This is a genomic window from Actinomadura fibrosa, from assembly GCF_900659615.1.
Taxonomy (GTDB): Bacteria; Actinomycetota; Actinomycetes; order Streptosporangiales; family Streptosporangiaceae; genus Spirillospora; species Spirillospora fibrosa.
This window is the reverse complement of record NZ_CAACUY010000010.1, coordinates 55753-107893: the sequence shown is the minus strand read 5'-3', so window position 1 is coordinate 107893 and position 52141 is coordinate 55753. Positions and strand designations below refer to the sequence as shown.

The window sequence follows — 52141 nt, the reverse complement described above, 5'->3', positions numbered from 1 at the left end:
AGCGGCGCTGGACGTCCTCGCGGCGGCGCGGAGCCCCGTGCTGCTGGCCGGAGCCGGTGCCCGGCGGGCGGGGGCCGCCCCCCTCATCGCGGCCCTGGCCGACGTGACCGGCGCGCTGCTGACCACGACCGTGATGGCCGCGGGCGCGTTCACCGGGCATCCTTCGGCGCTCGGCCTGTGCGGCGGCTTCGCGGCCCCGGGCGCGGCCGGGCTGATCGCCGCCGCCGACGCGGTGGTGGCCTTCGGCGCGAGCCTCGGGCCGTGGGCACTCGGCCGGAGCGCCATGCTGGATCCCGGTGCGACCCTCGTCCAGGTCGACGTCGCCGAGCGCGCCACGTCCAGCCGCGTCGACCTCTTCGTGCGCGGCGACGCGAACGCGGTGGCCGGGCAGTTGCTGAGGGAGGCCCGGGCGCGCGGCCTGCCCGCCGCGCCGGGACGCGCCAGGGCCGCCGCGCGCCGGCGAGCCGGCCGGCGGGAGACGCCGCACGAGGATCGGAGCACGAGCGATCGCATCGACCCCCGTACGCTCACCCGCTCGCTCGCCGGCCTGCTCCCGCGGGAGCGCACGCTCGTCACCGACGGCGGGCACTTCGTGGCATGGCCCGCGCTGTACTGGCCGGCGCGCGAGCCGTCCGCGCTGGTGTTCACCGGAGCGTCCTTCCAGACGATCGGCCTCGGCCTCGCCGGGGCGGTGGGCGCGGCCGTGGCGCGCCCGCACCGCACCGTGGTGGCGGCGCTCGGCGACGGCGGCGCGCTGATGGGCCTGCCCGAACTGGAGACGCTGATCCGCGTCGCGGCGTCGGCGCTGGTCGTCGTCTACGACGACGCCGCATACGGGGCCGAGGTCCACATGTACGGGGACGCCGGCGCCAGGAGCGCGGCGACGGTCTTCGGGGACACCGACTTCGCGGGCGTGGCGCGATCCCTCGGCGCCTCCGCCGTGACGGTGCGCGCCGTCGCGGACCTGGCCGCGGTCCGCGACTGGCGCCGCCGCGGCGGCCGCGGCGTCCTGGTGCTGGACTGCAAGATCGTCCGGGACGTGGTCGCGGACATGTTCGCCGTCCCTCCGGGCGCGTCCGACTCGCGCTGAGCAGCGCCAAGCGCCGGTCAGCGCCGGTCGGCGGCGAGTGCGGTGGCGTTCGGGGCGACGTCGCCCCGGAAGAGGCCGTCGGGGTCGACACGGGTGCGGACGCGGTCGACGCCCCGCACCTCCTGCTCCGTGAGGTGGCGTTGCGGCTGGGCGGCGCTCTCCACCAGGGACGGCACCGTCCACCCGGTGTCCCACGGGGCGAGAGCGTCGCGGATCTTCGCGCAGTGCTCGCGCAGCGCCGTCCCGGTGACCGGGCCGATCGGGGCGCCCGACGCCATGTACGCGTACGGCCCCCGGACGCGGGTGAGCGCGCCGCCGGCCGGGTCCGGCCGGTCGAACGCGCCGCCCAGATGCCGGAAGCCGGCGAGCACCAGGGGCGACCCGGATCCCTCGCCCGCCACCCGGAGGAACGCGTCGGCGGCGTCCCCGCCGAGCCCGTCGAGCAGCATGTGGTCGCCGATGAACGGGACCGGGTCGGGGGCGTCCAGGTGCGCGCCGAGGACCGCGGCGGGCGCGGCCGGCCGCCACGTGTCCACGATCGGGACGGCGATGGCGCGCAGCGGGCCCAGCAGATCCTCGGCCTGCCGGCGCGCGGTCCGGACGTCGTCCGGCGTGGCCGCCAGGACCGCCCCGTCCACGCACACCACCGGTCCCGACCTCAGATGGGACGGCAGGTCCGGGCCCGGCGGCAGATCGATGATCCGCAGCGACGTCGTCGCCTCCTCCGGGGCGTGCCGGGACCAGGCGAGCCACGCGGGGAGCAGGCGCCCGGCCTGCGCCGCGGGCCAGAACGCCGCTCCCGTGACGACCTGGGACGCCGGGAACAGCCCGACCTCGACCGCTGTGACGACCCCGAGGCCGCCCCCACCGCCCCGGACGGCCCAGAACAGCTCGGGATCCGACGCCGCGTCCACCCGGCGCGCCTCGCCGTCGGCGGTGACCAGCTCGACCGCGCGCACGGCGTTGGACGCCAGGCCGGCCGTGCGGCCGTAGAAGCTCACACCGCCGCCCAGCAGGTAGCCGACGGCGCCGACCAGCGCCGACGAGCCGTGCGCGACCGCCAGCCCCTGCCGGGCGACCTCCCGCACGACCTCACCCCAGGTCGTCCCGGCCGGGATCCGCGCGATCCGCCGCCCGGCGTCGGCCCGCACACGGCCGCGCAGCCGCGGGCGGACGAGCAGGGCCCCGTCCATCGGACGGCCGGCGGCGGAGGCGTGGCCGGTGGTGTGGACCCGTACCGGCAGCCGGGCGGCCCTCGCGTACCGCACGGCGGCCTGGACCTGCTCCGGCGTGGTCGCCGTGACCGCCGCCGCGGGACGTGCCGGTGCCGAAAGGTTGAAGACCCGCGTGGCCTTCTCGTACCCAGGTTCGCCCGGGAGCGAGACGCCCGCGTCCAGCCTGGCCGCCGTGCGCATCAGATGTAGAGGGTGTTCGGCTCCATGGAGCACAGGGCCCGTCCGTAGAGCTCGAAGTTCGTGCTCGGATGCATGAGCGCGTGCAGGGTGAGCGCGTGCGCGTCGCGCTGGATCCGCTGGATCGGCGCGCTCTGGTAGATCGATGATCCGCCGCTGGCGCCGGCGAGGACGTCCACGGACTCCCTGCCGAGGTGTGTCGCGCGCCCGAGCCAGGCGCGGGCGCGCACCCGGTCGTCCACGCTCCAGGCCTCGCCCGAGGCTCCCTTGCCGTCGACGAGGTCGGTGAGCCGGCGGGCGTGGAACCCGGCCTCGTCGGCCTTCAGCCGCGCCTCGGCGACTTCTAGGTGGGTGAGCGCGGCCTCCCGCTGGCTGTCGTACGTGGTGTAGGTGATCTTCCGGTCGGGCAGCCGTTCGAAGAACGCCTCGCGTGCCGCCTCCGCCAGGCCCAGCACGGTCCCGACCGAGGTGGCCGACGCGACCGGCAGCAGCGGACCGCGGTAGACGGGGGAGCCGGCGTTGGCCGCGGACACGCCCTGGCCGCTGAGCAGCGCCTCCAGCGGCAGCACCCTGGCCCGCGGGACGAACACGCCGTCGGCGACGGTGCTGACGCTCCCGGTGCCGCGGAGTCCCGAGGTGTGCCAGTCATCGACGATCTGGAGGTCCGCCATCGGGACGAGGGCCAGGACCGGGCACATCTCACCGGTCTCGGACGGCACGACCGCGATGATCTGCTGCCAGTGGCTGTGGAGAGCGCCGCTGATGAAACCCCACCGGCCGCTGACGACGATGCCGCCGTCCGCGGACGTGGCCATGCCGCCCGGGCTCAGCGTCCCGCAGACGCGCACGTCGGGAGTGGAGAAGACCTCGTCCTGGACCTCGTCGGGGAACTGGCACACCATCCAGGCCGGGATCCACCACACCGACGCGGTCCACGCGGCGGAGCCGTCTCCCCTCCCGAGGTGCGCGGCGACGTCGAGGAGCGTTCGCGTGGTGGCCTCGTAGCCGCCGTACCGGGCGGGGACCCGCAGCCTGAAGACGCCCGCGTCCGCCATCGCCTCGATGGTCTCCTCGTGCAGCCGGCGGTTCTCCTCCGCCCACGGCGCCCGCTCTCGGAGCGGGGTGACGAGTGCCGCCGCCCGCTGGGCGAGTTCCGTCCCGCTGGGGATCTCGGTGACCGCCACGTTCTTCCTCCCTGCGCCGCTGGTTCGGCTCCATGCTCGCTGCGCGCGAGCGGGCGGGCATCTCGCAGATTGCCCCGTTCGGACGCGGTGCCGCGACGGCGCACACCGGGAGATGCGGCGGCACGCGAAGCCGCGCGACGCTGTCGCGGAAGGGACGCTCCGCGTCGGATTCAGGAGGTGGCAGCGGTGAACGACGATGCCCGCGGTCAGGCGGTCGTCCTCGGCGCGAGCATCGCCGGGCTCTTCGCCGCGCGCGTGCTGGCCGAGCACTTCCGAGACGTGCTGATCGTCGAACGGGACCAGGTGCTCGGCGTGAGCGGGCCCCGGCAGGGCGCACCGCACGGCGTGCACGCCCACGGCCTGCACGCCCGCGGGCATCTGATCGTGGAGGAGCTCTTCCCGGGCATCACCGAGGAACTGCGCGCCAGCGGCGCCCCCACCGGTGACCTGGGCGAGATGCGCTGGTACTTCAACGCCCGGAGGCTGCGGCCGGCCCGGACGGGGATGGTGTCGGTGACCGCGCCGCGTCCGGTGCTGGAAGGACGTGTCCGGGCGAGGGTCGCGGACCTGGCGAACGTCGCCTTCCTGGAACGGCACGACGCCGTGCGGCCGGTGGCGTCGCCGGATCGCGGGCGCATCGTCGGGGTCCAGGTCCGGAGCAGTGACGGTGCCGCCGGCGACGCCCTCCGGACGCTGGAGGCTGACCTGGTGGTCGACGCCACCGGACGCGGCTCGCGCGCCCCGGCATGGCTGGAGGAGCTGGGGTACCGGCGTCCCGCGGAGGACCGGGTGAAGGTCGGCCTCGCCTACACCACCCGCCACTACCGGCTGCGGCCCGAGATGTTCGACGGCGTGCAGTCGATCAACCCGGTGGCGTCCCCCGCCCATCCGCGCGGCGCGTTCTTCGGCCAGGTCGGCCGGGACGTGTGCATCCTGTCGCTGACCGGGCTCCTCGGCGACCACCCGCCGACCGACCCGCAGGCGTTCCTGGAGTACGTCCGGTCGCTGCCCGTACCCGACGTGTACGACGCGGTCCGCGACGCCGAGCCGCTCGACGATCCGGTGCGCTTCACCTTCCCGGCCAGTGTCCGGCGCCGCTACGAGAGGCTCCGGCGGTTCCCCGCCGGGCTGCTCGTGATGGGCGACGCGCTGTGCAGCTTCAACCCGGTGTACGGGCAGGGGATGAGCGTCGCGGCCCTCCAGGCCGACGCCCTGCGGCGGCACCTGCGCGGCGGCGGGCGGGCGCATCCCCGCGAGCTGCTGCCCGCACTCGCCGGGATGCTCGACGTCCCGTGGCAGATCGCCGCGGGCGGCGACCTGCACTTCCCCGGCGTGGAGGGGCGCCGGACGCTGAAGGTCCGCGCGGGCAACGCCTACATCGCGCGTCTCCAGCGAGCCGCGTGCAGGGACGCCCGGGTCACCGACGCCTACCTGCGCGTGGCCGGGCTGATGGAGCGGCCGGAATCGCTCATGCGGCCGCGCATGGTGCTCCGCGTGGTGCGGCACGGACGGCGCTGACCGGCCGGCTGCTTCAGCAGGTGATCACCGCGCGGAAGCGGACGTCACCCGAGGCGACCCTGTCGAACGCCTCGGCGACCTCCTTCAGCGGGAACGTCTCGACCATGGGAGTGACCTTGCCGGCGGCGGCCAGACCGAGGGCCTCGTGCAGGACCTGGGGACCGCCGTGGGTGGCACCGATGACCCGCTGCCCCAGGCCGAAGAACGGAAGGGTCGTGGCGGCCGGGATCGTGAACGGCTCGGACGGGTCGATCCCGGCCAGGACCAGCCGCCCGCCCGGCCGCAGCCCCGCCAGGGCCTCAGCGGCCGCCGGGTAGGAGCTGCCGGTCGCCAGCAGGACGTCGGCGCCGCCCGCCTCCCGCAGGCCGGCGCCGTCCGCGACGACCTCGTCCGCGCCGAGCCGCCGGACGAGCCCGTGCTTGTCCGGCGAGCGCGTGACGGCGATCGTCTCGAAGCCGCAGGCGCGGGCGAACTGGACGGCCAGATGGCCCACCCCGCCGATGCCGAGCACGGCGACGCGCTCGTGCGGCGCGGGCTCCCCGGCGCGCAGGGCGGACCAGGCGGTGTACCCGGAGCACAGCATCGGCGCGGCCAGTTCGAAGGCGAGCCCGTCGGGCAGCAGGACGGTCTCGCCGGCACCGGCGACAAGGTACTCGGCGTGCCCGCCCTGCACGCTGAACCCGGTCGTGACGGGCGCCGCGCAGGCGAACGCCGCGCGTCCGGTCACCGGCGGCCCTCCCCGGCAGTGGCCGCACCGCCCGCAGGCGCCGCGCACCCAGGTGGTACCGACCCGGTCGCCGGCGCGGCGGGACGTGACGCCGGGCCCGGCGGCGACGACCTCGCCCGCCGGCTCGTGCCCGGTGACCGCGGGGCGGACGGACGGGAACGGGATGGCCCCCGCGGTGGCGAGGACGTCGTTGACACACAGGCCCGAGGCGCGCACCCGTACGAGCACCTCGCCCGGCCCGGGCTCCGGGACCGGCACCTCGTCCACCCGCCATCTGCTGGCGACATCGGGGATCACGGCGGCTCTCATGGCATCACCTCTCCTCACGCAGCGGACGGAAGAACGCACGGATGTCGCCGACGAGGGCGTCCGGCTCCTCCATGGCCGGGAAGTGCCCGCCGCGCTCGAACTCGGTCCAGCGGGTGATGCCCGGGACGTCGCGCTCCGCCAGCCGCCGGACCGGTGGCAGCACGTCGTCCGGGAACACCGCCACGCCGACCGGGACGGTGAGCGGCGGCGGGGGCTCACCGCGGGCGGCCCGGCGCAGGTCCTCGGCGCCCTCGTAGTAGTGCTGGGCCGCGGACCCGGCCGTCGCCGTCAGCCAGTAGATCGAGACGGTCGTGAGCATGTGGTCGCGGTCCACCGCGTCCTCGGGCACGCCGGCCGCGTAGTTCCACTCCCGGAACCGCTCGGCGATCCAGGCGAGCTGCCCGGCGGGCGAGTCGGTGAGCGCGTAGGCGAGGGTCTGGGGCCGGGTGGACTGGAGCTTCATGTAACCCGACAGCTCCGCCTCGAACCGCGCCAGCCGCGCCAGCCGCTCCCGGTCGCGCCCGCCCAGGCCGTCCAGCTCGCCCGCGGCGCCGGACGGGAAGGTCAGCAGCATGCTGACGTGCACCCCGGCCAGGCGGTCCGGCACCGCGCGGCCGAGTTCGAGGGAGACCACCGAGCCGGCGTCGCCGCCGTGGGCGGCGAACCGGCCGTAGCCGAGGCGCCGCATCAGCTCGGCCCACGCGCCGGCGACACGGCGGGCGTTCCATCCCGGCGTGCGCAGCGGCCGGGAGAACCCGAACCCGGGGATCGACGGCACGACCAGGTGGAAGGCGTCGGCGGGGTCGCCGCCGTGGGCGCGCGGGTCGGTCAGCGGCCCGATGACGTCGCGGAACTCGGCGACGGAACCGGGCCAGCCGTGCGTGGCGACCAGCGGCAGCGCGTCCGGCTCCGGCGACTCGGCGTGCAGGACGTGGATCGTCGCGCCGTCGATCTCGGTGAGGAACTGCGGATGGCGGTTGAGCGCGGCCTCGGCGGACCGCCAGTCGTACCGGCACCGCCAGTGCTCGGCCAGCTCCCGCACGTAGCCGAGCGGGATGCCGCGCGTCCAGGCCGTGCCGGGCAGCTCGTCCGGCCATCTCGTCCGGGCCAGCCGGGACCGCAGATCGTCGAGGTCGTCCTCGGGGATGTCGACACGGAAAGGGCGCATGCTCGCTCCGGATCCACGCGGGTCTAGGCGCTGGAGTGATCGGCCGCCGCCGCCCCGGCGCCGGCGGGGAGGTCCTTCCCGGCCGCGCCGCCGCCGCGCAGCACGCGGAGCAGCACACCCGGCCGCGTGAGCGCCCTCGGCGGGTCGACCAGGCCCGCCACCCGCATGAACGCCCGGGTGAGCTCCGGGTCGCGCGCCGCCGCCGCGTGCAGCCGGGCGATGTAGGCGTTGCCGACCCGGGTCCTGAGGGTGCGGCGACCGTCGACGCCGGGGAAGGCGAGGTCGCCGCCCGCCGAGATGTCCCAGGCCACGTCGATGATCACGCTGATGTCGCGGAAGAAGCGGCGCGGCTCGGGGATCGCGCCCGACCGCAGATGGCCGCGGAGCGCCAGGGCCTCCAGCGCGGCGACGGTCATGCCCTGCCCGTAGACCGGGTTGAAGGAGCAGACCGCGTCGCCGACCACCAGCAGTCCCGCGGGGAAGCGCTCCAGCCTCTCGTAGCGGCGCCGCACGCTCGCGGGAAAGCGGAAGGCGACCGGCGCGTCCAGCGGTTCGGCGTCGCCGACGATGTCGTGGACGTCGGGTACGGGAAGCGAGCGGACGAAGGCCGCGAAGCCGTCGGGATCGGTCGGCGCCCGGTCGCCGAGCACGCCGGTGAGCGACAGGACGAACAGCCCGTCCTCCAGTTCGGAGAAGAACGCGCCGCGCGGGGTGACCGGTCCGGACACGGGATTGATCGACTGCACGCCCGCGGGCATGCGGCCCGCGCCGAGGCGGTAGTGCCGGGTGGTGTAGGTCAGGTCGATCCTCACCCGGTCCTCGGCGGGCGGCCGGTAGCCGAGCCCGCGCAGGTGCGCGGCCGTGCGCGACCCTCTGCCGGTGGCGTCCACCACGAGGTCGGCGTCGAGCACGGTCTCCGCCGGCGCCGCGCCCTCGCGCCGCAGGATCCGCGCCCCGGTCACCGCCCGGCGCCCCGGTGTCGCCGCCAGGCCGGTGACCTCGCACCGGTCGAGCAGCGCCACGTTCGCCAGCGCTCCGACCCTGGCACGGATCAGGCCCTCCAGCAGGGGCCGGGTCGCGGCGACGGCCACCAGGCCGGTGCGGGCGGGGCGCAGCCGCCGGCCGTGGAAGTACCAGTGCAGCTCGCCCAGGTCGCCGGTGAGGGCCCCGGCGGCCCGCAGGTCGCCGGTGAAGCCGGGGAAGAGCTCCTCAAGGACCTGGTGACCGCGGGCCAGGAGCCCGTGCGCGTGCCGCCCCTGCGGAACGCCGCGCCGGGGCGCGGGCTCGTCCGGCAGGCCGTCCCGCTCGACGACGAGCACCTCGGCGAAGCTCTCGGCCAGGACCCGCGCCGCGAGGAGGCCGGCGACGCTCCCGCCGAGCACCACCGCGCGCTTCCCGGCCTGAATGCCCATGTGCTCAGAGTCCGCTCGCGTGGATCGGCGGGCCACTTCTGGAATGCGCCATCCCCGAGTCACGTGGAGCCGGGATTGGGGCCGGGATCGGGTCGGCCGGATGTCGGCAAGGAAGAAGATGCCCACCCGTTGGCGCGCTGTGAGACTGTGGTCGATTTCCCGACCCGCGATGTGGAGAAGGAGCCTCCGATGGGTGACGGCCCGCTGCCCGCCGAGCTCGCGCCGTCCGGTATCCCGCTCTCCTCCCAGCAGCGGTTCTTCTGCTCGCTGGACCGGGGCGACGCCGGCGGGGCCTTCGGGGCCAAGCACGTCGCCTCCGTCGGCTGGCGGCTCCGCGGACGCGTCGATCCCGCGGCCCTGCGAGCCGCGCTGGACGACGTCGTGGCGCGCCACGAGGCGCTCCGCACGACCATCGCGCGGGACGGGGCGGTCCGGTACCAGACCGTCCATCCCGCCGGGCCGGTCCGCCTGACCGTCCGCGACCTGCCGGACGGCGCCGCCGGTCAGCGCGATCTCCGGGCCGAGGAGTTCCTCAACGAGATCGAGTCCCTGGACTATCCGGTCGGTGAGCTGCCGCACCTGCGCGCGGCCCTGGGACGGTTCGACGGCGAGGACGCCGTGCTCGTCCTCATCGTCCACCACGTGGCGGCCGACGGCTGGTCGATGCGGCTCGTCATGCGGGACCTGGTCGCCTGCTACGCGGTCCGGCGCGGTCGCGGAGGCCCCGGCCCCGGCGCCGTCCGGCAGTACCGCGACTACGCGGCACTGCCACCGGAGGCGGCCGCGGGATCAGATTTCGCCAGGGCGTGCGGCTACTGGCGGGAGACGCTGCGCGGCGCCCGGATGACCACGATCGCGACCGACCGGCCGGCGGGCGGGGAGCCCGCCGTCTACGCCTGCCACCGGTTCCTGCTGGACACGGCGCTCACCGGCGGAGCGCTGGAGACGGCCCGCGCGCTGCGCGGTACCCCGTTCATGGTCTTCATGGCCGCCCACATGCTGCTGCTGCGCGAGCTGACCGGGCGGGACGACGTGGTCGCCGGCACCTTCAGCGCCGGCCGCGCCCAGGAGTCCTTCCACGACACGGTCGGGGTGTTCCTGAACTTCCTGCCGCTGCGCACCGACCTCTCCGACTGCGGTACCTTCCGGGAGGCGGTGGAGCGGGTGCGCACCACCTGCCTGGAGGCCTACACCCACGACATCCCGTTCGGGCACGTCGAAGCGGAGGCGCCGGGACTGATGGACACGGCCGCCGCGCCCGACCAGGAGCTGATCGCGTTCGAGGTGCTCCAGTTCCCGCCCGTACCGGCCAGCGTGCCCGTGGCCGGGCTGCGCTTCGAGGAGATCCGCAGGCGCGTGCTCTCGCAGGCGGTGAGCTGCGACATCCCCGACGGCGGGCTGTGGGCGCTGGACGTGCTCCCGTCCGGCGAGACCGCGTGCAGCCTGAAGTTCAACGCCAGGGTGTTCGACGCCGACACGATGTGGACGATGGCGCGCGAGTTCGAGCGGATCCTCCGCGGCGGCCTCACGGCCCCGGAGGACCCGCGATGGAGCGGCTCACGCGCGTGACGCGCCCGCGGCCCCTCCGGCACCGGTGCGGACAGGGGGCGCGGGCGCGGTGACGCCGCGGACGAGGTCGGCCGCGCGTTCGGCGATCGCGGTGACGGGGGCGTTGGTGTTGCCCCGCACCAGGGCGGGCATCACCGACGCGTCCACCACCCGCAGCCCGTCGATGCCGCGGACCCGCAACTCGGCGTCCAGCACCGTGCCCATCGCGCAGGTGCCCGCCGGGTGGAACAGGGTCTGCGTGCGCCTGCGGGCGTACTCGCGCAGATCCGCGTCGCTCTCGGACTCCGGCACCAGGTAGGGCGTCTCGGTGTAGGGCGCGAGCGCGCTCTGCCGCGCGATGTCCAGCGCGATCCGCAACCCCGCCACCATGGTCCGCAGGTCGTCGTCGTCGCCGTAGTAGTCATGGCGGATGCGCGGTTTCGCCGTCGGATCGGCCGAGGCCAGCGTCACGCTGCCGCGGCTGCGCGCGCCCAGCACGCACGGGCCGAAGGAGATCGCGTGATGCGTCGGCGCGGCCAGCCCACCGTCCAGCAGCATCAGCGGTGCGGCATGGAACTGGAGGTCGGGCACGGGGAGCGCGGACCGGGCGCGGACGAACCCGCCCGCCTCCGGCACGTTGGAGGTCAGCGGCCCGGCGCCCTCCTCCTCGAACCGCCGCACGTGCTCGGGGCCGCCCGCGGCCAGCAGGCTGACCGGCAGCGCGTGCGTGAAGACGAGGTTGGCGGACGGATGGTCCTGGAGGCCGCGGCCGACCATCGGATGGTCGGCGACGACCGGCACCCCCAGCGCCGCCAGATCGTCCGCCGGGCCGATCCCCGACAGCATGAGCAACTGCGGCGAGTTGTACGCCCCCGCGCACACGATGACCTCACGTTCCGCCCGCGCCTCGAAGGGATCGTCCAGCCGGGCACCCACGACGCCCCGGGCCCGTCCGCCCTCGACGATGATCCGGTGCACCTGCACGTCGGTCTCGACCGTGAGGTTGGGGCGCCGCAGCGCCGGGCGCAGGAAGGCCTCGGCGTTGCTGCACCGCCTGCCGCCGCGCTGGGTGAGCTGGTAGTGGCCGAAGCCCTCCGCGGCGTCCGGGGCGTTGAAGTCGCCGACCGCGGGATGGCCCGCCTGGACGGCGGCGTCGACGAACGCCGCCGACATCGGGTTGCCGGACCGCCCGTCCGAGACCGACAGGTCACCGCCCGCGCCGTGGTGGGACGAGGCGCCGCGCTCGTTGTCCTCGGACCGGGTGAAGTAGGGGAGCAGGTCGGCGAAGGTCCAGCCGGGCAGCCCCCAGCCGTCGTAGTCCGACCGGTGGCCCCGCATGTAGACCATCCCGTTCAGGGAACTGCTGCCGCCCAGGACCCGTCCTCTCGGCAGGTACAGGCGGCGGCCGCCGAGGAACGGCTCGTCGTGGGTGTCGTAGTCCCAGTCCAGGCGGGTGCGGAAGAGCCGGCCCGCGCCGAGCGGGACGCGGATGTCCGCATGGGTGTCGGCGGGACCCGCCTCGACGAGGCACACGCTGACGCCGGGGTCCTCGCTCAGCCGCGCGGCCAGCACGCATCCGGCCGAGCCCGCGCCGACGATGACATGGTCGTATTCGGCGCCCGTCATCCGACGGCGCCGTTCTCGTCCAGCCGGGAGACCACGTCGAGCAGGGCGCGCACGGTCCGCCGGACCTGCTCCCGCCCGATCACCAGCGGCGGTGACAGGACGATGGTGGGCCCGTAGTCCCGGACGATCACCTGGTGCCGGTCGCGCAGCGCGGCGGTGACGGCTCCGGCCATGACGGGCGTGCGCGTGGCCCTGTCGGCCACCAGCTCGACCCCGGCGGTGGCGCCCTCGATCCGGACGTCGCCGACCCGCTCCAGCCCGTCGGCGGACGCCAGATCCTCGCGCAGCCAGCCACCGATCGTCCGTGCCCGCTCGACCAGGTCCTCGCCTTCGAGGACGTCGAGGTTGGCGAGCGCCGCCGCGCAGGAGAGCGGGTGCCCGGAATAGGTGTGGCCGTGGAAGAAGTACGCGCCGTCCCCGGCGACCGCGGCGGCGATGTCCGCGCGCATGAGCACGGCCCCGAGGGGGGCGTATCCGCTGGTCAGGCCCTTGGCGGTGACGATGATGTCCGGATCCATGCCGCGCCCGGGGGAGTCGAACCAGGCGCCCGTGCGGCCGAACGCGGTGACGACCTCGTCGGCGATCAGCAGGATGCCGTGGGAGGTCAGCAGGTCGCGCACCCGCGGCCAGTAGTCCGGCGGCGGGACGAGCACGCCGCCGCCGCCCATGACCGGCTCCCCGATCATCGCCGCGACCCGTCCGGGCCCGATGCGCTGGATCGTCTCCTCCAGCTCGCGCAGCAGGAAGCCGGTGGGGTCCGCGTCGCCGTACATCTGGGCGGCCCGGTAGGGGTAGGGCGGGGAGACCCGCGCCACGTGCGGCAGGCTCGGGCCGATCCCCCGATGCATGAGCGGGAAGCCGGTCGCGGTGCCGCTGCCGTAGGTGGCGCCGTGGTAGGCGAGGTCGCGGGAGATGATCCAGGTCCGGTCGGGTTCTCCCCGGTGGTGGTGGTACAACCGGGCGAGCTTGATGGCGGACTCGACGCCCTCCGAGCCGCCGCAGGTGAAGAACACCCGGTCGAGGCCGGCTGGGGCGAGTCCGGCGAGCCGCTCGGCCAGCAGCACGGCCTTGTCGTTGGAGAAGTTGAAGAAGCACGAGAAATAGGCGAGCCGGCCGGCCTGCTCGGTCAGTGCGGCCGCCAGTTCGGGCCGTCCGTGGCCGACCTGGGCGAGCCAGTTGCCTCCGCCCGAGGCGTCGAGGTACTCCACGCCGTTGGCGTCCCGGACCAGCGATCCCTCGCCGCTGACCATGACGAAACGGTCGCTCTGCGCGCCGCTCTGGTGCGGATGGATCAGATGACGGCCGTCCAGATCCTCCAGTTCCCGTCCCGATCTGAGCCTCGCGGTGCCGAATCCGTGCGTGGTGGTCATCCTCTTGCTCGCTTCCCGCAGTGCCGCCGTTCCTCGAATCGAGCGTGGCACCGGATCGGGACGCCGACATCTTCGGTGCTGCGGAAGAAGGCCCTGCCGCCTGGAGCGGGCGCATTCCAGAAGATGCCGGGCCGGCTCGCGCTGTGCAGAGTGGGAGTCGATGTTCGCGACCGGGTGGTTCTCCGAATCCCCCGACCACGGAGGACCGCTCATGGTCGTCGCCCAAGGAGTCCCGGAGAGCGTCGAGGACGTGATCGGCGCACTCACCCGTGCGCCCGTCGAGCAGCTCGACGACCTGTTCCCGAGCCTGGTCGAGGCGCTGTGGGACGACGGCGCCGGCACGGACCTGACACTGCCGGCGACACGTGCGCTGATGGAGCGGGTGGACGTCGCGGACGCCGCCCGGATGCCGCACATCGCCGTGCTGCTGGGGCTGCTGGCCGAGGTGGGACCGCCCCTCGGCGCGGAGGTCACCGCGTCGCTCACCGCCGATGCGGGCCGCTTCATCGCCCTGTGGCGAAGCGCCTCTGCCGGGCGGCCATTGTCCCTGAGCCTCACGTACCTGCTCGCGCACCTCCCGGACGAACGCGCCCGCGTCCTCGCCGCGGCGACCGACGCGGGGATCGACGCCGACGACCGGTCGCGCCTGGACCGAGCCCTCCAGCGGCTCGACCCCGCCCGGCCGGTGATCGGACGGGCCTTCCCCTCGCCCGCGGCCTGGGATCTGGACGACGCCGAGCGGGCGTTCGACCGGACCTGGATCGACGCGCTGACACCCGGAGAGGTGAAGCGGCACTGGGACAACGACACCGAGACGGTCCTGGGGCACCTCGGCGCGAAAGCGTACTGGGCCGTCCGCAACGGCGCCGCGCCCGTGCCCGTCGACGCCGACTCGGTACCGGCTCGCACACCGCGCGCTCCCGCGGGCGGTGCCGACGTCCTCCGGCGGCACGCCGCCGCCTTCCGCTGCCCGCGCTGCTCCGGCGCGCTCGGCTTCTCCGGCGGCGCGGCCCGCTGCGCGGGATGCGCCACCGGATACGCGCTGGACGGCGGCATCCTCGACCTCACCTCCGAACTCGGCGAGGCGGCGGACCGCGGTGCGGACCTCCTGTTCAGGCTCGCCGGGATCGCGACCATGGGCTTCTTCTACGAGGCCCGCGCACGGCCGAACTTCCTGCGGCTGGCCGGCTCGAACTGGGGCGGGCTGGTGACGCCCGCCCTGGAGGACGCCTATATCGCCGGGCACGTGCGTCCCGCCGCCGGGCCGGTGCTCGACCTCGCCGCGGGAGCGGGACGGTGGACGTCCGTGCTGGCCGGCGCCGTGGGCGCCGACCGGGTCATCGCGCTGGACCTCGCCCTGCCCATGCTGACCGCCCTGCGGGGGCGGCTCCCGGAGATCCCCGCCGTCGTGTCGAACGCGCGGCGCCTGCCGTTCGGCGACGGCGAGCTGGGCGCGGTGCTGTGCTGGAACGCCCTCCAGGCGTTCCCCGCCGACGCCGCGGCGGCCGTCGCCGAAGTGGGGCGGTGCCTGCGCCCGGGCGGCACCTTCACCGTGCTGACCTACCGGGACTCGCCCGACCCGGTGTACCGGTACTTCGTGCGGCGCCACCATTTCCCCCAGCACGCGGACGGCCTGCGCCTGTTCGCGCCCGGCGAGATCGACGCCTGGCTGGACGGCGCCGGGCTCGAAGTGCGGGACAGGTGGGAGCCGGGGACGTTCACGATCCTGACCGCCGAGCGGCCGGCGGCCTGACGAGCCGGCCGCCTGACGAGCCGGTCGCGGTCGCCGCCGTCCGGCAGCCTCCCCGGCGATCGGCCGCCGTCACCGGGCAATCGGCCGCCGCCACCGGAGGCCGGCCGATCGTCACCGGAGGTCAGTCGATGGCGCGCTCGAAGCGGAAGAACCGGTGCGGGTCGTACCGGCGCCGGACCTCGCGCAGCCGTGCGAGGTTCTCGGCGTAGTACGACTCCCGCCAGTCGACCAGATCCGGATCCATGAAGTTCTGGTAGCTCTCGTGCATGGAACCCGGGTCCAGGGCCGCGAAACCGGCCGCGAGCCATTCCTTGGAGACCGCCACGTCCTTCGCGGTGAACCCCGGGTCGGTCAGCGAGACCGCGAACCCGGCCAGGACCTGGGCGTCCCGATGCACGTACGCGGTCGCCGTCCGGTCGCGGTCGCTCGCCGCGCCACCGAAGACGTCGATGTACAGCAGGCGGAACTGCCCCTTCGGACGGTCGTCGCCGAAGCCGTCCAGCAGACTCGCCACCTGTGCGCCCGCGAGCGCTTCGCGGAACATGCGGTTGCGGTGCTGGAAGAAGTTCTCCCTCGGGAGCATCGCCTCGGGGGAGTAGCCGACACGGTGGCATTGCTCCACGGTGAGCTCTTCGCACATATAGGACGCCATCATGGCGTCGTAGTACGTCATCGTCTTCACGCTCCGGCTCAGCGGCCTGACATCGAGGGACGCGATGAGAGCGTCCAGCCGCCGGTCCAGCGCGTCCTCGCCGCCGAGGAAGGCCCCGTGCATCTCCAGCATCGGGTCGCCGGGCGGGTCGTCGCCGTGGACGACCGTCACCGAGGCCGCGAGCTCCCGCGGCGCCGCGAGCGCCCAGGGCATCCAGCCCTCGATGACCCCGGCGGCCCCGTCCCAGGGCCAGGCCAGGTGGTACATCACCATGGAGGCCAGCTCGACCGGCGCCAGCTCGTAGCCGGTGACGACGCCGAAGTTGCCGCCGCCGTTGCCCTGGAGCGCCCAGAACAGGTCGGGGTGCTCCCGCTCCGAGGCCCGCACGGACCTGCCGTCGGGCAGCACGACCGACGCGGCGGCCAGCCGGTCGCTGGCCAGGCCGAACCTGCGGGTCAGCCAGCCGAGGCCGCCGCCCTGGACGAACCCGCCGAGCGCGACGTTGGGGCACACGCCGCCGACGAGGGCCTGCCCGCGCGACGCCAGGGTCCGCAGCGTGTCGACCTGCTGGGCGCCCGCGCCCACCACGGCGTTCGCCCCGGCCCAGGAGACGCCGTTGATCCGCGAGACGTCCAGGACCATCCCGGTCGTCGTGGAGTGGCCGCCGTAGCTGTGCCCGCCGCTGCGCGGCACGGCGGGCAGCCCGTGGTCCTGGGCGAAGCCGAGCACGGTGCGGACCTCTTCGGCGGTCTCGCAGAAGGCGACGGCCTGGGGCCTGATGCCGTCGAACTGCCGGAGCGCGGACTGGGCGGCCGTCGCGTAGCCTGCATCGGACGGCAGGACCAGCCGGTCGCCGAGCGCGCGCCGCAGCGAGCTCCAGTTCGAGGGTCCGTTCACGTCTGCACCTCCGGGGAACCGGTCTGCGGGCCGTCCAGCCGTCCGTCGGCGCCGTCCGCGTCGCCGCTCGCGTCGCCGCTCGCGTCCTCGCTCCGCTCGGCACCCGTCGGCGGCTCGTGCCGCAGCGCGGTGATCGCGACGAGCGCCAGGAACCCGGCGACCCCGACACTGACCCACGCGGTGGAGTTGAGCGCCCCGGCCAGCGCGCCGTGCGCCGCGGTGTCCAGCTCCGCGCCCGCCCGGCCGCCGACCTCCCGGACCGCGGCCGCGGCGCCGGGAGCGCTCTCCAGCGCGGCATCGCGCGCCTTCGCCGGAAGCCCCGCCGGGACGGTGCCGCCGATGCCGGACCGGTACGCCGACATGCCGACCATGCCGATCACGGCCACGCCCATGGCGATGCCGAGCTCGGCGGCGGTCTCGTTGACCGCCGCCGCGCTGCCGGACCGCTCCGGCGGCATCGAGCCCAGCGCGAGGGTCGCGCTCAGCCCCGCCGTCGGGCCGATGCCCGCGGCGATGGCGACCAAGCCGCCCTCCAGCAGGACCAAGCCGTGGTCGGCGCCCACACGGGTGAGCATCAGGTAGCCGGCGGAGACGATCACCAGGCCGCCCGCCATGACGTACGCGGGACGGATCCGCTGCGCCAGCTGTGGCCCGATCTGGAGGCTGACCAGGGTCGTCAGGCCCATCGGCAGCATCCACAGCGCGGCTTTGATCGGCGACAGTCCCTCGACGAGTTGCAGGTACATGTAGACGAAGAGCTGCGCGCCCGACAGCAGCCCGGCGAAGGCGGTCATGGTCACCGCCGGGCTGAACGTCCGGTCGCGGAACAGGCCGAGGTCGAGCAGCGGGCTGCTCAGGGTGCGCTGCCGCCTGACGAACAGCGCGCCGAAGAGGAGGCCGGCCGCGATCGCCGCGATGGACGAGGCCCGCGGGCCGTCGCGCGAGACCTCCTTGAGGCCGTAGACGACCGGGAGGATCCCGGCGAGGGAGAGCGGCACGCTGGCCGGGTCGATCCGGCCGGCGTCGGGATCGCGGTACTCCGGCAGCGTGCGCGGCCCGGTGACGAGCAGCAGGACCATGACGGGCACGCCGAGCAGGAACACCGAGCCCCACCAGAAGAACTGGAGCATGACCCCTCCGATGACGGGGCCGAGGGCGACGCCGCCCAGGAAGCAGCCCATCCACACGCCGATCGCGACGGCCTGCTGCTTGGGGTCCTTGAACATCTGGCTGATCAGGGTGAGCGTCGAGGGCATGAGCGTGGCTCCGGCGATGCCGAGCACGGCCCGGGCCGCGATGAGCATGCCGGGGCTGGTGGAGTACGCGGCCAGGACCGACGCGGCGCCGAACGCCGCGGCGCCGGTCAGCAGCAGGCGCCTGCGGCCGATCAGGTCGCCGAGGTTGCCCATCGTGATCAGGAGGCCGGCCACCATGAAGCCGTAGACGTCGGTGATCCACAACTGCTGCACGCTGCCGGCGTGCAGGTCGGACCCCAGCCGCGGCAGCGCCATGTAGAGCACGCTCGTGTCGAGGGCGAGAAGGAGCGTCGGCAGGCTCAGCACGGCCAGCCCGAGGTACTCCCGGCGCCCCGCACCGCCGCTCGGTGGTGCCGCAGGGGACGTGTGCATGGTGCTCCCTTCCGTGTGAGCACCCGCGTGCCGGGGACGCCGCCGCGGGCCCGAGCCTTCTCGTGTCGGTGACCGTGGTCGCACGCCGTTTCCCCGAGCGTGCGCTCCGGCGATTTCAGGCGGGGAAGGAAAGTGACTCCGTTGGAAAGAATGGTTGTGCATCGCGGAGTCACTGTCAATACGCATGGTGATGATGTCAGCACGCTGAGAGATGTGCGCCTGTGCGGGATGGGACAAAGTAGGGCCTGAGGCATGAGTGCGTCGCGATCGGACGCGGTGGTCGGCGAGAACCGGGGAGCGGGAAATGGTCGAGCCGGAGAAAGTCCGTTGCCGGATATGTGGTGGAAACGTCAGCGAGTTCCTCGACCTCGGACGGCAGCCGCTCTCGGACGCGTTCCGTGCGCCGGACTGCACCGAGGAGGAGTTCTTCTACCGGCTCGCGGTCGGACGGTGCGAGCTCTGCACGATGGTCCAGATGACGGAGGAGGTTCCGCGGGAACGGATGTTCCACCACGGCTACCCGTACCGGTCGTCGGGGTCGTCGGTGATGCGGCAGCACTTCACGAGGACCGCCCTGCGGTACATCGAGACCGAGCTCATGGGGCCGGACCCGTTCTTCGTCGAGATCGGCTGCAATGACGGCGTGCTCCTGCGGACCATGGCCGAGTCCGGGGTCCGGCATCTGGGGTTCGAGCCGTCCGGGGCGGTCGCCGCGACGGCGCGCGGGCGGGGTGCGCGCGTGCGCTCCGACTTCTTCGATGAGCCCGCCGGAATCGCGTTGCGCGACCGGGAGGGACCGGCCGATGTCGTCTACTCGGCCAACACCATCTGCCACATCCCGTACATGCAGTCCGTGCTGCGCGGTGTGGACGTCCTGCTCGGCCCGTCCGGCGTCTTCGTGTTCGAGGACCCGTACCTCGGCGACATCATCGACAAGACCGCGTTCGACCAGATCTACGACGAGCACTTCTTCCTCTTCTCGGCCCGGTCCGTGCTGGCCATGGCGGAGCGGTCCGGCTTCGAGCTGGTGGACGTCGAGCGGCTTCCGGTGCACGGCGGGGAGGTGCGCTACACGCTCGCCAGACCCGGGATGCGGCGGCGGGCCGGCTCGGTCGGACGGCTCCTGGCCTGGGAGGACGCGCGGGGCCTGGCCGAGCCGGAGACGCTCGCCGGGTTCGCCGCCGCGGTGGGCCGCGTCCGCTCCGAGCTGCCGGACCTGCTGCGCTCCCTGCGCGATGGCGGGAAGACCGTCGTCGGGTACGGTGCGACGGCCAAGAGCGCGACCGTCACGAACCACTGCGGGATCGGCCCCGACCTGGTCTCCTACATCTGCGACACGACTCCGGCGAAGCAGGGACGGCTGACGCCGGGCGCGCACATCCCGGTGCGGCCGCCCGCGGCCTTCGCCGCCGACCGTCCGGACTACGCGCTGCTGTTCGCGTGGAACCACGCCGACGAGATCATGGCGAAGGAGCGGCGGTTCCGGGCGTCCGGCGGTCGATGGATCCGCTACGTGCCCGAAGTGCGGGTGCTCTGACCATGGGCGACCTCGCGCCGATCTACCGGCACGCCGACGTCTACGACGCGTTCTACGAGGGGCGCGGCAGGGCGTACGAGTCCGACGCCCGGACGCTCGCGCGGCAGATCCGGCACCGCAACGCCGCGGCGTCCTCGCTGCTGGACGTGGCGTGCGGGACGGGTCGCAGCCTGCGCTGGTTCGCCGAGTGCTTCGAGCACGTCGAGGGGATCGACATCGCCCCGGACATGCTCCGCGTCGCGCGCGACCGGGCGCCGGGCGTTCCGCTGCACCGCTGCGACATGAGGTCCTTCGACCTCGGCCGGCGTTTCGACGCCGTCACCTGCCTGTTCAGCGCGATCGGCTATGTGGGGGACGCCGGGCAGCTGGAGTCCGCGCTGTGCGCTTTCGGCCGCCATCTCCGTCCCGGCGGGGTCCTCGCCGTGGAGCCCTGGTACTTCCCGGAGACCGCTCTGTCCGACCGTGTCACCGGAGATCTCGTCACGGTCGGCGGCCGGACCATCTCCCGGATGTCCCATACGGTCCGGGAGGGCCGGCTCCACCGCATGGCCGTGCACTACCTGGTCGGCGAGGAGGGGACCGGCGTCCGGCATCTCACCGACCGGCATCTGCTGAGCCTCTTCACCAGGCGGGAGTACGAGACGGCGTTCGCCCGAGCGGGGGCCGCGACCGTCGAGTATCTGAAGACCGGCCCGGGACGTCCGGGGATGTTCATCGGCGTCATGGAGTGAGCACGGCCTCAACCACGGGCGAGGATCTCGCGGAGCGCGGTGATGACCTTCTCCTGGAGCCCGCGCGGCAGCGACGGGTACATCGGCAGCGAGAAGATCTCGGCGGCGGCGGCCTCGGTCGCCGGGAGGTCGCCGGTGCCGTAGCCGAGGTGCGCGAACCCGGTCATGGTGTGCACGGGCCAGGCATAGCTGATGTTGAACTCGAACCCGTACTCGCGCAGCGCCTTGAGGATGCCGTCGCGTTCCGGATGCCGGACGACGTAGATGTAGTAGACGTGCTCGTTGCCCGCCGCGACCTCGGGCAGAACGAGCCCGGTGCCCGCGAGCCCTTCGGCGTACCGCCGGGCGACCGCGCGGCGCGCGGCGATGTAGTCGTCCAGGCGGACGAGCTTGCGGCGCAGGATCTCCGCGTGCACCTCGTCGAGCCGGGCGTTGTGGCCGGGGGTGCGCACGACGTAGTAGCGGTCCTCCATGCCGTAGTACCGCAGGCGGCGCAGGTGCCGGTCCGTCTCGTCGTGCGAGGTGACCACGGCGCCCGCGTCCCCGTACGCCCCGAGGACCTTGGTCGGGTAGAAGGAGTAGGCGCCGGCGTCCCCGACGGTCCCGGCGATCCGGCCGAGGCGGCGGGCCCCGTGCGCCTGGGCGCAGTCTTCGAGGAGCCTCAGCCCGTGGGAGTCGGCCACGCGCCGCAGCGGCGCGAGATCCACCATCTGGCCGTAGAGGTGCACCGGGAGCAGGCATGCGGTGCGTCCGGTCACGGCGTCCCGCACCTGGCCGGTGTCCATGAGGTAGGTGGCGGGGTCGATGTCGACGAACACGGGGGTCGCGCCCACCGCGTCGATCGCGAGGACCGTCGGCGCCGCCGTGTTGGACACGGTGACGACCTCGTCGCCGGGGCGGACGCCCAGGGCCTGGAGGCCGAGCTTGACGGCGTTGGTTCCGTTGTCGACTCCGACGCAGTGCCGCGCACCGTGGTAGGAGGCGAACTCCGCCTCGAAGCCCCGGACGCTCTTTCCCAGGATGAGCCGGCCGGAGCGGAACACACTGTCGACCGCGTCGAGGATGTCGTCGCGCTCGCTCTCGTACTCGTGCCGGTAGTCCCATACGTGGATGGCCATCGCCGCCCCCTCAGCCGTCAACGCCGCTCAGCTTCTCCAGCTCGGGGATGACGTCGGCGGGGCCCGGCCGCGCCCGCCATTCCCGCCGCAGCTCGCCGGCGGCCTTGGTGTAGGCGGAGCCGTGCAGGACGGCGCTGATCCGTGACCGTATCTCCGCCACGGACTGCGTCTGATGGTCCAGGGGCTCCCCGGCCCCGCGCTCGGCCACGTAGCCTGCGGTGAGCCACGAGTCGGCGTCCCGGTCGGCGTTGGACACGGAGATGTCCTCGCCCTCCCCGCTGAAGATCATCCGGATGGACTCCCCGGTATGGACGACGAGCTGGGGCACGCCGGCGGCGACGGACGACATGAACGCGCCGCTGGAACCGTGGTGGATCACGGCGGAGCAGGTCGGCAGCAGCTCGGTGAGCGGGACGTAGTCGACGGGCCGCACGTTGCCCGGCAGCCGCGGGATCCGGGCGAGCTGCTCCCCGGTGCAAAGGGCCACGACCTCGACGTCCTGGTCGTCCAGCGCCTCGATGAGCTTGGGCAGGCGGGGATCGCCGCCGCGCTGCCACAGCCGCACCGACAGGCCGAGGGTCAGGGCCACGCGCGGGCGCTCGGGCCGGGCGTGCAGCCAGGACGGCTTGACCGCGCCGCCGTTGTAGGTGATCCACCGGACCGGCCGGACCGGCGCGTGCGCGGTCAGCCGCCGCTCGGCGGGGATCGGGTCCAGGGCGAGCCCGCCGAGCACGAGGTCGTCGTCGACGTCCAGCCCGTACCGGTCGGCGACCGGGCGCAGCGCTTCGACCAGCGGGTTCTCGCCCACCGTGGCGCGTGCGGGCCCGCCGCGCCCGGCGAACACCTCGTGCGCCCAGCCGCTGTAGTCCGGGCCGATCAGGAGCCGGGCGTGCGGCGCGCCGCACGCCCGGGCGACCACTCCGCCGAGCGGGAACCAGGCGTCCCAGAGCACGAGGTCGGGCTGCCAGGCGCGGCCGAACGCGACGAGCCCGTCGATGTCCTCGCGCGGCTCGCGCTGGAGGAAGAACCGCGCGTTGAACGCGTAGTACTGGTAGAAGACGTCCCAGTAGTCGCGTTCGGCGGGGCTGAGGCCGAGCGCATCGGCGAACGCCTCGCGGACCTCCTGGTCGGGCAGGAGACCGTGCTCCTTCCAGTTCCGCAGAGAGAGCGGCGTGGGCTCCCCGAACGTCACGACGGTCAGGCCCGCGGCGGTGACGATCTGCTCGCCGCCGGGCGCGGTGCCGACGCAGACCTCGTGTCCCGCGTTCTGCAGCGCCTGGGCGTAGGGGATGACGATGTTGAGGTGGGAGGCGTGGGGTACGGCGGTCACCAGGACGCGCATCACCGGCTCCTTGTCGGTCGGTCGTTCGGGCACGCAACGGCCAGGCAGAGCAGGAGGCTCCTGACCTCGATGCCGAGGTAGTGGCCGTGCCGTTGCAGCGCGTTCAGCTGCTTGAGCGAGATCCAGGAGAAGTCGGGCGGCACCCGCCGCGGGAAGTCGTCACCGGCCTCCACCACCAGGTAACGGGTCTCCGCGTGCAGAAAACGCCCGCCCTCCTCTGACTGCACCGTGTCGTAGCGGACGCCGTCACCGGCGGTCAGCAGATGGTCGAGGAACGGCGGGCGGTGCTCCGGCGGGGTGCGGTCGTAGGCATGCATGGGGAAGCGCACGGTGGGACCGAGTTCGATCGTGTCCCGGTAGCCGGGCAATGCCTCGGCCCGTACCAGCGCGTGCGGGACTCCGTTGACGCTCCGGACGACCAGCCCCGCCAGTGTCGGGCCGTGCGGCGCCAGCAGCGGCTGTTTCCACCGGGGCGCCTCGCGGGTCCGGGCGTGCACGCGGACGCTGGCGATGCTGAACTCCCCGGCGCCGTCCTCCGGACGGATCCGGTCGGTGTCGCGGCGCCAGCCGGGCAGAGCGGTCAACGGCACGAGCCGGGCCGACATCTCGTGCTCGCACTTGCGGCGTACGAGCCAGCTCATGACCTCGGTCATCGGGTGGACGGCGCCCGGCTCCGGCGGGTCTCCCAGCGGTTCGCCGAAGACCTCGGCTCCGGACGCCCCCGCGTCCGCCATGGCCGACAGGCACCCGAGGACGGTACGGGCGTCCATGTTGACGACGTTCGGCCGCTGGAGCAGGCATCCGATCTGCCCGAGCGTCAGCCACAGGAAGTCCTCGTGCGCGGCCACGTCGTCGCGGACCTCGACGACCACGTTCCGGTTGCGCTTGAGATGGAACCACGCCCCTTGCTCGGACTGCATGACGTCGACCAGCACCCGGCCCCGCGCCGGGTCGGTGAAGTACTCGACATAGCGCGACGGCCGTCCGCCGTGCACCCGGGTGTAGTTGCTGGGAGTCGCCTGGACGGTGGGCGACAACTGCACCATGCCGACGTTGCCGGGCTCCATCTTCGCCTGGAGCAGGAAGTGCAGGACGCCGTCGAACTCCTTGGCGATCAGTCCGAGGATGGCGATGTCCCGCTGGACGAGGACGGGCTGCCACCACTCCCCGACCGGGCCCTGGTTGGTCGTGACGTGCATCCCCTCGACGGTGAAGAACCGGCCGCTGCGATGTCCGAGCACGCCGGTGCCCGGCGCGAAGCCCCAGCCGTCCGGCTCGGTCAGCTCGTCCAGCGTGATCAGCGCGCTCTCGAAAGGCCGGCGCCTTCTCTCCGCGATCCACGCGTCGACGTCGGGGCTGAGCCGCGACGCCGTCGCCCGCGCGGAGGCGGCCAGGCGGTCCGTCAGGCGGGCGAGTACGGGAGTCATGGGTTCGCGTCCATCCACGCAGGCCGGGCAATCGTTCGGACTCGGGTCACTGCGTGCATCGTCGCGGCGCCGAGATACCCGCGCACCTTCCAGATTGCCCAGTGCGGTGACGCAGGACCGCAGGTCCGGAGATGCGGCGGCGCTCCTCTCGTTGGCACGCTTCTGGTGCGTGCCGTCACGTCCCGGAGTGGGTGGTCATCGTGAAGTTCTTGCCCGGCGGACGACCGGCCTCGGCCGCGGTCATCGGGATGGGGTACGTGGGTTCGACGGTCGCCGCGGTGCTGGCCGCCGCGGGCGTGGACGTCGCCGGCGTCGACGTCGACCGCGGTGTGGTGGACCGGCTGGCCGCCCGCCGCTGCCCGTACCGGGAACCCGGCCTGCCGGAGCTGCTCGCGGACGGGCTGGACGCGGGCAGGCTCCGCGTCACCACCGACTACGCGCCGGCGGCGAGCGCGGACGTCGTGATCATCGCGGTGGGAACGCCCGTCCAGGGCACCGAGTTCGTCGACGCGCACCTGCGCGACGCCTGCGCGGAACTGGCCGCCCGGCTCCGTCCGGGGCACCTCGTCATCCTCAAGAGCACCGTGCCGCCGGGGGTGACCAGGAAGGTCGTCGCGCCGCTCCTGGAGAAGAGCGGCCTGAAGGCCGGTGAGGACTTCGGGCTGGCGTTCTGCCCCGAGCGGCTGTCGGAGGGCCGGGCCCTGCACGAGCTGCGGACGTTCCCCATCGCCGTCAGCGGATGGTGCCGGGACAGCGGCCGGGCCGCCGCGGCCTTCTGGCGGCGCACGATCGGCGCGGACGTCGTCGGCTGCGCGTCCATGGAGTGCGCCGAGATGGTCAAGCTGGCCACCAACTGGTGGATCGACCACAACATCGCGATGGCCAACGAGCTCGCCAGGCTGTGCGGCGCCCTGGACGTCGACGTGCTGGAGGTGATCGCCGCGGCGAACACCATCCGCAAGGGCGCGGGGAACGTCAACATCCTCCTGCCGAGCGTCGGGGTCGGCGGATCGTGCCTGACCAAGGATCCGTGGATGCTCTGGCGGGCGGCCCGCGACCTCGGCGTCGACCTCGGCACGGTCCCCGCCGCCCGGCGGATCAACGACTCGATGCCCGGCCACACCGTCGACCTGATCGTGCGGGAGCTGGCCCGGATGGGCCGCGGGCTGGACGGGGCGAGGATCGCCGTCCTCGGCGTGGCCTTCAAGAACAACAGCGGCGACCTCCGCGCCACCCCCGTCGCGCCGGTCGTCGCCGCGCTCCGGCAGGGCGGGGCCGACGTCTCCCTCTTCGACCCGCTGGCCGATCCCGGCGAGGTCCGGGAGCGGTTCGGCCTGGCGCCCGCCGCGTCCCCGCGGGAGGCGCTCGCCGGCGCCGACTGCGTCGCCGTGCTCGCGCGGCACGACGAGATCGACGAGATCGACCTGGTCGCGCTGCGGGACACCATGGCCGGGTCGTGCGTCATCATCGACGGCCGCGCCCACTACTCGCGGGCCGCCATCGAACGCTTCCGCAGCCATGGATTCGCCTTCCGCGGGATCGGGAGGTGACGCCGTGAACGAGGTCGTCGTCACCGGGGGATGCGGCTTCCTCGGCGGCCATCTGGTGGACGAGCTCGTCCGCCGCGGCGCGCGGGTCACCGTGTTCGACGGAGCACCGCCCCGTGAGCGTCCGCAGGTCCCACCGGTGCGCCATGTGAGCGGCGACGTCCGGGACCGCGCGCGGCTGGCCGAGGCCATCCGGGACGGCGTGGACACCGTCTACCACTTCGCCGCCGTCGTCGGCGTCGACCGCTACCTCGAACGCCCGGTCGACGTCATCGACGTCAACCTGCTGGGCACGAGGAACGTCCTGGAGCTCGCCGCGGCGGCGGGCGCCAAGGTCGTCGTCGCCAGCACCAGCGAGGTCTACGGCCGGAACCCGGCCGTCCCCTGGAAGGAGGACGACGACCGGGTGCTGGGCGGCACGGACGTGGACCGCTGGTGCTACTCGTCCAGCAAGGCGCTGGGCGAGCACCTGACCTTCGCGTTCGTCCGGCAGCGGGGGCTGCGGGCGGCCGTCGTGCGCTACTTCAACGTCTACGGTCCGCGGCAGCGGCCCGCCTTCGTCGTCAGCCGCGGCGTCCACCGGGCCCTGAACGGGCTGCCGCCGGCCGTCTACGACGACGGCCGCCAGACACGCTGCTTCACCTACGTCCAGGACGCGGTCGAGGCGACGCTCCTCGTCGCCGCCCGCGAGGACGCCGTGGGGGAGTGCTTCAACGTCGGCAGCCCGGTCGAGACCACGGTGGCCGAGCTGACGGCCCTCATCGTCGAGCTCACCGGCGCCGGCGCCGCGGTCCCCGTCGCCACCCGCGACCTGCTGGGCCGCGGCTACCAGGACCTGCGCCGCCGGATACCCGACACGAGCAAGATCGGCGAGATGCTGGGCTGGCGCGCGACGACCCCGCTGCGCGACGGCCTGGCCAGGACGATCGAGTGGGCCAGGGCGAACCCGCGGTGGCTGGAGCTCTCCGACACCGGCGCTGCGCCGCTCCGCGGGACCGCGCCGAGGTGAGCGTCATGACACGCCCACCCGTCCTGGCGCCAGGGGATCAGCGCCTTCTGAGCTCGGCGACTTTCTCCAGATCGGCGCCCGAGTAGCTCCCGGCGTCGGTGAAGAACTCGACGCAGAGGCTCTCGACCCCGCCGGGGGCGATCGCGGGAGCCTTGGAGTTGTACTCCCGCAGCCGTAGCCGCGCCTCCGCCGTCGCGCGTGCGAAACGCCCGGTCACATCCACGTCATCGACGAGCACGTCGTGCATGGCGCGGGTCATGATGTCCTGGATCCGGGCGAAGTTCCCGAACATCGCTCCTCGCGCTGCCGGACCGCGCTCGCGGCCGCCTTCACCGGGTGCCGCGGCGAGCTGCTCGCTGGGCACGCGGTGATGGGGATTGGCCGCGAACCAGCCCTCCTCCTCCAGCAGTGCGAACGCGGAGCCGGTCAGCGGAAGGAAGCTCATCCTCTTGTGGCGGTCGGCCGCGTTGCGCGGATTGTGGACGAACTGGAGGAAGGCCAGCGCGCCGTCGCGTGTCCGCTCGTCGAGACGGTCGGACAGCCAGAGCGAGCTGCCGGCGACCGCGTTCCCGGCGTGCGGGACGTCGCCGTTGTACGGGCAGGCGCCCACGTCGAGGCCGAAACCGGCGGTCTTCGCCGCCTGCACCATGTAGTCCACGTCGTTCGACGAGCTGAGCCGCAGAGCCGTGCGCTCGTCGGCGAAGGCCTGGAACGTCCCCTGCCAGTCGGGGATCCTGCCGGTGTAGAGGTAGTGGCCGCGACGGTGAAGCCGCCGCCACCACCGTGCCCAAGCGAGCATCTCCGGTGCGGCGAGGTCGATGGTGGTGGCACGGCCCGACCGTCCGTTGTCGTTGTCGGTGAGCAGCCCGCCCTGCGCGGCCAGCGCCTGCTGGAAGAACATCCCGTGATTGGACCAGGTGATACCGTGCGCGGGGCCGCCGGCGAGCCCGGCGACGGCTTCGCAGGTGTCCTCCACGTCGCCCCACGTCCGCGGCATCCTGGACGCGCCCGCGCTTTCGAGGACGCCCGCGTTCCCGTACAGCACACTGGTCGTCCCGACCGACGGCATCGACGTCAGACCGTCGTCGCTGTAGTACTCCCGCAAGGCGGGGATGATGTCGCCGAGGACGACCGGCTCGCCGAGGATCTCGGCCCGGCCGCCGACGGCCGCCTCCACGGAGGTGAACTGCGGCGACCCGTCCGGCGCCAGCGTGTCACGGGCGACCTGGTTCAGATAGAAGTAGTACTCGGCGACGGCCGGGCGCCTTCCCGCTTCGATGGCGGCGGAGACGTCCCGCGGTCCGGAGAAGAAGTCGAGCCGCACGATGTCGACCTCATAGTCGGGGTGCCGTTCCTCGAACTCCCGGGCCCGCTCGGCCCACCAGGTCATGTATCCGGGAAAGGTGAGGTCGACCACCCAGACGTCGAGCATGGTCTTCTGTCGCAAGAGATCTCCCATGTTCCTGCGGGCGAGGCCGCAAGGACGATGCTCCCGCCGGCGGCCATCGCCTCGCATCTCCGCCCTTGCCGTCCCCGTTCGACGCGGGAGCGCGGACCGCGGCGGCTCCGCATTCCGGAAGGTGCGATGGCGCGCGTGCACCCGGGACAGTGGTTCCGCCGGACCGATCCGCCCTTCTGGAGCGCACATGGGCCTTCCCACGATCCAGCGGTCGTCCATGAGACCCGCCCGGACGGCCGCCGCGCTGGCGGTCGCCGCAGCGGCGACCGGAGCCGCCGTGCCGGCCACCGCACTCACCTGGGCACCCTGCGAGGATCTCGGCGAACCCGCCCCCGGCGTCCGGTGCGCGACGCTCGACGTGCCGCTCGACTACGCGCGTCCGGACGGCACGAGGATCCGGATCGCCGTGTCCCGGCGCACCGCCGACGGACCGGCCGGGCGCAGGGGCGTGCTGGTGCTCAATCCCGGCGGCACGGACCGCTCGGAGCTGGCCATGCCCGCGCGGCTGGTGGCGCAGGGACTTCCCGACGAGGTGCGCGGACGCTACGACCTGGTCACGTTCGACCCTCGCGGTGTCGGACGAAGCGCCCCCGCGACCTGCGATCTCCAAGCCGGGCAGGAACTGAACATCCCGCCGTCCCCGTACGCGCGTGACACCGGTGACGTCCTCCGGAGCGCCGCGCTGATGCGGACCATCGCCCACCAGTGCGGCGCCTCGAAGACCGGTTACCTGCTGCCGCACATGTCGACCGCGGACGTCGCGAGGGACATGGACCGGGTCAGGGCGGCCCTCGGCGAGGAGCGGATCTCCTACCTCGGGTACTCCTACGGCACGTACCTCGGCGCGGTCTACGCGACGCTCTTCCCGCGGCGCACCGACAGGATCGTCCTCGACGGGGTGGTCGGCCCCGGCGGCATGGACCACACCTGGTCGAGACGGCTCGCCGAAGGAGTGGAGCAGCGCTTCCCGGATTTCGCGCGCTGGGCCGCGGCGCGGAACCGGACCTACGGTCTCGGCGCCACTCCCCGGCAGGTACGGGACGGGTACTTCAGGCTGGCTAGCCGCCTGGATCGCGCACCCGCGGGCACCATGGACGGTCCCGGCTTCCGTTACCTGACCTTCAGCTCCCTGTTCAGCGACCAGACCTTCCCCGCCTTGGCCAAGGCGTGGCGGGCATTGGCCGAGACGTGGCGGCGGCCCGGCCCAGGCGCCGCAGGCGACCTGCCCGGCAGGGACGAACCGGCCGACTTCTCCGGGATGATCCAGCGCTCGTGCAGCGACGCCCCTTGGCCTCACGACATCTCCTACTACGCGCGCACCATCGAGTCGGACCGGTCGCGATTCCCGATGTTCGGCGCCTCGGCGGCCGGCATCTGGCCCTGCGCGTTCTGGCCGTCCCGCCCCACCGGGGCCCGGATCCGGATCGGCGCCGCCGGGCCGTCCAACATCCTGCTGGTGTCCTTCACGCGCGACCCCGGGACGCCGTGGCGCGGTGCCGCCGAGATGCGCGTCGCGCTCGGGCGGCGAGCGCGCCTGCTCGCCGTGGACGGCGGGGGCCACATGGTCTACCTTTCCGGCGCGAGCGCATGCGCTGACACGATCGTCACGCGCTTCCTGGCATCGGGCGTCCGTCCGGTGACCGACAGCCGCTGCGGCTCGAATACCGTCACGAGCACGGGAACCCAGCGTGTCGACCTGGGAACCGGGAGGCGCGAAGGGTAAGACTCGGTTCATGCCGTGCACGCTGAGTTCGGAGAGATCTACTCACCGTGCATCGGGCAGGCCGCCTGCGCAGGGCACATCGGAACAGTGAGAGGGCGCGAGCTTCGTGGTCGATCGATCGAATGAGGACCAGGTCCGGGCCGTCGTCGAGGAGTGGGCGAGCGCGGTACGGGCGGGCGACATGGACGGTGTGCTCGCCAACCACACCGACGACGTCCTGATGTACGACGTGGTCGATCCGCCGCGGCTGCGGGGGCTGGCGGACTACCGCAAGCAGTGGGAGCTGTTCTTCGACTACAGCCCGGGCGGGGACGGCTCCTTCGACCTGCTCGACCTGGAGATATCCGCCGGTGACGACGTCGCCTGGTGCCAGGCGATGATCGCGATCGTGGACCTCCGGTGCCGGCTCACCCTGGGGCTGCGCAGGGAGGACGGGCGATGGAAGATCGCCCACGAGCACCACTCGTTCCCGGGCGACACCCCCGGATGACGGCGGCCATCGGCAGCGTCCTGCTCGCCAGCATCGATCCGGCGCGCCTTCGCGCCTGGTACGAACGCGCGTTCGGCGTCGACGCCGATGCCGACGGGTTCCTGCGGCTCGGCGCCGTCGCACTGCTCGTCGACGGACGCGACGACGTGGCCGCGCGAACCCGCGAACCGGCCCGGACGATCCTCAACCTGCACGTCGATGACGCCCGCGCCACCGCCGGGCATCTCGGCGCGATGGGCGTGACATGGCTGGCCGGGCTGGAGTACCGGGCCGAGAGCGGCGCCTGGTTCGGCACCGTGATCGACCCCGACGGAAACCATGTGCAGATCATCGAGCTGACCCCGGCGTACTGGACGGCCCGCCGTAACCGGTTCGGCATGACCGGCACAGGGGCACTCGCCGCCGCGCGCCCCGCGACCCGGCTGCCGGCTCAGGATCTCGACCGCGCACGGCGCTTCTACTCGGAGGGACTCGGGTTGGATCCCGTCGAGACGCGTCCGGGTGGCCTGCGCTATGAATGCGGCGGTAACGCCTTCGCGCTCTTCCGGTCATCAGGACGCCCATCCGGTGAACACACTCAGATGGGCTGGTGCGTGGACGACATCGACGCCACGGTCACCGAGCTGCGGGCGCGAGGTGTGGTGTTCGAGGACTATGACGGGCCCGGATTGAGCACCGTCGACGGGATAGCGGAAGTCGCCGGGCACTATCCGTCGCAAGGCGGACGAGGCGAACGCGCCGCATGGTTCTACGACAGCGAAGGCAACCTGCACGGTATCGGCCAGGCCATCGCGCAGGCACGAGCGGAGGACTCCGCACTCTGAAAGGTGCGACGGCCGGTCGGCGGGGTGACGCTTGGGGGTGCAAGGACGAACCGGGCCACGAAAGGAAACGCGCCATGTCCGACTCAGCCGCCGCGTCGACGATCGCCGATGAGCGGAGCGCGGTCGCCAGGGCACCGGAACGGATCTCCGCGGCGTGGGCCGCGGGCGACGGCGACGCGTTCGCCGCCGCCTGCGCCGAGGACGCCACCATGATCCTCCCCGGCGATGTCTGCCTGCACGGCCGCGAGGAGATCCGGACCTTCATGACCAGGGCTTATACCGCCCAGTACAAGAACACGCGCGTCACCGGGCAGCCGATCACGATGCGCTTCCTCGGCGACGACGTCAGCGTCCTGGTGACCCAGGGCGGAGTTCTGCTGCCGGGGGAGACCGAGGTGGCGGGGGAGCGGGCCATCCGGGCGACCTGGGTCCTCGTCAGGAAGGACGGCGAGTGGCTCATCAGCGCCTATCACAACAGCCCCATCACCGCGGCAGGGAGTACCGGCCCAGGTGGAGGCGACAACGCGTGAGCGAGGTCAATCCCTTCGACGACGAAGCCCGCGCATTCGTCGTCCTGGCGAATGACGAGGGCCAGCACTCGCTCTGGCCGTCGTCCACCGCCGTCCCGGACGGCTGGCGCGTGATCCTCGGTGAGTCGAGCAGGCAGCGGTGCCTGACATTCGTGGACGAGCACTGGACCGACCTGGAACCGAGGAGCCTTGCACTCCAGCGGGCCAGGGGAACGTCCGCCTCAAAGGTCGGTGCCCGCCCATCGTGACGCGGTCGGATCACGGCCGAGGTACGCCACGAGACGGTCACTCGGCGAAGCGCCGTCCGGCGCGGTGACCCGCGGCGCGAAGAGCCCGGGACGCGTCGCATCGTCCACCAGCAGAGGCACCACCAGCAGCAGTTCCGCGGAAAGCCCGGCGGGAATGGGCCTGTCGTCGCCGCATGCCCGGGCGATGTCCCAGCCGTGCACGGCGATCTCCAACGCCATGGCCACCATGACACCGTCCACGGGGATGCGGCGGTCGCCGATGGCCGCCGTGTCCCCTCGCGTGACCGGAAGGCCCGCATGCAGGATCCCCATGGCACGCCTGCGAATACTCGCGACCGGATCGTCGTCCGACTGTCTGGTCCTCGCCCGCCCGGGAGCGACGAACCCGGCATACGCGCTCTCCTCCAGCACGTCGAATGCGTCATTCATGTGGTGGAGCAGCGTTCGAACATTCCAGCCGGCGCACGGGGTCGCGCGCAACAGGGAGGAGCGCGAGATGCCGTCAACACAGTCGAGCGCGTGACCGATGGCGCGCTGAAGAAGCGACACTCCCATGAAACTCCGTCCTAAGGGGAGACCGCGAAGAGACTTGAACCGCCCGGGACCGGGCGACTCATCACGCCTGCAACCCGAGTTCCCCGGCCGCGAGCGCGGTGCCCTCCACCCGAGCGCGGATCTTGGCGAAGGCCAGGTCGCGGGAGGTGGACGTGTCATCGGCGAACGGAGAGAAGCCGCAGTCGTCGCAGGTCCCGAGCCGATCGGCCGGCAGGTGCCGGGCCGCTGCGAGAACGCGGTCGCGCACCTCGATCGGACTCTCCACGACCGGAGAGATCGGGTCGATGACGCCGACGAAAACGCGCGCCGCGGACGGAAGATGCTCGGCGATGACGCTCAGGACCCGCTCGGGGTCGGGCTCGCTAGCCAGTTGCAGGTAGAAGTTGCCCGCCCGCAGCCGGAACAGTCCGGGAAGGAGACTCGCGTAGTCGACGTCGAGACTGTGGGTCGCGTCCTCGTCGCCGCCAGGGCACGTGTGCACGCCGATCCTCGCCCGCTCGTCCTCCGAGAACCGGTCCAGCACCCGGTTGTTGAGAGCGATGAAGTCGTCGAGGAGGCCGCCGCTGGGGTCGAGCTTGAGCGACAGCCGCGCCTCGGTGAAGTCGACCTGCACGACGTGCGCACCCGCTTCGAGACACCCGCGGATGTCGGCTTCGGCTTCGGTGACCAGGTCGTCCAGGAACCTCTCGCGCGGGTACCCGTCGATACCGTCCGCCGGATACAGCAGGCTCAGCGCGGACGCGGCGATGACCGCCTGCTTGACCGGGACGCTCGCAGCCGCCCGGGCCGCACGCAGGTACTGCTCGGCATGCACGCGATAGCGGAACGGCCCTGCCTTCAGCCTGGGCAACTGCCGCTGGTGTCCATCCGCGAACGGGATGACCACGCCATCGGACGCCAGGTCCTCAGAGCCTTCGAGGGGATAGGTGACGAAGCTGGGCTTGCTCTGCTCGCCATCGGTCACGACCGGCGAACCGGCGTCCTCCAGGCGCGCGATCGTGTCGCGCACGGCCGCCTCCTGCGCGGCGCGCACGCCGGGGGCGTCACCGGATCGCAGCGCGGCCAGCAGCTCGGGAGGACGGGGGATGCTGCCGATGAGCTCAGTGGGCATGGTCATGGCGGAACGCTATATGACCTCATGTAGTCAGGCAACCACTTACGGTTACTTTTGGCTCCACTCCATCACCGCAGCTCGAACGGCCAGTGAGGGCGGACGAATACCGCCGATATGACTGGTATCGGTGGTCTCGGCCGGCGTCCCACACGGCTCGATGTGTTGGCTCAGCGCAGCAGCCGCCGACAGACATGTCTCTCTGGCGAGTGATTCACACGCGTACTTCTCGACTTGGATGATGCGTCTTCCGAGCGACGTTCGCGGAGGGAGCATGGCTCACAACTGGAAATGCGCGACGGCCAAGTTGCCCGGTTGCGTATGCGCATGCGGCGGGGCCAGGCACGGTTGCCAGGGAGCGTTCAAGATCGCGAGCGGTTCCTTCGAAGGCGTCCTGCTGTACATGAGACAGCGAGAGGCGGACTGGAAGGCGAGCCCTGCGAAGCTGACCTACGGCCAAGCCGCGATCGGGTGCGCGCAAGCGGACGTCGTCCACTGGCTACACCGTGATCACGAACTGCTCGACTGCGCCAGAGCGGCGCAGACGACGACGTTCGAAGACGATCCGGATGTGCCTGACAGAGGCATGGTGTTGCGTCAGGTCATTAGAGACCTCGGCCCGGATCGGATGGACAGCTTCCAAGGGTGGGCGGCGACCACGCACTTCTGGTGTGAGCTGCTCGCCCAGATGGCCTATGCGCTCACTCAATATGAAGAGATCCGTGGCCAAATCTTCCGCATGGTGGAAGACGTCATCGGCCAGTGGGGAGAACGCACTCTGCCGCACGGATTGCAGCATACGTGGGCGATCGGGTCAGCAGTTAATTGGACCTGGCGATATCTGCTTGCGAGCATCGTCCGTACAGCGGGCGCGGGAAGCCTGGCGGCATTGTTGGCCAGCGGAGACGTAGGACGGCTCCTGTGGCCCATCCGTGTCGTGGCAGTGCTGATGTGCCCGGACGCCTCGAATCATCCAGCGGTCAGAAAGTACTGCTGGGAACCGATCGTGAATCTCGCCGAAGCCGAGGTTCGTGGCGCCGTCCGTGAGCGGCTCACTCAGGTCTTCACGAAAGACCCCTGGTTCGCCCCACGGGACGACCTGCCGCGTGAGGGATGACCCGACTCGGCTACTTGCTCACGATCCCGATGTCCACCATCGCTGAGATCATGCCGGTCAGAGTCGATGAAGCCGTCGCCTTGTCTTTGAAACCTTCCTCGACATTCACTCTGATGGGTTCCGCGGGAGCTGACGCCTCAGACGATGGCTGAGGCGAGAGCATCTGGAAGACCTGGCGACCTTCACCTTCCGTGGAAGGACGTATGTAACGCCACCTCCAGCCGAACCAGGAGAAGAATCTCGCCCAAGTATGCCCTTTGGCGCTTCCGCACCCTAGGGTGGGATCGATCCTGCTGTCATGGCAGAGCCGCCAAATCGGCATTCATCTCGACCGGCTCGCGCAAATCCGCGACGAGACACAGGACGCCTTCCGCCGCCTCCTCCCGGCATCGTCGGTAGGCGATCTCGGCTCTGCTCCTTCATCTTGGAGTTCGGCGACATCATCGGCCCGCAGGTGCGCGTTTTGGGCGTCCAGATCGCGCAGCTCGGTGGCTCGTCGCGAACGGGGTGAGCCTCGCGGGGCGATCAGCTGTCGGGGTGCACCATGAGAAGGACGGCGCGGTTGTGAGCGGCATGGCCCCGGTACTGATGAGGGCGGGCGGCATCGAACCGGATGGAGTCGCCTTCGGTCAGGTCGGCGAGGGCGTCGGCGGGTCCGATGGTGACCCGTCCACGGGTGAGGACGAGGCACTCTTCGACGCCGGGCAGGTGAGCGTCGGAATGCTGGGTGTTCTGGCCGACGGCGATGTCGTAGACCTCCACGGTGCCGCGCAGCCTGATGCGGTGAAGCAGACGCGCGCTCACCGCGTCGCCCTCGACCTGCGGCCGGCTGTCGCCGGCGCGTACCACCTCGACCGGCGTCGCGGCCACGTCCAGCAGCTCGCCGAGGGACGCCTTCAGGGCGGTGGCCAGGGCCCACAGGGTGCTCAGGGTCGGGTTGCCCTGGCCCTGCTCGATGCCGTGCAGCGTGGTCTTGCTGATGCCGCCGGCGGCCGCCAGGTCGGCCAGCGATATCCCGGCCGCCGTACGGAGCCGGTGCACGTTCTGTCCCACCACTTGCGCGAAGTCCATGCGTATCAGCATAGTGGTACAGACGTACCAGTATAAGGCTCTACGGAGGCGCTATGACGGTGACGCGGCTACGCGACATTCCGGGCATCGGAGTGGATGTCGTCGGTGACGCGGCGGACGCCGTAGGCGATCCGGACATCCTGCGGCTGGAGAATCTCGACACCGACCTGCGGCCGCCCGCCGTCGCCATCGCCGCCACGCACGCCGCCGTCGACACCGACTCGGCCAACAGCTATCTGCCGTTCCAAGGGCACCGATCACTTCGGACGGCCGCCGCGGCGCACGTCGGCCGCATCTCCGGGCACGCCTACGACGCCGACACCGAATGCGTCAGCGTGGCCGGTGGGCTCAACGGCGTCCTCAACACGCTCCTGGCGACCGTGGAGCCCGGGCAGGAGGTCGTGCTGTGCGACCCCATCTACGCCGGTCTGGTCAACCGGGTCCGGCTCGCGGGCGGCGTCCCCCGCTTCGTCCCCGCGCAGCCCACCGCGGACGGCTGGACCGTCGACGCCGAACGACTCGCGGGCGCCGTCGGACCCGGCACCGCGGCGGTCCTGATGATGGGACCGGCGATGCCGACCGGTCTCGTCCTGGACGAGCGCCACTGGGCCGCCCTCGCCGACGCCTGCGAGCGCCACGACGCCTGGTTGATCTACGACGCGGCGATGGAACGCATCCGCTTCGACGGCCGTCCTCCCAGCCACCCGGCCGCCCATGAGGGACTGGCCCGGCGCACCATCACCGTCGGATCGGCCTCCAAAGAGCTGCGGCTCATCGGCTGGCGCGTCGGCTGGGTCGTCGGCCCCGCCTCCATCGTGGCCGACATCCGCCTTGTCGGCCTGACCAACGTCGTCTGCCAGGTCGGTCTGGCCCAGCAAGCCGTGGCCGCCGCGCTGGACGCCCCCGACGCCGCGGCCGACGTCGCCGCCGCCACCGCCGAATGGCAGCGGCGCTGCGCAACCGTCCTGGACCAGCTCGCCGCCTTCCCGATCATCCGCCCGCACGGCGGCTGGTCGCTCCTCATCGACACCAGGCCCCTGGAACTGACCGGCTCCGAGCTGTCCCAGCGCCTGTTCGACCGGGCGAAGATCGCAGCCACCCCCATGGACGGCTGGGGCCCGAGCGGACGGCACTATCTGCGGATCGTCTTCGCCAATGAACCCGTCGAACGCCTCACCAGCCTCGGCGACCGCTTTCGCCTGGCCGTCTGATGAGAGGCAGCAACGCCAGGGCTCATCGCGCGACGGCTCCGCGAAACTCGATCAGGATGTGGTCGATCACGGGCAACCAGCCGCGGTCGCCGTGGCCGTTCCCATCCGACTCCCGACAGACAAGGGCATGATGACACGCGTAAGGTTCGACGATCTCCCGGCTCCCGATACCCAGGCATGCCGTGGCGCTTTCGAGGTGGCGACGGCCTACCACACGCCCTCCCTGCTCAACCACTCCATCCGCGCCTACCTCTGGGCGGCGGCCCACGCACGGGTCGACGGCATCGCGTTCGACGCCGAGCTGCTGTACGTGTCGGCCCTGCTGCACGACATCGGCCTGGTGGCGGCGTTCGACAGCCACACGGTGCCCTTCGAGGAGGCGGGCGGCCACGTGGCCTGGGTCTTCGGCGCCGGCGCGGGCTGGTCCCCCGAGCGCCGGGCACGGGCGTCGGAGATCATCGTCCGGCACATGTGGCCCGAGGTCCCGGCGACGGAGGACCCGGAGGGCCATCTGCTGGAAGCGTCCACCGCCATGGACATCTCCGGCCGCGACATCGACCGGATCCCGGCCGAGCTGCGTCACGAGGTGCTGGAGCGCTACCCGCGCCTGGACCTGGCCACGGAGTTCATGGCGTGCTTCAACGAGCAGGCGGCGCGCAAGCCGGACAGCACCGCCGCGCAGTCCGTGGCCGGCGGAGTCGCCGACCGCATCGCCCGCAACCCACTCGACACCTGACGAGAACGACGTACATGAGCGCTCCCGCCAGGTCCTGAGCCACCACCCGACCGCAGCTGAGCCGAGGACCGCCCGCCCAGCTGAGGCCGGTCTCGCATCACTCCCTCAGGGGGCAGCGGCACGCCCTGGCCACCGGGATGACGCCAACCGTCCACGCAGCTCACCACGCCGCTGCGCCAGCACGGTTGCGGCGTTAGCGAACACCACAACGGGCGCACCATGAACCGTCCCCAGAATGCCGGCGGACGAGGAGTCCCTCCGGGGTGCGGTCGAGCTGGCCGACATCTTGAACGGCCAGCCAACGCCTGGTTCCGGGACCCGCGGGTGTGGGCCAGGTCGCTGCAGGTGGCCGATGTGCACCATTGGCACAGCTCGGTCGACGTCGCGTTGATCGCCGTGCAGCGTCCCGCCGCCACCGATGTGCGGGCCCCGCAGTGACGGGAACTCGGCTACCGGTTACGCCCGGACGCCGAGCCGATGAAGCTGGCGGTCCCTGAGCCCACCCCGGACGTGATCACCCTGCTGGGACGGACGTGTGCACGCAGAAGCGGCGGTTCCGGTTGACGTGCAGTGGGGGACCTGGAGAGCGCGGCTGCCGGCGGCCGGCGCGTCCGGGCAGGTCGAGGCCGTCGACGTGGCGCCGACGCCGCCCTGACCGCTGTGAAGGGGGCCGTTCACCGTTCCGGGCTCGGCTCGCATCTGCGGCGGGCTCAGGTGCTGGGCTCGCGCCGGCGCCGGACGACCTGGTCGGCTATCGCCTGACCCAGTTCGGCGGTGGTGCCGCGGCCGTGGAGGTCGGGGGTGAGGGGCGCCTCGTCGGGGCCCGCCGCCAGGACGTCCTCGATCGCGCCCAGCAGGTGGGCGCCCGCGTCGGGGTGGCCGAGGTGGTCGAGCATCATCGACGCGCACCAGATCTGCCCGACCGGGTCGGCGATGCCGCGGCCGGCGATGTCGGGCGCGGAGCCGTGGACGGGCTCGAAGAGGCTCGGACGGGTCCGGTCCGGGTTGATGTTCGCGCTCGGGGCGATGCCGATCGTGCCGGTGCAGGCGGGGCCGAGGTCGGAGAGGATGTCGCCGAAGAGGTTGCTGGCCACCACGACGTCGTACCGGTCGGGGTGCAGGACGAAGTTCGCCGCCAGCGCGTCGATGTGGCACCTGTCGTGCGTCACGCCGGGGTAGTGCTCCGCCATCGCCTCGACCCGCTCGTCCCAGTAGGGCATGGAGATCGAGATGCCGTTGCTCTTCGTCGCGGACGTGAGGTGCCGGGCGGGGCGCCGTCCGGCGAGCTCGAAGGCGTAGCGCAGGACGCGGTCGACGCCCACGCGGGTCATCACCGTCTCCTGGAGGACGGTCTCGCGCTCGGTGCCCTCGAAGATCCGTCCGCCGATGCTGGAGTACTCGCCCTCGGTGTTCTCCCGGACGACGAGGAAGTCGACGTCGCCGGGCCCGCGCCCGGCGAGCGGGCCGCGGACGCCCGGCATCAGCCGGCAGGGCCGCAGGTTGACGTACTGGTCGAACGTGCGCCGGAACCGGAGCAGGCTGCCCCACAGGGAGACGTGGTCGGGGACGGTATCCGGCCAGCCCACGGCGCCGAAGAACAGGGCGTCGTAGCCGCCGAGGACGTCCTGCCAGCCGTCCGGCAGCATCGTGCCGTGGCGCTGCCAGTACGCGGCGCTGGCGAAGTCGAAGTGGTCGAAGCGCAGGTCGAGGCCGAACACCCCGGCGGTCGCCTCCAGCGCCCGGAGCCCCTCGGGGACGACCTCCGTGCCGATCCCGTCGCCGGGGATCACGGCGATCCGGTGGGTGGGCGCCGTCACCGGTCGCCTCCGCGGGCCCGCAGGTCCGCCAGGCCGCCCTGGGCGTCCTCGATGACCAGCCGTTCGGCGGTCGCGGAGTCGCCCGCCCGGAGGGCGCGGACGAGGGCGCGGTGGCCGGAGTAGCGGTCCAGGCCGAAGCGGTCGTCCTCGGCGATCTTCTCCAGGCGCAGGGCGCGGCGCTCGGGCCGGGAGAAGACCTGGGTCTGCTCCAGGAGCCGGATCAGGACGGGGTTGTGGGCGCACGCGTTGACCGCGTCGTTGAACTCCTGCATGCGGTCGAGCAGCGCGGTGACGTGCCGGTCGACGTCCTCGCCGTGCCGGTGCCGCGTGGCGATGACGATCAGCAGGTCGTCGGCGGCGTCGAGGATCGCGTCGAGGGCGTCGAGCTGGGCGGGCGTGGCGTGCCGGGCCGCGAAGCGGGCGACCAGGCCGCGCAGCCCGATCTCGACCTCGGCGAGGTCGTCGACGGCGCGCTCGGCGACGTCGGCGACGACGACCGTCCGCGGGCCGGTGCGCTGGATGAGCCCGTCCTGTTCGAGCCGGCGGAGCGCCTCGCGCACCGGTGTGGGGCTGACCGCGAGCCGCTCGGCGAGGCCGCGCTCGGTGACCTTCTGGCCGGGACGCAGCGTTCCCGACCCGATCGCCTCCCGGAGGGCCTGGTAGGCGAGATCGGCTCGGGTCCCGCCGCCTGCGGACGGCCGGTCCGCCGTCGACTTGACCATCATGAGGCCACCGTAGCAGTGGCATGGCAAAGAATCAGTGCCATGGCTTGACTATTTTGCTATAGCAAGTAGTACGGTGACGTCCGCCACAGCCGAGGAGGACGCCATGGTGAGCGCGGCCCGAACCGAGAGACGCGCGCCGGGCACCGGGAGGATCACGTTCTACGTGGCCCTCGCGGTGTTCGCGCAGGAGTCGACCTGGAACTTCTACGACAACCGGGTCCCCGAACTGCTGCGGGACCACGTCGCCAGCGCCGCGGTGGTCGGCCTGCTCATGGGCATGGACAACCTGCTCGGGATCTTCATCCAGCCCTACATGGGCAACCGCTCGGACAACACCCGGACCCCCTGGGGGCGGCGGATCCCCTACCTGGCGGTCATGATGCCGCTGGGCGCCGTGCTGTTCCTGCTCATCCCGCACGCGACCGCGCTGGGCCCGCTGATCCTGGCGATCTTCGCCTACGCGCTGGTGATGAACAGCTTCAAGCCCGTCAGCGAGTCGCTCATGCCCGACTTCATCGAGCCCGCGCGGCGCGGCCGGGCGAACGCCGCGGTGAAGATCGCCTCGGCGCTCACCACCATCGTCGCCGCGCTGGTCAGCCTGCTGCTGGTCGACGACCACCCGAAGCTGGCCTTCGCCGTCCCCGCGGCCCTCATGCTGATCGCGGCGGCCGTGCTCGTCTGGCGGGTGCGGGACAGCCGCTCCGCCGCCTACCGGGCCGCCCTGGCGGAGGACGAGGCCGCGGCGGCGGACGGCACGCCGCGGGACGCGGACGCCGGGACCACGATGAGGGCCGTCATCCGCGACCTGCTGCGCGACCCCGACCGGAGCCGGCTGCTGGTGATCCTCGCCGTGTTCGCCTTCGGCGGGGCGTGGTTCGCGTCGCGCTCGCTCATGACCCCTTACGGCGTGGAGGTCCTCGGCCTTTCCGACGGCGAGGCCGGCGGGCTCACGCTGCCCGGCGGGATCGCGTACGTCCTCGCCGCCTTCCCCGCGGCCCTGCTCGCCGAGCGCTTCGGACGGCTGCGGGTCATGGCCGCCGGGATGGTGGTCTTCGCCGCCGCCATGGTCCTCGGCACGGCCGTGCCGACGCCGGCGGCCACCATCGCGGCGCTGTGCCTGGCGTCGGCCGGCGCCGCGGGCTTCGTCATCAACGCCGCCGTGGTGCTGTGGAACCTGGCGCCGTCGTCCCGCGTCCTCGGCAGCTACACCGGCCTGTACACGGTCGGGTGGATGTCCGGCGGGCTCGCCGGGCCGGCCGTGGTCGGCCTGGCCGTGGACGTGACGGGATGGAGCCTGATGCTGCTGCACATCGCGGTTCTGACCGTCCTCGCCGTCCTGCTCGTCCTGCGGGTCGACCGGCTCCGGCGCGCGACCGCCCTCGCCGGCGAGGCCGCCCGCGGGGAGGACGGCCGGTGAGCGCCCCGCCGACCGTCCTCATCACCACCGACTACCTGGTGCCCGGAGACGAGGTGGACGTCCTCCTCCGCGATGCCGGCTTCGCCACGCGGCACCGTCCGCGGCGGGGAGTCCGTGACCGCGACGAGCTGATCGCGATCCTGGACGGCGCCGAAGGCGCGCTGATCGGCAACGAGCCGATGACCGCCGAGGTGTTCGCGCACGCGCCGTCCCTGCGCGCGCTCGTGCGCAGCGGCGTCGGTTACGACTCCGTCGACGTCGCGGCCGCGACCCGCGCGGGCGTCTCGGTGAGCAACCTCCCGGGCGTCAACGCGAACGCCGTGGCCGAGTACACGATGGCCCTGCTGCTGGCCCAGGCCCGCCGGCTGGTACCCGTCGCCACCGGCGTCCAGGCGGGCCGGTGGCCGCGCGAGAACGGCCACGAGCTGCGCGGCAGGACGCTCGGGCTCCTCGGCTACGGTGCGGCGGCCCGCGCCGTGGTGCCTCTCGCCCAGGCGTTCGGCCTGTCGGTGCTCTGCACGACCAACGTCCCGGCGAGCGACCGTCATGACGCCTCCGTCCGGTTCGTGGACCTCCCCGAGCTCCTCGCCTCCTCGGACTTCCTCTCGCTGCACACGGCGCTCACGCCCGCCACCCGGAACCTGATCGACGCCCGGGCGCTCGCCCGGATGAAACCGACGGCGCACCTGGTCAACACCGCGCGCGGCGCCATCGTCGACGAGACCGCCCTCGCCGCCGCGGTCCGCGCGGGACGGCTCGCTGGCGCGGCGCTCGACGTCACCGGCACCGAACCCCTGCCGGCCGACAGCCCGCTGCGGGACGTCCCCGGCATCACCGTCTACTCCCACCTGGCCGGGCAGACCGCCGAAGCGCGGCGGGCCACCGGCCTCGAAGGCGCCCGCGAACTGATCGCCGCCCTGCGGGGACGTCCCCGCTCGTCCCTCAACGCGCACCTGCTCCCGCCCGTGAAACCACCGAACCCGACCGAAGGAACGAGGACGACATGACGAGTACGCCTGCGACAGCCGTCAGGGTGCTGGCCCCGACCGGGATGCTCGGGGCGGGATTCCCCCCGGCGACGGTCGACAGAGGACTCGAACTGGGAGCCGACGTGATCGCCGTGGACGGCGGCTCCACCGACTCCGGTCCCTACTACCTGGGCTCCGGCACCGCGAAGACGACCGCCGCCGCGGTCGCCGGCGACCTGCGGATCCTGCTGAGGGCCGCGTCCACCGCCGGCATCCCGCTGATCATCGGATCGTGCGGCACGAGCGGTACCGACTCCGGTGTCGACTGGGTCGCCGGGATCGCCGCCCGGATCCTGGACGAGGAGCGCCTGAGCCTCACGGTCGCGCGCGTCTACAGCGAGCAGACGGCCGCCGCCCTCAAGGAGAGGCTGAACGAGGGGCGCGTCCACCCGCTGCCGCCGATGGGCGACCTCGACGCCTCCACGCTGGACGAATGCACCCGCATCGTCGGCATGATGGGCCACGAGCCGATCGCGGACGCGCTGGCCGCCGGCGCCCAGGTGGTGCTCGCCGGCCGCGCCACCGACACCGCCGTCGCCGCCGCGGTCCCGCTGACGCGGGGCATGCCCGCCGGCCCGACCTGGCACGCGTCCAAGATCGTCGAGTGTGGCGGGCAGTGCACCACCGACCCGCGCGCGGGCGGCGTCCTCGCCACCATCGACCGGGACGGCTTCACCATCGAGCCCCTCGACCCGTCCAACGCGTGCACTCCGGCGTCGGTGGCGGCGCACATGCTCTACGAGACCGTCGACCCGTTCCGGATGCGGGAGCCCGCCGGCACGCTCGTGGTCGGTGACGCGACCTACACCGCGCTGGACGACCGCCGCGTCCGCGTCGAGGGGTCACGGTTCGAGCCCGCCGGCCAGCACACGATCAAGCTCGAAGGCGCCCGCGTCACCGGCTACGAGACGATGTCCTTCACCGCCATCCGCGACCCGCACATCCTCGCCAGGATCGAGGAGTGGGTCGCGCTGCTGCACGAGATCCTCACCGGACGCGTGCGGCAGACGCTGGGCCTCGACCCCTCCGGCTACGCCGTGGACATCCGCCCGTACGGGTACAACGCCGTCCTGGGAAGCATCGACCCGGCGGACGGGCCGCCCCGGGAGGTCGGCGTGATGCTGCTGGTCAGCGCCCCGGACCAGGCCACGGCCACCGCCATCGCCAAGATCGCCAACCCGCTGATGCTCCACCTCCCGACCCGCGACATGGACCACCTCCCGAGCCTGGCCTTCGCCACCTCCCCGGCCGAGACCGAGCGCGGCCCCGCCTACGAGTTCGCGCTCAACCACGTCGTGGACGTCGACGAGCCGTCCGGCATGTTCCGCATCGAGATCACCGAAGGGGCCTCCCGTGACTGACGAGCACCGCCGCACGCTGGGCGACATGGCGAAGGAGATCCGCTCCAAGAACGCGGGCCCGTTCTGGGTCACGATGGAGCTCTTCATGCGGTCGGCCGCGGACTACGCGACCGTCGCCGACGAGGACTTCGTCAACGAGCGGGTCATCGCCCGCCTGTACGACCTCGACCCGGCGAGCGTCCAGATCTTCCGCATCCCCACCCTCAACGTCGTGAAGATCTCCTTCCCCCGGCCGGTGCCCCAGGGTGGCCTGCGCGACCGTGACATCCACGCGGGCCAGCACCACGTCCCCCTGGCCGCGCTCGTCCCCGCGGGATAACGCGGATGCGGCGTCCGCTGTAGCCACCCGGCGAAGGACAGGAGGGAGACAACGGCCAAGGCAACCGAGAGGGCACTGCCCACGGGCAGCTGTTCCTGGATCACCGCGATCCCGGGACTTACGCCGAGACCATCGAGGTCGTCTACGACATCGGCACGAGCTACCGGTCCGCGATCTTTACACCTCGAACGGTCAGCGGAAGGTCACCGAAACACCATCGCCGACGTCGACGCCTCCCGACCTCTGGCCGGGGGGAAGGCCGTCACCGAGGTGACCCCCGTCGGCGACTTCGGGGAGGCCGAGCATCAGGACTCCTGCAGAAGTACCCGGAGAGCTACACCTGCCACTTCCCCCGCCCCGGCTGGGGGCTGCCCGAGCGGACCGCCGGAGCCTGACGCCGGGCCGTCACGGCGACCGGCGGACCACGGCCCCCTGTTCCTCCCGCCATGGGGGAGCAGCGGGCCGTCCGACCGGGACGGCGGAGCCAGCGGACTGGGAGAAGTCAGCGGTGAACGCGTTGCCGCCGACGCGATCCTCGCGCCCGTAGATTTCGAAGTGGAGTAGGCGCGGGGGACGGACCCGCCACGGGACTGCAGCACGATACTCGTCCCAGAAGCGGCCGTCCTTGGCCTGGCAGCGACGCGGGGCGCTCGTGCCAGGGTTGACCGGTCAGGACGTGGGGCCGGACGGCGCCGCAGGACCATGGCTGATCTGTTCCAGACGATCGCGGAACAGATCGTCGACGGTGCGGTCAGGCTGAAAGTACTTTGTCACGCCGGCCATCACGGTGGGGTACGCCGCGGCGTATGCGGCCATGTCGAAGTCGTCCGGGGCGTCCACGTCGGGGCGGCCGGCCTGTTCCTCCAGGACGCTGACCAGCATCAACAATCGCCGCTTGCATGCTGAACAGGCCAGAATCCTCGCTGACCACCGGTACAGGCTAGGGCTTTTCAGAAGATGTGAGAGTGCGCCTACCATGATCGCTGATCCGCAGACGGTGAGAGGACTCCCATGTGGAGAGAGTTGATCGGGCGGCTTTACAGCGATGCTGAGTTCGCCGCGCCTGCTTCCGATGAGGCAATCGATCAGATCGAGCAGCGGTTGGGGCAGACAGTGCCGGACGAACTGCGGGAGTTGCTGCGTGAAACCGGCGGGGTGCAGGACGAGTACGGATCCGGACTGGTGTGGTCGGTACAGGAGATCATCGAGCAGAATACGGAGTTTCGGCGGAACGCGGACTTCGCCGAGCTCTACACCTCGTTCGATCAGCTCATGTTCATGGGGGATAACGGCGGCGGGGATCTGTTCGCGCTTTTCAAGGCGCCGGGGGGACGGCCCGGCGAAGTAGTCGTCTGGGACCATGAGACCGACGAACGTACCCGGATTGCCAAGTCGCTGAAGGACTATTTGGAGTCGAGAGCGGGCTCGGACGGCGACGAGTGGTACAAGTAGGGCTCCGGGCAGAGAACCGTCACAGCCACTCGTTGATGCAGTGATGTGGACGGCGGCCTCGTAACGGACGGCAAGCTTGGCGTAACTGGTCACGACCGCCCGGTTGCGGTTGAGGCGGTTGATCCCGCACTCACCGCATGGCTCACAGATCGGCGCGGTCGTACGAGAGCTGGGCGGCCGCGCCGGCACACGGCTGCTACCCGGCGCTGGGCGTGCTGCTGTCCCCGGCACGCCGCGCTGCGCGTACTGCTGGGACTTTCGCTGCCGGAGCGGCCGGTGCCGATGGTGCTCGGCGTGGACGACTTCGACTGTTTGATCGGCCACAGCCCGGCCGCGGCCATGCCGTCCGGCGATCCGTCGCGCCGCTGCCCGGTTGCGGCGTCGTAGGCCGATCCGCCCAGGATGCTGCTGATCCGGCCTGCCCACCCGACGGGAACGCGCGATGACCTCAGGGGGCAGCGCGACGATGAGAGCGAGGGAGCACTCAGCCTCATATAGCGTCGCTAGATAAATTTGGGCTTCTATGGCGCTTCTGTGTATCATCGCTACATTGCAGCTAAGGAGGCTTCATCGGCCCAGCGGACCCGCGTCCTGATCATCGACGCGGCCGCTGACCTGCTGGCGGCATCGGCCAGTGGAGATTTCTCGACCCGCGAGGTGTGCGACGCGGCCGGCGTTGCAGCGCCGACCCTGTACCACCACTTCGGCGACAAGGACGGCCTGCTGCGAGAGGTGGCGGCGGACAGGTTCAGCCGCTACCTGACCCGCAAGCAGGCCCTGGAGGCGACCGGGGATCCGGTCGAGGACTTCCTTCGCGGCTGGGACATGCACGTGGAGTTCGGGGTGACCAACCCCGCCCTCTACACGATCATGTACGGCCGGCCGATGGACGGCCGTACAGGCCCGGCGGATCACGCCCACGCGGTTCTCGTGACGAAGATGCGCGACCTGGAGAGAGCCGGACGGCTGCGCATACCGGCCGAGACGGCCGCGGACATGGTGGCCTCGGCCGCGGTAGGGGTCACTTTGCACCTCATCCGCACCCGCGCGGCGGCCGACGACCACCTGTCGGCCATCGTGCGAGACGCCGTCACCGCGGCCGTCATCAGCCCGCCGGCTGTGCCTGGCGCGCCTCCGGTGACGCCGCAACTTGTGCGAGCTGCCGCGCGACTGGAAGCGGAGATGCCACATGGCCCCGTCGGCACGCTGCGTGCCTCGGAGACCACACTGCTGCGCGAATGGCTGGCCCAACTATCCGCGCTCAGCAGCGCGGCAGGTGGCGACCCGCCCTGATGGGGCTCTCCAGAGCGACTGGCCGCACGACCGGCAGGTCCCCTCGACCCGCGGACTCGACATGAAAGAGGAGCACATGAGCACCGTCCATCAGGAACGGGCCCACAGCGAAGAGGAGATCCAGGGCATCCTGGACGGCATCGCGCAAGGCTTCGGCCACCCCATGCGCTCGCCGATCCTCAAGACCCCAGGCGACTACGGCCTGACCTACCAGGAGGTGTCTTTCCCCTCCATGGACGGTGTGCCACTGGAAGCCTGGTACATCCCCTGCGATGGATCGGACAAGCTGATCATCGCTAACCATCCCCTGTGGTTCAACCGCTACGGTTTTCCCGCCCACCTGGAGCCCTGGAAGTCGATCGGGGCAAGCACCGGCAACGACTTCGAGGTCGACTTCGTGCCCGACTATCGCATTCTGCACGAGGCCGGATACAACGTCCTCACCTACGACATGCGCAACCTCGGCCACAGCGGAACCGGCAACGGCGGCATCGGCAGCGGCGGCCGCTTCGAAGCTCGCGACGTCGTCGGCTCTCTGCAGTACGTGCGCGCCCGCGAAGACCTCAAGGACATGACCATCGGCCTGTTCAGCCGTTGCCAGGGCTCGAACGCGACAATGTTCGCCATGCAGATGTACCCCGAGTATTTCGAAGGCGTGCGCTGTATCGTTTCCCCACAGCCGCTGTCGGTCGGCGTCACCATGCAGCGCACTCTAGAGAGGCTGGGCCTGCCAGAGCGCATCGCCGAGCTGGAGGAAAAGGTCCGCCTGATCGTCAGCTTCCCCTTTTCTGAGATGTCTCCGGTCGAGGCCGCCAAGAGCGTCACCATCCCCACCTTCCTTTACCAGGTCCACGACGACCTGATGACCCGCCCCGACGACGTCCAGGCGATGTTCGACAACATCCCGATCGAAGACAAGAAACTCGTTTGGGTTCACGGAACCACCGCCCGCTGGGATGGCTACCTGTACTTCCAGCGCGAGCCCAAGGAAATGCTGGACTGGTTTGCCACCCACATGAAGTAGCTCCCAGCCCGCAACAGCCGCACCACGATGGGGGCGGACCAAGCGGGTTACGTCTTGGCCCGCCCCCAGCGGCGCAAGGCGCAAGCCAGCGCTCAGCGGCGACTGCCGCCGGGCGCGAGCAGACTTGGTGACAGGTCTGACCAGCCCATCGATGAACTCTGAAGCGTCCCTCGATCGAGCTCATCGCGCCTTGACGAACCTGCCCCGGTGCCAACGAGCGCAGGAACTTCAGAATCTTCTTCTCGGGACTTCGATCACCAGCCGTTTTCGGCACTGAAGACCGTCGATGGCGAGAACAAGGTCCGGTCAGCTCGGCCGGCACCGCTTCGCTGAAGCCGGTGCGCCGGTGGCGCTGCTCCCGGATGTGACTCAGCGCTCCCGGTACAGGACGAGGTGTTCGTGGTAGAGGACTCCGTCGCGGACGTCACCGGTGGCGGTGAAGCCCAGATCGTCGTAGTAGTCGATGTGGTCGCCGGTGACGGTGTAGCGGCCGGTGTAGGCGCGTTCGCGTCCGTCGCGGGCTTCTTCGTAGCGGCCGGTGGGCAGGAGCTCCTGGCGGATCCGGCCATCGGCGGTGACCCACATCCCGACGTGCGGGTGGGGGCCGGTGGTGGTAGGAGCGGTCATGGATGCCTCCCTGATGGTGGTCGTGTTCGTGGCGGTGGGGGCAGAGGGCTGGCCGGTGGCGACGACTGCGAGCAGGCAGGCGGCCAGTGATGCGGTGCGGACCATGACGGTGGCTTGAGCTGTGCCGGAGGGGGACGTCACGTGCGGGCGGCGGCGCGCAGCACTCTGTCTCGGGAGGCGCGGACCTCGTCTCCGAGGGCGGCCACGAAGACGGCGTCGATATTGCGGGGGTCGGCGCCGAAGGACGAGGGTGCCGATCGGGTCGTTGGGCGAGCAGGTCCGCCTTGGGCAGGTTGCCGAGCTCCGGGTCCATGGTGACTACGGCGGCGCCGGTGAGCAGGACGCGGCGGTCGGGGTCGGCGGCCTGGCGGAGCAACCGGGCGAGGAAGTGGGCGCGGGCAGCGGTGGTGTCCATGAGGATGCCTTTCGCGGAGGTTCCGGCGGGCTGTTCGCGCCTGTGACGACGAGTCTGCGGAAAGCGGGCCGCGGCAAGAAGGCCACCGGTCTCCTGGGAGTGCGGTACCTAGGAACGCTCCCCGGCTCCGGTATCGGCCGTGGAGCCGGTCAGTGGGCCGAGCGTGCCGAGGAGGGCCAGGGAATCGGCGGAGGCGGAACCGGGCTCGGCCTGATAGGTGACGAGCCGCTGGCCTGCCGCCCGGGTGATGGGGAAGACCTCGGCGGTGAGGCGCAGTTCGCCGACCTCGGGATGGAACAGGCGCAGATGGCGGCGGGCGGGCACGGCGCTCTCGCGCGCGGCCCACAGACGGCGGAAGGGCGCGCTGTGAATCGCCAGCTCGCCCACCAGGGCGGTGAGGCGGGGGTCGTCGGGCGCCTCGCGCACCGCGCGGCGCAGGTCGGCCACCACGTCGGCGGCCACCCGGTTCCAGTCGCCGAAGTGCTCGGCCGCGACCGGGTCGAGGAAGACCATGCGCGGCACGTTGTCGGCGCGGGTGAAGCGACCGTGCAGGACGGAGGCCAGCGCGTTGCGGGCCAGCACGTCCTGGGCGGTGTCGATGACGAGCGCGGCCACGCCGGTCCAGCCGTCCATGAGCCGCCGGACCTCCGGCGAGATCCGCTCCCGGCGGGTGGGACGGCTGCGGCGGGCGGTCGGGCCGGCAAGCCGGTACAGGTGCGCGGTGGCCTCGTCGTCCAGCCGCAGCGCCCGGGCCAGGGCCGCGACGGTCTGCCAGGACGGCCGCGCGGCGCGGTCCTGCTCCAGCCGGGCGTAGTAGCCGGCGCTGATCCCCGCCGCGCCGGCGACCTCGTCGCGGCGCGCGCCGGGCACCCGCCGACGCTCCTGCGGCCGCCGGTCGGTCCTCAGCAGGTCGCGATGCCGGCGCAGGAAGGCTCCGAGGGAAGACTCACCACCGTCCACGCCTTCGAGGCTAAGGCGGCGCAGGCCCGGGCCGGGCCGCTCAGAGTGGGTGCGTCACACCCTGGATCGGTGAGACCCACGAAACAGTCATTCCGGTCATCCCTGTCTCATACTTGACCCATGAGCAGCAGCACGCCGTTGGGTGCGTTCCTCAGAGCCCGCCGTGAGGGGCTGAAGCCGCAGGACGTCGGCCTGCCGGAGTACGGGCGCCGCCGGGTCAAGGGGCTCCGGCGGGAGGAGGTCGCGCTGCTGGCGGGGATGAGCAGCGACTACTACGTCCGCCTGGAGCAAGGCCGGGAGTCCAGCCCGTCGCCGCAGGTCATCGAGGCGGTGGCGCGGGCACTGCTGCTGGACGACGAGGCCGCCGACCACCTGCGCCGCCTGGCCCGGCCGCCGGAACTGCGCTCCAGGCCACCCGCCCAGGAGCAGGTCAGCGGTCAGCTCTTGCAGCTCATGGACGGGTTCACCCGCTCCCCGGCCTTCGTGCTGGGACCCGCGCTGGACGTCCTGGCGGGCAACGCGATGGCCGACGCTCTGCACGAGGCCTTCTCTCCCGCCGACAACCTCGCGCGCATGGTGTTCTGCGATCCGGCGGGCCGGGAGTTCTACCAGGAGTGGGAGCGCGCCGCGCACTCCTGCGTGGCGGAGCTGCGTGCCGCCTACGGCCACGACCCCGACAGCACGCGGATCGCCGAGGTGGTCACCGCCCTGTCCGAGCGAAGCCCCGAGTTCGCGGATCTGTGGGGCCGCCACGACGTGAAGTCCAAGACTCAGGAGGGCAAGTACCTGCGGCACCCGCGCGTAGGCGATCTGAGCATCCGGTTCTCGGCCCTCACCGTCAACGGCGCCCCGGGCCAGCAACTCGTCGTCTACCAGGCCGAGCCCGCGAGCCCGACCGCCGCCGCCTTCGACCGCCTGTCCGAAGGAGCCGGCGCTCCGCGAGCGGAACAGGTCACCACAGGCTGAACGCCGCCGACGGCGATGGGGCGGGGAGAGCACGCTCTCCCCGCCCCATCGCCGTTTCCGGATGGTTCCGCCCCTCTTCCTAGGAGGATCACTCCCAGGAAACGCGCGACCTTCATCCGCGTGCTCGCCTCACCCAGACTCGAAACCGTCAGCGGCGGACACCCCGCCTGAACAGGTGAGACACAAGGAAGAAGGATCATCATGGCCGTCTGGTTCATCACCGGAGCCTCCCGCGGGCTGGGCGCGGAGATCGCCCGGACCGCCCTGCGGAACGGCGACCGGGTCGTCGTCGCCGTCCGCGACCCCGGCCGGGTCCCCGGCGACCTGGCCGAGTCCGACGACGTGCTCACCGTCGCGCTGGACGTCACCCGCGGCCAGGACGTACCCGTCGCCGTCCAGGCCGCGGTCGACCGGTTCGGCCGGATCGACGTGCTGGTCAACAACGCCGGGCGCGGCCTGCTGGGCGCGGTGGAGGAGATCACCGACGCCGAGGCGCGCTCGCTGTTCGACCTCAACGTCTTCGGCCTGATCGACGTGACCCGCGCCGTCCTGCCCGTCATGCGGCGCCAGGGCTCGGGCACCATCGTCAACATCGGCTCGCGGTCCGGCTTCGAAGGCGAGCCGGGCGTCGGCCTCTACAGCGCCTCCAAGTTCGCC

At 72.1% G+C, this 52141-nt stretch carries 46 protein-coding genes (1 of these 46 cut by a window edge); 25 read left to right on the top strand and 21 right to left on the bottom strand.

The window, feature by feature from the left end:
- On the top strand, window positions 1–1090 hold a 1090-nt coding region (locus tag E1300_RS06640), incomplete at its 5' end, for a thiamine pyrophosphate-dependent enzyme (RefSeq protein WP_131755983.1).
- 17 nt (window positions 1091–1107) lie between these two features.
- Here E1300_RS06640 and E1300_RS06635 read toward each other — a convergent pair.
- A complete protein-coding gene (locus E1300_RS06635; RefSeq protein WP_131755982.1) occupies window positions 1108–2505 on the bottom strand; it encodes an FAD-binding oxidoreductase in 1398 nt (465 codons plus the stop codon).
- Complete coding sequence (locus E1300_RS06630) at window positions 2505–3686, bottom strand: acyl-CoA dehydrogenase family protein (RefSeq protein WP_131755981.1); 1182 nt, start codon at window positions 3684–3686, stop codon at window positions 2505–2507. The genes E1300_RS06635 and E1300_RS06630 overlap by 1 nt, the downstream gene beginning before the upstream one ends.
- 186 nt (window positions 3687–3872) lie before the next feature.
- Here E1300_RS06630 and E1300_RS06625 point away from each other — a divergent pair, with 186 nt between their 5' ends.
- Window positions 3873–5204: an FAD-dependent oxidoreductase gene (locus E1300_RS06625; RefSeq protein WP_131755980.1), complete on the top strand. Its 1332-nt coding sequence runs from the start codon at window positions 3873–3875 to the stop codon at window positions 5202–5204.
- A 13-nt stretch (window positions 5205–5217) separates the two neighbouring features.
- On the opposite strand, the gene E1300_RS06620 is transcribed toward E1300_RS06625, so the two are convergent.
- Genes E1300_RS06620 through E1300_RS06610 form a run of 3 tightly spaced genes read right to left on the bottom strand, consistent with a single transcriptional unit; the run spans window position 5218 to window position 8820 of the window.
- Window positions 5218–6240 (bottom strand): alcohol dehydrogenase catalytic domain-containing protein, encoded by a 1023-nt coding sequence (locus tag E1300_RS06620; protein WP_131755979.1) that lies wholly within the window; start codon window positions 6238–6240, stop codon window positions 5218–5220.
- Between the two features lie 4 nt (window positions 6241–6244).
- Complete coding sequence (locus tag E1300_RS06615) at window positions 6245–7408, bottom strand: epoxide hydrolase family protein (protein WP_131755978.1); 1164 nt, start codon at window positions 7406–7408, stop codon at window positions 6245–6247.
- Between the two features lie 23 nt (window positions 7409–7431).
- Window positions 7432–8820, bottom strand: coding sequence for an FAD-dependent oxidoreductase (locus E1300_RS06610; RefSeq protein ID WP_131755977.1), 1389 nt, complete (start codon window positions 8818–8820; stop codon window positions 7432–7434).
- Window positions 8821–9009: 189 nt separating this feature from the next.
- Here E1300_RS06610 and E1300_RS06605 point away from each other — a divergent pair, with 189 nt between their 5' ends.
- Entirely contained in the window at window positions 9010–10389 is a 1380-nt protein-coding gene (locus tag E1300_RS06605; protein WP_131755976.1) for a condensation domain-containing protein, read from the top strand.
- Here the strand turns inward: E1300_RS06605 and E1300_RS06600 are convergent.
- A complete protein-coding gene (locus E1300_RS06600; RefSeq protein ID WP_131755975.1) occupies window positions 10378–11994 on the bottom strand; it encodes a GMC family oxidoreductase in 1617 nt (538 codons plus the stop codon). The two genes, E1300_RS06605 and E1300_RS06600, sit on opposite strands and share 12 nt — an antisense overlap.
- On the bottom strand, window positions 11991–13364 hold the full coding sequence (locus E1300_RS06595; protein WP_131755974.1) for an aminotransferase family protein: 1374 nt from the start codon (window positions 13362–13364) through the stop codon (window positions 11991–11993). The genes E1300_RS06600 and E1300_RS06595 overlap by 4 nt, the downstream gene beginning before the upstream one ends.
- Window positions 13365–13524: 160 nt before the next feature.
- Between E1300_RS06595 and E1300_RS06590 the strand changes: the two genes are divergently transcribed.
- Window positions 13525–15117: a class I SAM-dependent methyltransferase gene (locus E1300_RS06590; RefSeq protein ID WP_242618974.1), complete on the top strand. Its 1593-nt coding sequence runs from the start codon at window positions 13525–13527 to the stop codon at window positions 15115–15117.
- 121 nt (window positions 15118–15238) lie between these two features.
- Here E1300_RS06590 and E1300_RS06585 read toward each other — a convergent pair whose 3' ends face one another.
- Together E1300_RS06585 and E1300_RS06580 are read right to left on the bottom strand one after the other, a co-directional pair.
- A complete protein-coding gene (locus E1300_RS06585; RefSeq protein WP_131755973.1) occupies window positions 15239–16666 on the bottom strand; it encodes an FAD-binding oxidoreductase in 1428 nt (475 codons plus the stop codon).
- The gene (locus tag E1300_RS06580; protein WP_165502707.1) at window positions 16663–18294 is read right to left on the bottom strand and encodes an MFS transporter; all 1632 of its coding nucleotides are present in this window, start codon (window positions 18292–18294) and stop codon (window positions 16663–16665) included. Before E1300_RS06580 ends, E1300_RS06585 begins: the two co-directional genes overlap by 4 nt.
- Before the next feature lie 304 nt (window positions 18295–18598).
- Here E1300_RS06580 and E1300_RS06575 point away from each other — a divergent pair, with 304 nt between their 5' ends.
- Both E1300_RS06575 and E1300_RS06570 read left to right on the top strand, forming a co-directional pair.
- The gene (locus tag E1300_RS06575; protein WP_131755972.1) at window positions 18599–19831 is read left to right on the top strand and encodes a class I SAM-dependent methyltransferase; all 1233 of its coding nucleotides are present in this window, start codon (window positions 18599–18601) and stop codon (window positions 19829–19831) included.
- Between the two features lie 2 nt (window positions 19832–19833).
- Window positions 19834–20562, top strand: a complete 729-nt coding sequence (locus E1300_RS06570; RefSeq protein ID WP_131755971.1) for a class I SAM-dependent DNA methyltransferase — start codon at window positions 19834–19836, stop codon at window positions 20560–20562.
- An 8-nt stretch (window positions 20563–20570) separates the two neighbouring features.
- On the opposite strand, the gene E1300_RS06565 is transcribed toward E1300_RS06570, so the two are convergent.
- The 3 genes from E1300_RS06565 to E1300_RS06555 are packed head-to-tail and all read right to left on the bottom strand — an operon-like array spanning window position 20571 to window position 24449.
- Window positions 20571–21680 (bottom strand): DegT/DnrJ/EryC1/StrS family aminotransferase, encoded by a 1110-nt coding sequence (locus E1300_RS06565; protein WP_131755970.1) that lies wholly within the window; start codon window positions 21678–21680, stop codon window positions 20571–20573.
- Between the two features lie 10 nt (window positions 21681–21690).
- Window positions 21691–23022 (bottom strand): nucleotide disphospho-sugar-binding domain-containing protein, encoded by a 1332-nt coding sequence (locus E1300_RS06560; protein ID WP_131755969.1) that lies wholly within the window; start codon window positions 23020–23022, stop codon window positions 21691–21693.
- The gene (locus E1300_RS06555) at window positions 23022–24449 is read right to left on the bottom strand and encodes an NDP-hexose 2,3-dehydratase family protein (protein WP_131755968.1); all 1428 of its coding nucleotides are present in this window, start codon (window positions 24447–24449) and stop codon (window positions 23022–23024) included. Before E1300_RS06555 ends, E1300_RS06560 begins: the two co-directional genes overlap by 1 nt.
- A gap of 200 nt (window positions 24450–24649) precedes the next feature.
- On the opposite strand from E1300_RS06555, the gene E1300_RS06550 reads away from it, so the two are divergent.
- Together E1300_RS06550 and E1300_RS06545 are read left to right on the top strand one after the other, a co-directional pair.
- On the top strand, window positions 24650–25999 hold the full coding sequence (locus E1300_RS06550) for a nucleotide sugar dehydrogenase (RefSeq protein WP_242618973.1): 1350 nt from the start codon (window positions 24650–24652) through the stop codon (window positions 25997–25999).
- A gap of 4 nt (window positions 26000–26003) precedes the next feature.
- Entirely contained in the window at window positions 26004–27005 is a 1002-nt protein-coding gene (locus E1300_RS06545; RefSeq protein ID WP_131755966.1) for an NAD-dependent epimerase/dehydratase family protein, read from the top strand.
- Between the two features lie 37 nt (window positions 27006–27042).
- On the opposite strand, the gene E1300_RS06540 is transcribed toward E1300_RS06545, so the two are convergent.
- Complete coding sequence (locus E1300_RS06540; RefSeq protein WP_131755965.1) at window positions 27043–28452, bottom strand: extracellular solute-binding protein; 1410 nt, start codon at window positions 28450–28452, stop codon at window positions 27043–27045.
- A 199-nt stretch (window positions 28453–28651) separates the two neighbouring features.
- On the opposite strand from E1300_RS06540, the gene E1300_RS06535 reads away from it, so the two are divergent.
- From E1300_RS06535 to E1300_RS06510, 5 genes are all read left to right on the top strand, one after another.
- Window positions 28652–30187 (top strand): alpha/beta hydrolase, encoded by a 1536-nt coding sequence (locus tag E1300_RS06535; RefSeq protein ID WP_242618972.1) that lies wholly within the window; start codon window positions 28652–28654, stop codon window positions 30185–30187.
- Window positions 30188–30293: 106 nt separating this feature from the next.
- Entirely contained in the window at window positions 30294–30677 is a 384-nt protein-coding gene (locus tag E1300_RS06530; RefSeq protein WP_131755964.1) for a nuclear transport factor 2 family protein, read from the top strand.
- Window positions 30674–31501, top strand: coding sequence for a VOC family protein (locus E1300_RS52200; RefSeq protein WP_242618971.1), 828 nt, complete (start codon window positions 30674–30676; stop codon window positions 31499–31501). The genes E1300_RS06530 and E1300_RS52200 overlap by 4 nt, the downstream gene beginning before the upstream one ends.
- A gap of 74 nt (window positions 31502–31575) precedes the next feature.
- Entirely contained in the window at window positions 31576–32031 is a 456-nt protein-coding gene (locus E1300_RS06515) for an SgcJ/EcaC family oxidoreductase (RefSeq protein ID WP_131755963.1), read from the top strand.
- Complete coding sequence (locus E1300_RS06510; RefSeq protein ID WP_131755962.1) at window positions 32028–32279, top strand: MbtH family protein; 252 nt, start codon at window positions 32028–32030, stop codon at window positions 32277–32279. Before E1300_RS06515 ends, E1300_RS06510 begins: the two co-directional genes overlap by 4 nt.
- On the opposite strand, the gene E1300_RS06505 is transcribed toward E1300_RS06510, so the two are convergent.
- A complete protein-coding gene (locus E1300_RS06505; protein WP_165502706.1) occupies window positions 32253–32834 on the bottom strand; it encodes a TIGR03086 family metal-binding protein in 582 nt (193 codons plus the stop codon). The two genes, E1300_RS06510 and E1300_RS06505, sit on opposite strands and share 27 nt — an antisense overlap.
- A 61-nt stretch (window positions 32835–32895) precedes the next feature.
- Window positions 32896–33951: a cobalamin-independent methionine synthase II family protein gene (locus tag E1300_RS06500; protein WP_131755960.1), complete on the bottom strand. Its 1056-nt coding sequence runs from the start codon at window positions 33949–33951 to the stop codon at window positions 32896–32898.
- A 268-nt stretch (window positions 33952–34219) separates the two neighbouring features.
- Between E1300_RS06500 and E1300_RS06495 the strand changes: the two genes are divergently transcribed.
- Window positions 34220–35062 carry a hypothetical protein gene (locus E1300_RS06495; protein WP_131755959.1) on the top strand — a complete coding sequence of 281 codons (843 nt, stop codon included), beginning with the start codon at window positions 34220–34222 and terminating at the stop codon, window positions 35060–35062.
- Window positions 35063–35587: 525 nt separating this feature from the next.
- Here the strand turns inward: E1300_RS06495 and E1300_RS06490 are convergent.
- On the bottom strand, window positions 35588–36133 hold the full coding sequence (locus E1300_RS06490; protein WP_131755958.1) for a helix-turn-helix domain-containing protein: 546 nt from the start codon (window positions 36131–36133) through the stop codon (window positions 35588–35590).
- A gap of 53 nt (window positions 36134–36186) precedes the next feature.
- Here E1300_RS06490 and E1300_RS06485 point away from each other — a divergent pair, with 53 nt between their 5' ends.
- Together E1300_RS06485 and E1300_RS06480 are read left to right on the top strand one after the other, a co-directional pair.
- Entirely contained in the window at window positions 36187–37344 is a 1158-nt protein-coding gene (locus tag E1300_RS06485) for a pyridoxal phosphate-dependent aminotransferase (protein WP_131755957.1), read from the top strand.
- Window positions 37345–37540: 196 nt separating this feature from the next.
- Window positions 37541–38080, top strand: a complete 540-nt coding sequence (locus tag E1300_RS06480) for an HD domain-containing protein (protein WP_242618970.1) — start codon at window positions 37541–37543, stop codon at window positions 38078–38080.
- 710 nt (window positions 38081–38790) lie between these two features.
- On the opposite strand, the gene E1300_RS51345 is transcribed toward E1300_RS06480, so the two are convergent.
- Window positions 38791–39897: a tartrate dehydrogenase gene (locus E1300_RS51345; RefSeq protein ID WP_207399518.1), complete on the bottom strand. Its 1107-nt coding sequence runs from the start codon at window positions 39895–39897 to the stop codon at window positions 38791–38793.
- Window positions 39894–40622, bottom strand: a complete 729-nt coding sequence (locus E1300_RS51340; protein ID WP_207399517.1) for a GntR family transcriptional regulator — start codon at window positions 40620–40622, stop codon at window positions 39894–39896. The genes E1300_RS51345 and E1300_RS51340 overlap by 4 nt, the downstream gene beginning before the upstream one ends.
- Before the next feature lie 73 nt (window positions 40623–40695).
- Between E1300_RS51340 and E1300_RS06470 the strand changes: the two genes are divergently transcribed.
- From E1300_RS06470 to E1300_RS06455, 4 genes are read left to right on the top strand one after another with little or no spacing between them, the layout of a single operon-like run.
- The gene (locus E1300_RS06470; protein WP_207399516.1) at window positions 40696–42039 is read left to right on the top strand and encodes an MFS transporter; all 1344 of its coding nucleotides are present in this window, start codon (window positions 40696–40698) and stop codon (window positions 42037–42039) included.
- Complete coding sequence (locus E1300_RS06465) at window positions 42036–43046, top strand: phosphoglycerate dehydrogenase (RefSeq protein WP_165502699.1); 1011 nt, start codon at window positions 42036–42038, stop codon at window positions 43044–43046. Before E1300_RS06470 ends, E1300_RS06465 begins: the two co-directional genes overlap by 4 nt.
- Window positions 43043–44428: an acyclic terpene utilization AtuA family protein gene (locus E1300_RS06460; protein WP_131755954.1), complete on the top strand. Its 1386-nt coding sequence runs from the start codon at window positions 43043–43045 to the stop codon at window positions 44426–44428. Before E1300_RS06465 ends, E1300_RS06460 begins: the two co-directional genes overlap by 4 nt.
- Window positions 44421–44747 (top strand): DUF4387 domain-containing protein, encoded by a 327-nt coding sequence (locus E1300_RS06455; RefSeq protein ID WP_207399515.1) that lies wholly within the window; start codon window positions 44421–44423, stop codon window positions 44745–44747. Before E1300_RS06460 ends, E1300_RS06455 begins: the two co-directional genes overlap by 8 nt.
- A gap of 669 nt (window positions 44748–45416) precedes the next feature.
- Here E1300_RS06455 and E1300_RS06445 read toward each other — a convergent pair.
- A complete protein-coding gene (locus E1300_RS06445) occupies window positions 45417–45629 on the bottom strand; it encodes a hypothetical protein (protein ID WP_131755953.1) in 213 nt (70 codons plus the stop codon).
- Window positions 45630–45758: 129 nt separating this feature from the next.
- On the opposite strand from E1300_RS06445, the gene E1300_RS06440 reads away from it, so the two are divergent.
- From E1300_RS06440 to E1300_RS06425, 3 genes are all read left to right on the top strand, one after another.
- Window positions 45759–46199, top strand: a complete 441-nt coding sequence (locus tag E1300_RS06440) for an SMI1/KNR4 family protein (RefSeq protein WP_131755952.1) — start codon at window positions 45759–45761, stop codon at window positions 46197–46199.
- Between the two features lie 534 nt (window positions 46200–46733).
- Complete coding sequence (locus tag E1300_RS06430; protein WP_207399514.1) at window positions 46734–47492, top strand: TetR/AcrR family transcriptional regulator; 759 nt, start codon at window positions 46734–46736, stop codon at window positions 47490–47492.
- Window positions 47493–47568: 76 nt separating this feature from the next.
- The gene (locus E1300_RS06425; protein ID WP_131755951.1) at window positions 47569–48516 is read left to right on the top strand and encodes an alpha/beta hydrolase family protein; all 948 of its coding nucleotides are present in this window, start codon (window positions 47569–47571) and stop codon (window positions 48514–48516) included.
- 369 nt (window positions 48517–48885) lie between these two features.
- Here the strand turns inward: E1300_RS06425 and E1300_RS06420 are convergent, their stop codons facing one another.
- Window positions 48886–49143, bottom strand: a complete 258-nt coding sequence (locus E1300_RS06420) for an Atu4866 domain-containing protein (protein WP_131755950.1) — start codon at window positions 49141–49143, stop codon at window positions 48886–48888.
- Window positions 49144–49666: 523 nt separating this feature from the next.
- The gene (locus tag E1300_RS06415) at window positions 49667–50518 is read right to left on the bottom strand and encodes a helix-turn-helix transcriptional regulator (RefSeq protein ID WP_131755949.1); all 852 of its coding nucleotides are present in this window, start codon (window positions 50516–50518) and stop codon (window positions 49667–49669) included.
- 120 nt (window positions 50519–50638) lie between these two features.
- Here E1300_RS06415 and E1300_RS06410 point away from each other — a divergent pair, with 120 nt between their 5' ends.
- Window positions 50639–51484 (top strand): helix-turn-helix transcriptional regulator, encoded by an 846-nt coding sequence (locus E1300_RS06410; protein ID WP_131755948.1) that lies wholly within the window; start codon window positions 50639–50641, stop codon window positions 51482–51484.
- A 201-nt stretch (window positions 51485–51685) separates the two neighbouring features.
- Window positions 51686–52141: the 5' portion of an SDR family NAD(P)-dependent oxidoreductase gene (locus E1300_RS06405; protein WP_131755947.1), read on the top strand. 384 nt of this gene lie beyond the right edge of the window; only the first 456 of its 840 coding nucleotides appear in the window; it begins with the start codon at window positions 51686–51688; its stop codon lies off the right edge, out of view.

Coding starts and splice junctions, on each gene's coding strand:
- E1300_RS06615 (WP_131755978.1), bottom strand. CDS start 7,408: ATGCGCCCTTTCCGTGTCGACATCCCCGAGGACGACCTCGACGATCTG.
- E1300_RS06535 (WP_242618972.1), top strand. CDS start 28,652: ATGGGCCTTCCCACGATCCAGCGGTCGTCCATGAGACCCGCCCGGACG.
- E1300_RS06595 (WP_131755974.1), bottom strand. CDS start 13,364: ATGACCACCACGCACGGATTCGGCACCGCGAGGCTCAGATCGGGACGG.
- E1300_RS52200 (WP_242618971.1), top strand. CDS start 30,674: ATGACGGCGGCCATCGGCAGCGTCCTGCTCGCCAGCATCGATCCGGCG.
- E1300_RS06425 (WP_131755951.1), top strand. CDS start 47,569: ATGAGCACCGTCCATCAGGAACGGGCCCACAGCGAAGAGGAGATCCAG.
- E1300_RS06555 (WP_131755968.1), bottom strand. CDS start 24,449: ATGACTCCCGTACTCGCCCGCCTGACGGACCGCCTGGCCGCCTCCGCG.
- E1300_RS51340 (WP_207399517.1), bottom strand. CDS start 40,622: ATGATGGTCAAGTCGACGGCGGACCGGCCGTCCGCAGGCGGCGGGACC.
- E1300_RS06590 (WP_242618974.1), top strand. CDS start 13,525: ATGTTCGCGACCGGGTGGTTCTCCGAATCCCCCGACCACGGAGGACCG.
- E1300_RS06515 (WP_131755963.1), top strand. CDS start 31,576: ATGTCCGACTCAGCCGCCGCGTCGACGATCGCCGATGAGCGGAGCGCG.
- E1300_RS06570 (WP_131755971.1), top strand. CDS start 19,834: ATGGGCGACCTCGCGCCGATCTACCGGCACGCCGACGTCTACGACGCG.
- E1300_RS06610 (WP_131755977.1), bottom strand. CDS start 8,820: ATGGGCATTCAGGCCGGGAAGCGCGCGGTGGTGCTCGGCGGGAGCGTC.
- E1300_RS06620 (WP_131755979.1), bottom strand. CDS start 6,240: ATGAGAGCCGCCGTGATCCCCGATGTCGCCAGCAGATGGCGGGTGGAC.
- E1300_RS06600 (WP_131755975.1), bottom strand. CDS start 11,994: ATGACGGGCGCCGAATACGACCATGTCATCGTCGGCGCGGGCTCGGCC.
- E1300_RS06495 (WP_131755959.1), top strand. CDS start 34,220: ATGGCTCACAACTGGAAATGCGCGACGGCCAAGTTGCCCGGTTGCGTA.
- E1300_RS06485 (WP_131755957.1), top strand. CDS start 36,187: ATGACGGTGACGCGGCTACGCGACATTCCGGGCATCGGAGTGGATGTC.
- E1300_RS06635 (WP_131755982.1), bottom strand. CDS start 2,505: ATGCGCACGGCGGCCAGGCTGGACGCGGGCGTCTCGCTCCCGGGCGAA.
- E1300_RS06605 (WP_131755976.1), top strand. CDS start 9,010: ATGGGTGACGGCCCGCTGCCCGCCGAGCTCGCGCCGTCCGGTATCCCG.
- E1300_RS06575 (WP_131755972.1), top strand. CDS start 18,599: ATGGTCGAGCCGGAGAAAGTCCGTTGCCGGATATGTGGTGGAAACGTC.
- E1300_RS06410 (WP_131755948.1), top strand. CDS start 50,639: ATGAGCAGCAGCACGCCGTTGGGTGCGTTCCTCAGAGCCCGCCGTGAG.
- E1300_RS06445 (WP_131755953.1), bottom strand. CDS start 45,629: ATGCTGGTCAGCGTCCTGGAGGAACAGGCCGGCCGCCCCGACGTGGAC.
- E1300_RS06500 (WP_131755960.1), bottom strand. CDS start 33,951: ATGACCATGCCCACTGAGCTCATCGGCAGCATCCCCCGTCCTCCCGAG.
- E1300_RS06505 (WP_165502706.1), bottom strand. CDS start 32,834: ATGGGAGTGTCGCTTCTTCAGCGCGCCATCGGTCACGCGCTCGACTGT.
- E1300_RS06490 (WP_131755958.1), bottom strand. CDS start 36,133: ATGGACTTCGCGCAAGTGGTGGGACAGAACGTGCACCGGCTCCGTACG.
- E1300_RS06580 (WP_165502707.1), bottom strand. CDS start 18,294: ATGCACACGTCCCCTGCGGCACCACCGAGCGGCGGTGCGGGGCGCCGG.
- E1300_RS06420 (WP_131755950.1), bottom strand. CDS start 49,143: ATGACCGCTCCTACCACCACCGGCCCCCACCCGCACGTCGGGATGTGG.
- E1300_RS06560 (WP_131755969.1), bottom strand. CDS start 23,022: ATGCGCGTCCTGGTGACCGCCGTACCCCACGCCTCCCACCTCAACATC.
- E1300_RS06460 (WP_131755954.1), top strand. CDS start 43,043: ATGACGAGTACGCCTGCGACAGCCGTCAGGGTGCTGGCCCCGACCGGG.
- E1300_RS06440 (WP_131755952.1), top strand. CDS start 45,759: ATGTGGAGAGAGTTGATCGGGCGGCTTTACAGCGATGCTGAGTTCGCC.
- E1300_RS06565 (WP_131755970.1), bottom strand. CDS start 21,680: ATGGCCATCCACGTATGGGACTACCGGCACGAGTACGAGAGCGAGCGC.